A 57,671-nucleotide genomic window follows, 5' to 3' on the forward strand; every position below is an offset into this window, starting at 1 on the left:
CAACTCCTTGTTATATTTCAATCCAAGGTAAAACTCAGGGCAACATTACAGCTGGCGCATTTACTGCTGATTCTGTGGGTAACATCTATGTTGAAGGTCATGAAGACCAGATGCTTGTTCAAGAATTTAAGCACATCGTTACCGTTCCAACGGATCCTCAATCAGGTCAGCCAGCGGGTCAACGTGTACATAAGCCATTTAAGTTTACAGTAGCGCTTAATAAAGCCGTTCCACTCATGTACAACTCATTGGCATCGGGTGAAATGCTGCCAAAAGTTGAGCTGAAGTGGTACCGTACTTCTGTTGAGGGTAAGCAAGAGCATTACTTCACAACAACACTGACTGATGCAACGATTGTTGATATCAACACTCACATGCCTCATTGCCAAGATCCATCAAAAGCAGATTTCACTCAGCTTATTGAAGTGTCTATGGCCTACCGTAAGATCAATTGGGATCACACTATCTCAGGTACTTCTGGTGCTGACGACTGGCGTGCACCGCTAGAAGCGTAATCGCACAAGTTTGAGGAATGCGCCTCACTTTTGGCTGTGGCGTATTTCTTTTCCTTCTGTGCTTAATCACCATTATCACAACGAATAAAAAATAGATAACGAGTAACGTCGCTATGGCTAGTGGATTACAATTTACCTTCACGGTAGAAGGGCTCGATGCCTCAACATTTGCTGTGACTGAATTTCGAGGAAGTGATGGTTTGTCCCTTCCTTTTTCCTTTTCTATTGACCTTGCCAGCCGTAACCCATCGCTGAGCCCAAATGACACCGTGGATCGCAATTGCAGTTTATCGGTATGGCGAGAAGGCGAATTAAAACAGCAGTGGTTTGGTATTGTTGCGGGATTTTCCCAAGGTGATACGGGCCATCATCATACACTGTACCAAGTACAGATGATCCCGCCGATAGGGCGCTTAGCTCTGCGTCATAATAGCCGCATTTTTCAAACTCAAACGGTACCTGAAATCATCTCTATTTTACTGCAAGAGATGAATGTTCAAGATTATGCTTTTGCGTTAGCCCGCCAGTATCCGCAACGTGAATATTGTGTCCAATATCGTGAAACGGACTTAGCCTTTTTACAACGTATTGCCGCAGAAGAAGGCATTTTCTTCTCATTTAGCCACGAAGGTAATAAAAATACGGTGCTCTTCACCGATGACACTCAAAACGTGGCGATGTTACCTGAGCCCGTGGCCTATAACGGATTAAGCGGTGGCACCAGCCCATTACCCTTTGTGCGTCAATTTAAGCGAATGGCACAAATTCGTCCGTCATCAGCACAATTAAAAGATTACAGTTTCAAAAATCCGGCTTACAGTTTTTTGCTCACAGAGCAAGCCAAAGAAGCAGATTATCAGCAAGCCATTTATGAGCACTATGACTATCCCGGTCGCTATAAAAGTGATGAGAGTGGCAAGCCCTTTACTCTGTTTCGTTTAGAGTCTCTGCGCCGAGATGCGGAAACTGCCCAAGCAAAAAGTAATCTAGAAACCTTATTACCAGGCTCTAAATTTGTTCTTCAAGATCATAATGACGATGCGTGCAATCGTGATTGGTTGTTAGTTGAAATCAAACATCACGGTACTCAGCCTCAAGCGCTAGAAGAAGCGGGCGGTCATGGTGTCACAACCTATAACAATGAATTTATGGTGATACCGGGACACAAACCTTGGCGACCACCATTTAATGCCAAACCTCGTGTTGATGGTCCTCAAATTGCTCGTGTTGTCGGCCCTGACAGTGAAGAAATTTACTGTGATGAGTTTGGTCGAGTCAAAATTCAGTTTCCGTGGGATCGTTATTCTAACAATGATGATAATGCCAGTTGTTGGGTACGAGTCTCCCAAGGCTGGGCGGGAACTCAATATGGTATGGTGGCGCTGCCTCGTGTTGGGCATGAAGTGATCGTCAGTTTCTTTGAAGGGGATCCTGATCAGCCAATTATTACAGGACGTACCTATAACGCGACCAATAAGCCGCCTTACGATCTCCCTGCTCATAAAACTCGTACTGTATTAAGAACAGAAACCCACCAAGGTGACGGTTACAACGAATTACGTTTTGAAGATCAAGCAGGCAAAGAGGAGATTTATGTCCATGCGCAAAAGGATATGAATCTGCTGGTTGAGAATGATCGTAAAGATGACATCAAACACGATCTTCACCTTGATGTTGCTAATGAGCGTTTTACTCACATCAAAGCCAATGACCATTTAACCGTTGATGGCGAGTATCGTAGTCATACCAAAGGAAATAAAACTGTGGTGACGGACGCCTCACTGCATTTGAAGCAAGGTAATAGCTTATTGGTTGATGCTGGCCGAGAAATACACTTCAAAGGCGGCAATAAGATTGTGATTGAAGCTGGCGCAGAGCTTACCTTAAAAGCGGGAGGTAGTTTTGTCAAAATTGATGGCTCTGGTGTCTCTGTTGTGGGTTCTAAGATCAACTTAAACTCAGGCGGCACTGCTGGCTCTGGTTCGGGATATGCGGGAAGTGCTCCGTTACTGCCGGGGGCGGTTGAGGCGGCAACGACTTTAGAGGCTCCGACAATGATTGTTTGGGCCCAGCAATTAGAAGCCATGAAAGGCAATGTGCCTGTTTGTGAAGTGTGTCAGGAGCATCAGCAATGAGTTTTCCCCTTAATCTTCCTTTGCCACTGCCACACTTTCATGATTCGAATGACTCGCTTAACTATTTGGTTGTAGACGGTAGCCAAATTGAACAATTAGAGCCGTTACTACAGCAACAAGACTTACAACCTCAACGAATATGCCCAACCCATTTATTACCGTTGGCAGAGGTTTCCCCCTATATCATGCCTTTAACACCAGAGGCTATGGCTTGGTTCGTCCAATACAATCAAGCCAATATAGGATATGTCATCAGCAGTGAATTCACTATTGATGAGCTTATTGATGCTTTTTGTGATTATTATCAAGTGCTCTCCGCTTACGGTTCGACCGTTTTTTTCAAGTTAGGCCAACCCGAAGCTATTTATATCTTATTAAGTGATAAAACCTGCCTACTTTGGCAATGGTTGACTCAAGCTTGGCTGCCCACCCGAGAAGGTTGGGAACATGTTCGTCGAGATCAAGCCTTTGAAGCAAAGGAAACCCGATTGCCTTATCGTTTATCCGATGTGCAATGGGCTCTGCTAGGTGAAATAAGCCGCCGTAATTGTATTGAAATGGTCCATCAACATCTGCTCCACTTCTTTCCTGCGGTTCTTGAACAGCATGCCGCGCCTTTATTGTGGATAAAAGGTTGGGTAGAACATGCCAACACCTTACAGTTTGAAACGGACGTTGATGTGCTGCACTTTTTTAACATTCTCGCCTTACTAGGAGAGGAGATCATACACTCCGACCGCTATCTCCATATCCGACAACTACTTGAAACCCCTTCAGAACAAACGCCATCCATGCGTGTCGCGATGGCTGATAAACTCGCCCATAAGGAGGCCGTTGATGCCAAGTGATGCTTATAACTCCGCAGAAATCGCTGGAACTAAGAGCCCAAGCTCTCCTGCTGGAACCTGTCCTCTTCAAACAAAAGAAGTGGGCATTATACCAGTTCGTTATGCGATCGATCCAACAATGGGAACAAAGGCCTTATTTCCATTACCGGAAGGGGATGATTGGCAGCCAACCTTTAATATCAATCTGCCTTATACATTGCGCCAACTAAGAGACGGTTGGCTCTATGTGTACAGCAAGAAACAAAAAGTATTGCATACCTACCAAATTGAAAATGCCGTATTTACAGCTCAGCATGAAGGCGGGACATGTGCAGCCTGCTTAACCTATGATTCTGATGATACGCTTTGGCTCAGTTATTCACATCAACGTTGGACGCCGCGTCTCATCGAGCTATTTAGTACAGAAAAAAAGTATCGAGAGCAATGGATGCGCCAATTAAATATTCAAGCATTTAGGCTCAGAATGAAAGGACATCATGCTGGGATGGCCAAAAAACTGGAATCTTCTGTGGCCGATATCGGCTCGGTCACTCAAGACATTATCAATGGTTTTGCAATAACGTCTACGCCATTGAATGCGGATGATACAGAATCAAACAGCGGCTTTGAATTTAATAAAGCAAAACCAGCCAATCCAGCGTCAACGTATCAGGTCACTTTACCAGAATCTAACGTCGGTAATGGGTTATTCATTGCACTAGAAGATCCGCTGGCAGATATTACCGATATTGCCCTGAAACTAGGCTCTCTGCATGCACAAAAAGAGAGGGTTTTTGGTAGTGATGAAGACAAACACAAACAGCTAATCTCGGAGTTCGTTCGCTCCATCGCTCGTGTGCCTTATGATCCTAAAACGGCTCCAGAGGCACTAAAAACGAAACTCAAAGATAACCCGCAAGAAGTCTTAAAGTTTGAGTCGGTGTTAAATCAATATCTGCGTTATCAATCGCCATTAAATCAAGCCCAATATGGTAGTGAGGCTTATGCTGCCAATGCGTTATCGTACGAACAGCCGCGGCTAGAAGCGCAAAAAATACTGAACAATACATATCACTACACACCAACCGATAAAGATTTTGAACACTTTGAGAGCCGGAAAAAGAATATCGATCTCGTTGACTGGAATAAAATGTCGATATTTATTAATGAAAAATACGCCAAACTCAAAGCCATTGAAGGGGATGCAGCCACCATGCTCGCAGAGCTCAACCGAGCCTTAAAAGATCTGGGGGTTTATGCAGCGCGTGTCGGTGTAGATATAGAAGAGACTCAGGGGCAGCTCTATCTCAATACATTATTTGGTCATCTGTTTCCTCTCATGGCTGCCGTATCTCAAAAGTGGGACGCTGCAGAAGAAGATACGTTACTGGCGCTGGCGCCATTTTATTACAGCCCCGAGTTTTCTAAGGCCATCAATAAAGCAATACCCAATGATGCGCTTTCTGTGACCAATGCCAGCGATATGACTAACATGGTCTCTCGTTTGGGAGAAAGTATCGGTTTTATCTATGATGGGCGAATACCTGAGGGTGATGAGGCAACGAAAGCGCTTATAACGCGAGTCATCCAAGCTGCAAAAAATGCCATCACAACAGCAGGTGACCATGTTTGGGATGGGCTTATGGATGGTTTGTTCCCACATCAAGTGAGTGGAGAAAGTGGCCTCGATTCTGGATTACGTCTTATGGTCGCCCGCAGCTTGGTCAGTAAAGAGGGCAAGCTCCTCATCTCTTCCGATTATGTGAGTAAGTTTGACTCGTTTAGTGATAAGTTGAATCCTCTATTACAAAAAGCAGAACAGCTATCAGGGCAATTATACGCCAACGGCACCACAGCAATGCGAAATAACCTCAATGAAATCAAGGAGAAAATTGCAAAGTTGATAGCTGACGAGATGCCATTACTGATCAAGTTTGAACAAGAGGCCATGAATGATGCGGTTCGAGGGAAATTAGCCGCATCGATAATGGGTCTTCGGTCTCGATTAACCTCAACAGTAGGACAAACGGTTGATAATGTTAATGGTGTAGGTACTGTTGTTGGAGGATTTGCGGCCATCTGTAACTTGTGGAATTTATGGGCGGTTTCTCAACAAGTTACATCGAAATTGAATAATGCGAACTCAACGCAAGATCAAGCTGATGTGTATATCGAATTGGCCTCAGCACTTTCGTGGACCTTGTCGGCCTTTGCTGGCGTTGGGCGCGATTCTCAGGTGATCGCATCAAAGTTTGTCGAAATGACAGTAAAAAGAGCTTTAGCCGAATCTGCCAGTACCGTAAATCAACAAGTAGTGATAAAGCGCTTTGTAGCAGCCGCAAAAGTGACAGCTATTTTTGGTCTATTTGCAGCTAGTACGGAAATCTATCTCACGGGTCGACAATGGCAACAATCTGATGACACCTTTGAGCAAGCATTATTAATTGGAAAAATAGGATCACTCGCTGCTCAAGGTGCTGTTTCAGCATTTCAATTAGCTAGGGTGTTGGGTTCGACAGCTCTACTGGGAGAAATCATCGCAGCTTGGATGGTCAGTACACTGTTTTATGCTGGTATCGCCTATTTATTGTTCTCGGCTCTCTACAATTATTTCCACCGTGATGAAATGCAAAAATGGCTACTGAATGGTGCTTGGGGTAAATCGCCTAAGCCTCAAACACTAGAACAGGAGTTAACGGCACTCGAAAATATTATCTGGAAGCCAAAAATTGAGCTGACTAAAAATAGTGTCGATATTTATTTGCCATCTTATCTTCTTAACGATGCAAAGAAGCATTTTGATTTACAAATTGTGGTACACGAAAAAATTAATTTAATCTATGTTTCGATGAACAGCCATAGTAATGAGACATTAAAATCTACACAGATTGATGTTTCACAAGCCAAACGCAAGAATACAGCAAACGGGGTCGGCTATATTTCAGTGCCCGTTCTTCATAAAGAAGGGGATGAGGTTATTATCGCAATTAATTATGATCGAGCATGGACAGAGGAGTGTCAAAGTTATGTTGGTACACGAAGTTCAGCTGGAACATTTGATTTAGAAAGGACTAAGGGCGTTGTTAGTAAGCGGCATGGTGTAGCAGGTTTAACACTCCCAGTAGCAGGATAGTGAAAATGGAAAAATTAGATTTAGATGAAGCACAACAAATCGAACGTTTATATGCTACCTCCCCCGAGTATGAATGGGAACTGATTGTCAACCCAGACAGCAGTCGCACCAAAGGGACAATTATATCATTTATTATTTTTGTTCTTGTTGGCGTATTATTTCTGCTGATTGGCTTCAGCTGGCTCGCTTTAGTTCCAATCGTTGTTGGTGCATTTATGTCTCCTTGGTATCGCTATCTACTCAATGCTGACAAGCGCTACTATTTTGCTATAAATCAATATGGAATGTACTCAAGAAATGAGCAAATTATCCCAGAAATCGCCTATACCATAGTAAGGTATTCAGCTTGGGTTGGCTGTGGAATTTGTCTATTTGCCGCCATTTTGGTTGGTCCCATTGCTTTTGTGGGAGCGGGAGGAGCCGCGTTGTTATCATTTCAAATGACTAACTTCCGGTCTGTAGCACGAAAAAGTCAGTGTTTATTTGATAACGCAGCCATATTAAAAAACTATTGTGAAAATGATTATCTCTTGAGAACAGAAAACTCTATGATTCCACTCATTATTCCAGAATGTAAACTTCCAAGAGTTATTGAGGTTATCAAACAGTATAATGATAGTTTTGAAGAAGTATTTGTTGATTCAAAATCTAATCTAATAATCCTCGAAATTGTTCGCTAAAAGTAGATAAAGCAAAATGCCATTCATTTTAACCGATGAATGGCATTTTTGTTTAAAACTGGTTAAGTGTTGTTTGATTGATGTCTCAACAGCCAAACGCAAGAATACAGCAAACGGGGTCGGCTATATTTCAATACCAGTCCCCCATAACGAAGGGGATGAGGTTATTATCGCAATTAATTACGACCGAGCATGGACAGAGGAGTGCCAAAGTTATGTTGGTACTCGAAGTTTAGCTGGAATATTTGATTTAGAAAGGACTAAGGACGTCGTTAGTAAGCGACATGGAGTAGCCGGTTTAACGCTCCCAGTAGCAGGATAATCACGATGGAAAAATTAGATTTAGATGAAGCACAACAAATAGATCGTTTATATGCTACTCCTCCAGTGTATGAGTGGGAACTGATTGTCAATCCAGACAGCAGTCGAACCAAAAGGTCGTTTGGAATATTTTTCCTGACAGTTTTTGTCAGTATATTATTTTATTTAACAGACTCTGGCTGGTTGTCATTACTTCCAATCGCTGTTGGCTCATTTATGTCTCCTTGGTGTCGATATTTATTCGATGCAGACAAGCGCTACTATTTTGCTATAAATCAATATGGAATGTACTCAAGAAATGAGCAAATTATTCCAGAAATCGCCTACACCATAGTGAGATATTCAGCCTGGGTTGGCTGTGGAATATGTCTATTTGCCGCCATTTTGGTTGGTCCCATTGCTTTTGTGGGAGCGGGAGGGGCCGCATTGTTATCATTTCAAATGACTAACTTCCGTTCGGTGTCATATAAGAATCAGTGTTTATTTGATGGTTATGTTAAGTTAGAAAATTATCGTGAAAATGATTATCTCTTGATAACTGAAAATTCTATGATTCCGCTTATTATCCCTGAATGTAGACTTCCAAGAATTATTGAGGTTATCAAACAGTATAATGATAGTTTTGATGAAGAGTTTGTTGATTTATATAAAGGTTGTAAATCTCATATAATCATTCTCGAAATTGTTCGCTAAAAAGTAGATAAAACAAAATGCCATTCATTTTAATCGGTGAATGGCATTTTTTAGTACAGTTAGTAAAACATGACCTCTGTTTTATCTAGCCTTATACATATCTTTAAGGTGCCACATGTTCTAATGGTTGGGCTTGCTATTGCTATTGCTATTGCTATTGCTATTGCTATTGCTATTGCTATTGCGGGAGGGCTTGGTTGTCTGTGGTTTAAAGACAGCCCGATAGAGGCATGGCTCGCCAATGGTCCTTTTGGTAAAGATAAAGAGGCGCGTTTTCGAGATGAATATGCCGTGTTAGAAGATCCTAAACAGGCGTTGATGACTTGGTTAAATTTCATTATAGGCATCAAAGTGACGGTTTACCCGATGAATAAGGTTGCAGGTCAGTTGCATCTTAGCGCTGATGTGTTACAACGCGTTAAAGCAAAACCGAAAACACACTGCATTCATATTGCGACCAATTTACCTATGGCATTGAATGAAAAGAACATCACCATAGAAGCCGTTCAAGCTATAAAGGAAACTCAACTCACACTAAAAACTGCACATACCAGTACCAAACTGATGAAACTTTATGCGCTCTCGCCAGAAGGCATCACTTCTGTGGGAAATAGTTTTATTTACTTTGTTAATGCACCGAAATTACCAGAGAAGAAGCCAATCACTGATATGCGAACACAAACATTCTATGAGGAAGTTGTATTAGTAAAAGCGCGAGTAACTTATCAAGACACGGTATTCCCACTTCCATCTTTAGATAAAGATAAGATGGTGATAAATCAATATGCGCCATCCAAAGTAAATTTCACTCAACACCAAGATGAGTGGGCCGATAATTTTGAAAGTACGGTAAGATAATCATGAAAAGTTCGCCTTATAATTCACAGCATATTCCCCCGCAAGCTCCTGGTGATGGTCAGGGTTTTTGGTCTCAACAGGCAAGAAAAGGGACATACTTTCCGTTTACGCGTAATAATCACCATGTTCCAGAGAAAGAGTTGTTATATCAAAAACCATCAGAGTTGAGGAAATTGACATCATTCGATGACGGTTATAATGAACGCCAGATAAGAGAGATTACGCTACCATGGTGGGGGTTGATTTATTTTTATGCAGTAACGTTTGCTAAAGGTACTGCTCTTATCATGATGCCAATGGCTTTTTTGGTTTTTGGGGGGATGAATCTTTCAGATGACTCAATTCAGAGTGATTTTAATCAGATCTACTTTGGCTTAACTTGTATTTTAATCGTATGCCTGATTATTTGGGGCTCTTTCTCTTTGTTTAACGGTAAAATACCTGTTAAGACACTGTTTTCATTAAGTCGGGAAACAGGGATGGTGACACTTCATGGTTCGGGTAACAAAGTGCTTTTTAGTCATCCTTTTATTGAGTTTGATTGCTATTTGACAACAACGCCAACTCCTCAAGGATTCTTTGATTATCAGCTATTTTTAGTTCATCGCTACAATGGCTATAAACATGGAGTGCCAATTGGTCGATTCATCAATGGTTCAAAACAATTGGATGAGTACAAGCGATTATGGAATATGATTCAAGCTTATATGGATGTCAGCCAGCCATTGCCTGATATTCCGATGAATGAACCTTTTAGAGATAAGGACAGCGCGACTATCGCTTATGATAAGGCCCATAACCGTAAACCCGACTTTTGGTTTAGCATGAGCGATGAAGAGTTTGAGCAAGCTGTTGCTAAGATTGTTGAGAAACAAAATACTGAGCCACCTCTTGGGGAAATGATACCTATTTTTGCTACCGATACAGAGATAAGCCAAGAAATTTAGAGTTGAGATATTATACACGCCTAGAAATAGGTGTGCATAATATAGCTTTTCAAAAGAATGATAACACATTAAATACCCAGGGGGAGATCGTGAACGATTTTTTAGTCAAAATTTCGATCAATTTGACGAGCACATTTATACCCGTGACCATTAAAAATGATTGATTTTTAATAGAATTAGTATGATGCTACGCATCATGAAAATTGCACTGACTCCCCCAACAAAAGCTACAACTCGAACAAATGCACGATTCTACTCGTGATGGTTGAGTACGTGACCGTATTAAAGCAGTTTTACTTGTCTCTGAAGGTTGGAGTCAGATCATGATTGCTCAATATCTATGAATCGACCGTTGCTCGCCACCTCAGTGACTACGTACTTTCTAAAAAACTTAAGCCTGAAAGTAGTGGAAGCCAAAGTAAGCTTTCTGCTATTCAAACCATGCATCTAATCGAACATTTGACAGAGAAAACCTATTCTCATACTTATCAAATAAATGTATCATATTAAAAATAATACAATTCAAAAAATAAAAGCAGAGATATATCCAGATGAAATTGATTATAATTACTACTTATATGATATAAATTTTGATGGTAATAAAGACTTACTAGTATATGAATCTGGAATAGGTCCGAGAGCAGAATATATCTATGTCTATCTATATGATATTGAGTTAGATAAATTTAATGCTAAGTCATATTCTATAATAGAGTCATTTAGAATCAATCAAGATAAGTCTTCTATATTTTTATTAAGTAATGATTCTGTTGAGTTAATAAATACGAAAAATAAAGTTAAATACTTTATGGATAATAATTTGTTTTATTTTTATGATGGAAAAATGAAAGAAATTAATAAACATCAATATGAAAACAAAGTTATTGATTGTACTCAATTTGAAGATATTGTACCAAGTGAATGATATAAAATATGACTAAACTAAGCCATTATATATTTTTATTATCGACATCAACATTTACTTATTCTGCAAGTCTTGATGTTATTAAAGAATCAGGGGATGATTTAATTATAAATAATCATATTTTTGAAGGTATTATAAGAGATTATCAGAACGACTATGTTTACCTTGATTATTGGGATAATAAATATGCCATCATAAGGGAAACTGACAGCTCAAATAAAGAGCGTGCTATTATGACAATCAATGCTAAAAACAATACCATTGATTGTATATATCAGTCATTTTATACGACTTATACACATATTAGGTTAGGTCGTGCTGTTTGTAATCTCGATTTAAATATTAATGACTTTGAACAGTATCAAAATATTATGGGTAAATATAATATTGATACTTTATCATATGATAATCCATTAATTATTGATGGGTTAAAGTTATCAAGAATAGAGTTGGATAACTTTATATTTTTGAAAAACAAAAAGATTAAGTATGATGATATATTTTTGATGTATGACAATGATAAAAAAATCAGTTCAATCGTAATTGAAGAAAATAATAAAGTATCAATCTTATCTTTATGATAATATTAAACTTTAATATTAGGGGGGAATTTATCTCCCCTGATACATTTATGATTTTTAATATTTGGAATGTTCGCAAATTTTAAATAGTCTCTCTTACCATTTATTCCTGTTCTTTAATCTCCACTGAGAAATAAATTATTTTTAGGAGTATTTATCTCAGACTGAGATAAGACATCATAGTTTCTTATACCAAACCATGTTGGGAAATCTGGATCATTTTTCCTACTAATACAGAGAATTCTCTGTTCAATATTTCTTTACTTATTAATATTTAAGGATAATTATTGGGGGATATATAATAAAAAAGCTAAAGTAAAATTAATGGATATGACTTTTTTAGTAGTAACTTAGAGCTTGGCTCTTAGCTCATACAGTATTTCATTTAATATATGGAAGTAGGGGATTGAACGGCACAGCGAAAACCACGACGTGAAATATATTTGGAGTCAGTCGGATTTTCGTGACTTCTCGTGGTAGTAAGAGGCATGTTACCTCCCCAACCACGTATAACTTTTTCAGTGCCCGTTTCAGGTCCTTGCGGATTTAACTCAGGAGAAACTTTATAGTAATCTTTAGAGTACCAGTCATTCATCCATTCTCGCGAATTACCAGCCATATCATATAATCCTAAAGGGTTTGGGGGCCAGCGCTTAATATCGCCAAAAGAGCCATAATTACCTTGTTCTTTGGTGTATTCATGAATAGAACCATCATTATTAACATAACGACTTCCAATTTCTTGAGCATAACCATTATTTGTGGCGAAATAAATATTTTTTCCTCGATTACGGGCGGCATATTCCCATTGAGCTTCAGTCGGTAAATCTATCGGGTAGTTCGTTAATTTACCTAACCATAAACAATAATCTTTTGCTTCTTGCCATGATTTAGTTGGCATTGGTGTGTTTTTAAGTAGTGTCATGAATTTTTTGTCTTCACGAGTTCTTTTTAATTGACTAAATGCTTCACTAAGGAATGGTAAATTGTGAGCTTGTCTAAAGACATCAAAAGAGAGCGCTAATGTCTCATGGTTAGATAATGAATAATTACTTAATGTTACTTTATGTTGATAGTTAGCCCCAGTTCTTGTCATACTTAATGCCGTATTACAAGATGCTTCAGGAGTCCAATCCATTCTTTTTAAATCAAGCGGGCTACACGGGGCTTTAAAGTCACCCATCATAAAAGTACCGCCTTTAATAAAAACCATACTTTCTAAAGATTCTACCGCAACGTTGAGAATGTGTTGCTTGAGTTTACTATCCGCATCGGGATAAAGCTTATTGATGTTTGTATCAATTCTAGCTATTTCTTGCTTTGATATGATCTCACTGGAAACGGTATTTCCACTGTCATTACAGGCGACTAAATTCGCACTGATAATAAGTAATAATATTGAGTTAACTTTCATAGAATAATCCTTTTTCTACATTATAAAATGTATTCAGATTATTATAAATTCTTTATTTGTGATATGGAACGATTTTTATAGATATAATTACATAACAATATATTTGTTTAATATATGGAAGTAGGGGATTGAACAGCACAACGGAATCCCCTTTGAGATATATATCTTGAATCAGTCGGTTTTTCGTGACTTCTCGTGGTAGTAAGAGGCATGTTACCTCCCCAACCACGTATAACCTTTTCCGTACCCGTTTCAGGTCCTTGCGGATTTAACTCAGGAGAAACTTTATAGTAATCTTTAGAATACCAATTATTTACCCATTCACGCGAATTACCAGCCATATCATATAATCCTAAAGGATTTGGGGGCCAGCGCTTAATATCGCCAAAATAGCCATAATTACCTTGTTCTTTGGTGTATTCATGAATAGACCCATCATTATTAACATAACGACTTCCAATTTCTTGTGCATAACCATTATTTGTTGCGAAATAAATATTTTTCCCTCGGTTACGGGCGGCATATTCCCATTGAGCTTCAGTCGGTAAATCTATCGGGTAGTTTGTTAATTTACCTAGCCATAAACAATAATCCTTTGCTTCTTGCCATGATTTAGTAGAGGACGGTCTATTTTTTAGTTGTTCATCTTGTATCGGGAACTCTTTATCGTAACGAGAGTCTTGATTTGCAACTGGCTTATTTTCTGAACGATTGAAAGCGTCTGTTTCATAATAAGTAGTTTCATGATCAGATAATGAGTAATTACTCAATGTTACTTTATGTTGATAGTTAGCCCCAGTTCTTGTCATGCTTAATGCCGTATTACAAGATGCTTCAGGATTCCAATCCATTCTTTTTATGTTCAGTGGACTACATGGGGCTTTAAAGTCACCCATCATAAAAGTACCGCCTTTAATAAAGACCATACTTTCCAAAGATTCAACCGCAACGTTGAGAATATGTTGCTTGAGTTTGCTATCAGCATTGGGATAAAGCTTATTGATGTTTGTATCAATTCTAGTTATTTCTTGCTTTGATATGATCTCACTGGAAACGGTATTTTCACTGTCATTACAGGCGACTAAATTCGCACTGATAATAATTAATAATATTGAGTTAACTTTCATAGAATAATCCTTTTTTTACATTATAAAATGTATTCAGATTATTATGAATTCTTTATTTGTGATATGGGGTGATTTTTATAGATATAATTACGTAACAATATATTTGTTTAATATATGGAAGTAGGGGATTGAACTGCACAACGGAATCCTCTTCTAGAATAATACATCGAATCTATTGGTTTTTCATGGCTTCTTGTTGTGGTCAATGGCATGCTGTCGCCCCAACCCCGAGTTACTTTTTCCGTACCCGTTTTCGGGCCCTGCGGATTTAATTCAGGAGAGACTTTATAGTAATCTTTAGAGTACCAATCATTTACCCATTCCCCTGCATTTCCAGCCATATCATATAAGCCTAAAGGATTTGGGGGCCAGCGTTTTATATCGCCAAAATCACCATAATTACCTTGCTCTTTGGTGTATTCATGAATAGATCCGTCTTTATCAACATAACGACTTCCTATTTGTTGGACGTAGCCACTATTTGTCGCGAAATAAACATTTTGACCTCGGTTACGGGCGGCATATTCCCATTGGGCTTCAGTCGGTAAATCTATCGGGTAGTTTGTTAATTTACCTAGCCATAAACAATAATCCTTTGCTTCTTGCCATGATTTAGTAGAGGACGGTCTATTTTTTAGTTGTTCATCTTGTATAGGGAACTCTTTATCGTAACGAGAGTCTTGATTTGCAACTGGCTTATTTTCTGAACGATTGAAAGCGTCTGTTTCATAATACGTAGTTTCATGATCAGATAATGAGTAATTACTCAATGTTACTTTATGTTGATGGTTAGCCCCAGTTCTTGTCATGCTTAATGCCGTATTACAAGATGCTTCAGGAGTCCAATCCATTCTTTTTAAATCAAGCGGGCTACACGGGGCTTTAAAGTCACCCATCATAAAAGTACCACCTTTAATAAAGACCATACTTTCCAAAGATTCAACCGCAACGTTGAGAATATGTTGCTTGAGTTTACTATCCGCATCGGGATAAAGCTTATTGATGTTTGTATCAATTCTAGCTATTTCTTGCTTTGATATGATCTCACTGGAAACGGTATTTCCACTGTCATTACAGGCGACTAAATTCGCACTGATAATAAGTAATAATATTGAGTTAACTTTCATAGAATAATCCTTTTTCTACATTATAAAATGTATTCAGATTATTATGAATTCTTTATTTGTGATATGGAACGATTTTTATAGATATAATTACGTAACGATATATTTGTTTAATATATGGAAGTAGGGGATGAATGACTTTTTGCTTAAAGTAAATCAAGTATCGTAAGATTAATGTTATTAAAACCACTCAAAATAATATATTTTTCTATGCCAATACACCATAAAGAGTGGGATGAGGTTATTATCGCAATCAATTACGACTGAGCATGGACAGAAGAGTGCCAAAGTTATGTTGGCACTCAAAGTTCAACAAGAGTTCACCCTCTAAAATCCTTAGGAATCTGCAACACAGCGCGAGGGTGGCAACCATTTAAAAATTGTCCATTAAGCCATACTGCTTCATGTACAATCTTTCCTTCTAAAACCGCTTCTTTATTATCTGGGTCATACACCACATAAGTGTGGCCATTTAACAAACAGTTTGTTGCTATCGCATCATTGAGCATGATCCAACTGGCTGTTGTCTGGATAATTTCTTCTAAGCGAGTAATAACATGTTCTACAGGAATGGTTGAGTTAGGAAACTGTCTAAGACTGTGCCTTAGTTCTCCATGATATTTTTCTAGCCGATTTCTCATAACAATATCCTTATTATTATTTTTATTAATCATATTGCATATATTGGCGTAGTCACAATATTTTTTAGGCTAAAACTTGTGATTTTGTCTGCAAATTAAGACGTAAACTTCTCAGTTTTGTTTAGTTATTAATCTGAAATATCACAACCTGTGACCCAAGTAGTCTTTTGCTGTAAAACCTTTTGGGTGTCATTGAATGAAAGCAGGGGCACGGTTATAGTGCTTTGAGTTTACTGACTTGGAATGGATAAGTATGAAGTTTGAAAAAATGATTGGATTTGGTGTGGCAGGTAACTTTGCAGGACACTTAGAACAAGCTGGTGAAGCAAAAGATTTTCTTCAAGTAAAAGTACAAGAAGAGATCCAACCAAAAGCTATCTTTCCTTTCTATGTTCCAGCAGACGACGCTGGCTTTCTTGCAACATATCCATTGTCATCCTCTACGGTTGTAACACCTAATGATGCTGATAATTTACAAATTGAGCCTGAAGTGGCTTTAATTTGTGATATAGAATACATCGATAATACGGTAGTGGGTTTGTACCCTCGTTTTTTTGCGGCTTACAATGATTGTTCTATTCGTAAACCTAATGCGAAAAAAATCAGTGAGAAGAAAAACTGGGGCGCAAATACGAAAGGGTTATCAGAGACTTTACTTGCGGTTGATAGCCTAAAAATGGGTGGTGTTCTTGATTCTTATCGTATTGCAAGTTTCCATAAGCGTGATGGTGAAATTCATCGATATGGTGAAGATAGCCCGGTGAGTGGCTATAGCTATTTTCATCAGAAATTACTGAACTGGATCATGGACCGTATGAATAATCAGCAAGATGTTGGTCCAACAGAAAATATTGCTCAATTGCTAGAGAAAGCGCAGTATCCAACACAAGCCGTGATCAGTATTGGTGCTACACGTTATACCGAGTATGGTGAAACCACATTCTTACAGCCAGGCGATACCAGTATTGTTGTTGTGTATGATGCAAAACTTTATACTGAATCTGAAATTGAACAGATGGCGACAAGTAACGATTTTGCTCAAGATGGTCTTTCTGCTCTAGTACAAAAGGTTGTTGCTGGTTAATTGTTTAAATTGTGAGTATGAAAAAGCAGTGGTATCGATCGCTGCTTTTTTTGTGGGCGTTTTTAGTCCGTTATTGAGGAAAACGCCAAAAGAATTCTACTGAGCCATTACTGTGTGTAGTATCCATCGATTGTTTGAACTCTTTAGTATGCGTCGCTAAGCTCAGTGTAATCCCCCAAGTTGGTCGATAAAATACTCCCCCTAATACCACCGATGCTTGCCAAGGTTCTAAATGAGCGGGATAGGTTTCATCTGGTCGTTTTCCTTCAATTGTAATGTCATTAAATTTATAACGACCCTCAATACCAGTAAAAAGGAAATAACCGCTACGGCTTGCACTCAAAGCACTGACATCAACAAATTCTCCTGGGGTAAACCCAATGGCACCTAAACTTTTGGTGAGGTCTTGCCCCCAGCGTAACGTTATCCCTGCGGCTAAATCACTTTGATCATTACCGATACTTGCTCTTGCTAGACTTGCGACGTCCCATTGTGAGTGTAAAAAATCAGATATGGGAGAGGAGTAGAGCGTATTGTGCTGCTGGTAGCTAAAGTTAGCAATCCACTGATTTTTAATTTGGTTGTTCCAACCATTAGGGTTATCGGATCCTATCCAATCATGAATTGTTTTTTGTGTGTGTTTAGCCAGAGCTCGGGGACCAACGGTGCCTAAACGAAGTTGGTATTTTTGTGTAAGGTTTGGTTGATAACGATTAATACCTAGATCAACAAAAAGTAATCCTGCATAAGGTCGTTCATTGATAACTGGCTGTTGTGATTCAATGTCACTAGGCGTCCACATTTGTTGACCAATACGCCAGTTCCAACTTAAAGTTTGTTCTACATCGGATGAAAAAAGTTGTCCGGCTATCCGATATGGCCATGGAGATGATAGAGCTAAATTGTTAACTCGTTCTGAATGGTATTCAAGAAAAAGACCGTTTGAATAATTTTTATCTGTACCTAATATGCCATCATTATCAATACTTACCGACCATGTAGAGCTATTAAAGTCAGTGCTGGTATGCCCTGATGTCGGTAAAATAATAGTGACAGGAAGCGCTAACATAATGGTTCTCGCAATTGTTTTGTCTACAGGCATCACGCTTCTCGCTTTTATTTATAACCAGAACAGAGTATATCTAACTAATCTATAAATGAGTTTTAGTCTCTATGTCAGAATTTGACCAATTGGATCATGATGTTAATGGGATCAATAATAGTGAAAGATAGCGACAGAGAGGGAGAGTTCTATGGTTAAGCGTCATCCTAATAGTTCATCACTCGTCACAGTGGAGTGGTTAAAACAACATATTACGGATCAAAATCTTGTGGTATTAGATGCCAGTTGGTTTATGCCAAACACCGGACGTAATGGTGAGCAGGAATGGCTGCAACAGCGTATCCCAGGAGCTCGGTTTTTTGATTTTGACCAGAAAATAGCTGCACCAAATACTGAATTTCCTCATATGCTGCCAACAGTAGAGCAGTTTGCACAAGAAGTGGGAAAATTAGGGATTAATAACCATTCACATATTGTTGTGTATGACTCACATGGGATTTTTTCATCTCCGCGTGTTTGGTGGATGTTCAAGGTCATGGGTCATGATAGTGTGTCTGTTTTAGACGGGGGATTACCTGCTTGGATTGAGGCCGGCTATGAACTTGAAACAGACGCTCCTCAGCCTGTCGTGGAAAAGATATTTAATGCCCAGTATCAGAACAACTGGGTTATTGATGCTGATAATTTGTATGCCAAGCTAAATAACTCTAATGTCTCTGTTATTGATGCTCGTCCAGCCGATCGATTTTATGCTTTAGTTGCAGAGCCAAGAGCTGGTGTTCGCAGTGGTCATATGCCAAATGCCAAAAGTCTTCCTTTCCCTGAATTACTTAACTGTGGTCGTATGCTTCCTGCAAGTGAGTTGTCTGCACGCTTTTCTGCACTTGTCGCAGCGGATCAGCAATTAATTTTTAGCTGTGGGTCCGGTGTTACTGCTTGTATTTTGGCTTTAGCTGCAGATTTGGCTGGGTATGAAAATTTGACAGTTTATGATGGTTCATGGAGTGAATGGGGAGCCGTGGAGAAATACCCAGTAGTGAATTAAAGTCTAAATTAGCTGAAAACAAACAGTAACGCTCCTGTATCTTTAAATCATGTAGTTATATTAGGATACAGGAGCGTTATTGGTTTATTTGTATTAGCGCATCGATATTTTTTTCTTCGATTTATCAAGGTACATTGCGCTATCAGCTTGGACTAATATTGAGTCAGGATCACTTAAGTTTCCTTGATGATAAGGGGCAAGACCCACACTTAAATTGATTGAGTAATATTGGCACAACTCTTCAGTCTGTTGATATAAGGTATCAATCCAGTCGCGAATATGTTTTTCATCATCCGTTGGAAATAGAACAACAAACTCATCACCACCAATTCGATAATAATGGCTTCCTATTGGTGCTGTTTTAACGAGTATCTTCGCTATTTGAACTAATACATGATCTCCTGATTTATGTCCCATCATGTCGTTAACTTGCTTGAAGTTATCGATATCGATATAGGCTAACATGCCTTTTTCATGCTTTAGTACTAATTGATCAAAACGACGAAACAGAGCGCGGCGGTTACCAAGAAGGGTCAAATCATCTTGAAGCGCTTGCTTGCTTAATTCCCCTTCTAATTGTTTGGCTTTGTTTATCTGAATATTCAATTTTTTGATCAGGCTATGGCGCTGATGTAATAGCTTAATAAGACAAAAGCAGATCATAAAAACACCTAGGTGAACAAAAACCGTATCAGTATTTTTAAGTACTGGATGCTCTCGAAGTTCGGGAACTTGATTTAGTATTTCAATAGCGACGCCGAAACCGTACAAAATGAGGGCTAAAATCAATGGAAGCTTCATGGCCTTACCGAAATCTTCCAGTAATAGCATGATAATTAAGACCAATGTGAGTATGGATGTTACGACGCTTAATGTTCCACTAGAAATAAAGAATGCCGCAACTAGAATGCTGATACAGACAATAGATATTAAGCGTGTAGAGAGTTGAGAGAGTGTACCCATATTATTATGTGTTTATGTTTATATTGAGCATATGGTTGCAAACTGACACCGGTTTAGCAATCTATTGATACTAGATATGAGAGAAAATACAGTATATTGACCTGTTTTTTATAAAGTTGTGATGAATGGATCGAATAATAGTTAAGTAAAATCACTGCATAAATGTGTTATTTAACTATTTTTTATGTCTTATTCTGCAAACTAATAAATATTCAATAACGGACGCTACATAAAATCAGTAAAAAATAGAGTTGAGTCATAACAACCTGTATTTATTATACTAATATTGAATTATCAGTTATCTAAGTCATAAAAACTGATCAACAACGATTTCATAAATGGAAACATTGATTGTTGGCACAATTGGCATAGATATCTTTGAGTTACAAAAAAGGATCTATATACTCGGTTAACAATGCTGTAACAGTTACATTCAACGCACAGGCCGCAATGAATGTTTAGCAAGGAATGAATACTTAGAGGTTGGATATATGTTTTCTATGGCAAATCGAACAACAACAAATAATGCCCTGATATCAGAACGCATCCAAAAATTAATTAAGGGACTGTCAAATGGCGTTTATGAACGAGAAGAGACTATCAAACTCTGTATGCTTGCAGCGTTAGCAGGAGAGAGTGTTTTCTTATTAGGCCCCCCTGGTATCGCAAAAAGCTTAATTGCCAAACGATTGATTCAAGCTTTTGATAATAGCCATTTCTTCGATTATTTAATGACTCGATTTTCAACGCCAGAAGAGGTCTTTGGTCCATTATCGATTCAAGAACTTAAAGATAACGGTAAGTATGTACGATTAACTGAGGGTTACTTGCCAACAGCCCAAGTGGTTTTCTTAGATGAGATCTGGAAAGCGGGCCCTGCAATTTTAAACACCCTGCTTACGGTAGTGAATGAGAAAACCTTTAAGAACGGACAAGATGTATTGCCTGTTCCAATGCGACTACTGATCACCGCTTCTAACGAATTGCCAGATGCAGACAGTGGTCTAGATGCTCTCTATGACCGAATGTTAGTGCGTGTATTCGTTAATCGTATTCAAGAAAAACAGAATTTTAAAGCGATGTTGATGGGGGATGGGCCTTCGTTGCAAGAGCTGGATCCAAAACTTGCCATTACCGATGAAGAATATACATCATGGCAAGAGCAAATTGATGATGTTGTGTTAACGGATGAGATATTTGAGAGTATCTACTACATCAAAACTCAGATAGAAAAGCATTGCGATAGTGATGAGATGTCGCTGGCTGATAACGAATTGTATGTGTCTGACCGTCGTTGGAAAAAATCGATTCGTTTACTTAAAGCCAGTGCGTTCTTTAATGGTCGTCATGAAGTTAATCCTCTTGATCTATTGTTACTGCAAGATTGTTTATGGAGCAGTCCTGAATCGAGAAATGTGATTAACCAAATTATGGCGGAGTTTGCGACAAAAAAAGCATTTAACCAAGTTGCCGTTACCCAAGACGCGAATGAAGCTCAAACCATTATCAATTCTGTTAACGGTGATGTTGCCCAACAACTCGCGATTAAGTTTACCCGTGAATCCACTTTGCGCAAAGAGTGGTTTAAGTACAATTTTGCTACCGCCAAACGATTTAATATTAATAACAATCCGCGCATGATCAAACTAGTGATGTTAGAGCCTAATCCATCTGTATCAGAACAAGAGCCTGGTGACAGTCGCTGGGTTTATGTTGATGGTGAAGAGTTTGATAAGAAGATCCGAACTGGACAGTGTGATGTGTATGGCTATGTAAACAAAAACACTCATTTATGTCGTCTACAGTTTGAGATTGATGCGGAGCAACGCTTAGTTATTAAAGATATTGCAAATCGCTCAGTTCTAGTCGGGATTGCAGGTACAAAAGGGTTAACTGCAACTCAGCATCAAGAATGGTTAACTAAGGTTGAGAGTGCAACAGCAAAACTGGTTGATGCTGACCATAATATTAAAAAGTCCCGAGCCAGTTTCCATGGTGCTTTACCGCACAACTTCATTAATATCTCAGTTCCAGCTTTAATTGAGCAAAGTTTGAATGATTCGGTTGAATCAGTGAACGAACTTAAGTTGAGTATTGAGAAAAATGCATTTCGTATCAATCAGCTTTCAGAGTATTTCTCTTGAGAATGATGTTATTTGATAAGGAGGGTGCATGCCGTTAACCGAAGGATTGAATCTTGCTTTAATGTTAGCTGAGTCGGGAATGATTGACTCGGCGGTTAATGAGATAATGGTACGCCCTCAATTGTTGATGGCAGCAGAGGCCACTCCTGGTATTAAAGCATCCATTCAAAATCAGATGCTGAAATGGCGAGCTCAGATGACTCGTAACTTATCTAAGGTGAGTATTAGTGAAAATATTCAACAAGAGTTTAAGTTTTACGAACAAGCAAAAGATTGGGATGAAGAAACCTTTCTGGCAAAGTCTGGTGATATTGTCAAAAGTCTAGAAGGGCGCTCTAACTTCTATTTTAAAGCCAAGCGTTTGGTTGATGCCGATCATCATAAACATAACCCAATGTTTCAACGCTATTTCTGCGATCAATGGTATGAGCATCTTGTTCAAGCACTCAAAGATGTACAAGAGTCTGAGCTAACTGATGCAAAAGATGAGCTGCTCCGAGATTTATATCAACGCATTGAAACAATGCAGCAAATGAAAGAAGTTGCTGATGAAGGGGATGAAAAGCGGGCTGGTCGACTGTGGGATATGGCAAAAGCTAAGTTAACCCGCACCGATGTCGATACCATGAAGTCAATTGCAAAGTTTTTGAAAAAGAATCAAGGCCTGCAGGAAATAGCTGAAAAGTTAGGCCGAATGGCGAGTGAAATTGACGATCCCACTAAAGAGCGCGTTAAGGTCGAAGAGCTCAAGCTGGTGGAAGAACAAAGTGACAATGTCACCGATGATATTGTTGGTATTCATGAAAGTGACGATTTAGCAAAGTTGTTACCTAATGAAGCGATGTTTTTGGCATACCCTGAACTAGAAGTGGTATTTTATAAACACTTAGTCGATAAACGTTTGATGAATTATCGAGTACGAGGAACTAATCGTAAACTTCGAAAGGTCAAATCATTCAAACGACAATCAAAACAGGTTGAGCAGGATAAAGGACCATTTATTGTTTGTATTGATGCCTCTGGTTCTATGTCTGGCTTTCCTGAAAACTGTGCGAAAGCGCTAGCTTATGGTTTGATGCAAATAGCGTTAGCAGACGATCGTGATTGCTTTGTTATTATGTTCTCAACTCAACAAATAACCTATGAATTAACTAAACAAGATGGCTTGAAAGAGATGATTAATTTTCTTTCATACTCCTTCCACGGGGGTACAGATTTAGCTCCAGTGTTAGATCAATCAATTGATCTTATGGGAAGTGAGAAGTATAAAAATGCAGATTTGGTTGTTCTTTCTGATTTTATCGCCCCATCTCAGCCTGAAGAAATGCAAAAACGGGTTGCTAAACTCAAAGAGCAGAGAAACCGTTTTCATGCCGTGAGCCTGTCAAAGTATGGCAATCCAGAGTTGCTGGAAATGTTTGACTTTTGCTGGTCGTATCATCCATCAACGTTTAGTCAATTTGGCAAACTGTTTCGTTGGAAGTAATATTGTATACCCAAGTGACTTCAAGCTGCAGGATTCAGAGCGTTGTCACTGATTCAAGTTCAAGACAAACAATGCAGTGTAATAGCTCGCTATTTCCAAATTGTTTGACGATGAAATTGTGTCTGTGACACGCTCCCAAAGGGCGAGTTAATTTGCTTCACATACTGCGTTAATGATTTTTAATTTAGAGCCACTAGATCTTCAAATCGTTGCCTTGCCTGTAAACCAAATTATTCTCGCTGAACCTCGCATCTTGAGGTTACTTGGGTATAGTTCTTATCATAATTTTATCCAAAGCCCCTAGAAGTTAGCTCTAAGGGCTTTGGACATCAAATTTTAGATGCTTATTAATGGGCAAAATACTTTAATAAAGCCTGCCTCCATTCATTACTCTGCCTAAACTCTAACAACGCTCGATTGATCTCTTCTTCATATGGGCTATTTTCTTCAAGAGCAAAGCCATAGTTTTGTTTTTCAAACTGGTAAGGTAAGACAATTAGAGACTCAAATTGACCTCGTTCTTTTGCTATTTTGATCTGGTATTTTAAAATGGCATCATCGCCAACAACGGCATCGACTTCTTTATGATCCAGAGCGGTTAGATAGTCTTCAACAGTTGGGTAAGTTGTGTGAACAATACTGTGATTGGTTAAAAATAACGATGAGGTAGAGGCTTGTTTTGCCCCTGTTGAAACATTAGCAAGATCGTTTGGGCTTTTTATATCGCTATTGATAAGCCCTAAAGTGAATGTACTGGTAAGAACTGCGGTAATACTGGCAATAAACAGCGTAGTTGCAACAGCCAGTAACACCGTAATGACTCGCCCTGTTAATGTTTTAAACTCATAGTAATTAAATGGACCTTTCGTGATAAACAGTAAGCCAAGTATAAAGCCTTCTACTAATTGAGAGCGGGTTGATTTCATTGAATAGAGCTTGTCATTCACTTTATGTTCTAGCAAATAGTAAATACCTCCTACAAAACAGGCGCAAGCAAAGACAAATCCTAATACCATGAGTAGCCTGGTATTTGTAAAAATAGAAACAATGGATTGCCAGTATCCTTGCTTTTTTACCGCTATGGCGAGATGGGTTTCATAAAAGGAATGTGAGAAATCAATTACTCGTTCGCGCTCTGGGGTAATTGAGATACAAGAAACACCCACATTAGCTTTACCTGTTTCAACTGCGGTTAACAGCTCTTTTAGGCTGTGTTGTTCGAACTGATATTCAATGTTTAACGTTTCGGCTATTCGTTGCCACAGTAATATGCTTAATCCCTCATAACTGCCATCGGGTTGATGTATCACAAAAGGGGGGCAGTGATAGGTTGCAATAACTAATTTATCTTGGCTGTAGGTTTTAGTAGGAAAAATAATCAACACGAACACAGCAAGAATAACAAGATATAAGATCCTTTTATGATGTTGAACTGTTGCCATAGCATACCCCTTATGATTTTTATTGGGCGGTATTTCTATAGATAAGTATAAGATATAAATAAGACTCTGTTTTTTGTGACAACGTCACTGTGATCTTGCGTAGTTATTAACTCATTAATGGTTTTTATTTAGACAATTACTCATCAAATCGTGATGTATGACCATTTAGTAGGTAAAATATTAAGATATCTACGGTCATAGGTTTAGGAACCTTTCATGTCATCAAAGAAGCAAACTACACCTAAAAAGGGCTTACATCCACGTAACCCTCATCGCGCACGTTACGATTTTCCGCAACTAACAAAAGCATTGCCTGAGTTATCGCAATTTGTTGCTAAAAACCCTTATGGTGACTTATCGGTAAATTTCTCTGATCCAATGGCTGTAAAAGCTCTTAATAAAGCACTATTAAAGCATTTTTACCAAGTTGACTTTTGGGATATCCCTGACGGTTTTTTATGTCCACCAATACCGGGACGTGCTGATTATTTGCACTATATAGCCGATCTTTTAGCGGCATCCAATAATGGTAAGATCCCACAAGGAAAGCGTATTAAAGGTTTAGATGTTGGGGTTGGAGCAAACTGTGTATATCCAATCGTAGGTCATCGCGTCTATGGTTGGCAATTTGCAGCTGCAGACATTGATCCTATTTCAATCAAATCAGCAAAATTTATTGTTGAGAGTAATGCAAGCTTAAAAGGGCAGATTCAACTTCGACTGCAAAAAGATGCTAATTGTATTTATACCAATATGATTAAACCGACAGACTTGTTTGATTTTACTATGTGTAATCCGCCGTTTCATAGCTCGTTAGAAGAGGCGACAGCAGGCTCTGAACGCAAGGTACGCAATCTTGCCGCAAATACTAAAAAGCGTACTGGTATCAAGGTAGATGCAAACAATAATAACTCAAAGCCGGTACTAAATTTTGGTGGACAAAAAGCCGAATTATGGTGCCCTGGTGGTGAAGCGGCATTTATCCAACGAATGATAAAACAAAGTGCTGAACATTCGGCTCAGTGTTTGTGGTTTACGACTCTGGTTTCTAAAAAAGAGACACTTCCGTTGGTTTATCAGGCCTTAAAAGAAATAAAAGCGGCTGATGTTAAAACTATTGAAATGAGCCAAGGGCAAAAAATAACCCGTATTGTCGCTTGGACATTTTTACCCGAAAAGGCACAGCAAGCATGGGCAAAAGCGCGCTGGGCATAAACATTCGCGTACTCTAGAATTTATAAAAGATAAATACATAAATACATAAATACATAAATACATAAATACAAAAGGGGCCTCAATTGGCCCCTTTGTTTTCAGTAAGTCAGCTTTAGCTTAGATCGTAAACTTTATAGCCTTTTTGTTTTAGGCACTGACGTAGCACTAACGCCTGAGTTTCAGTGGTTGAGGTTGCACCACCAAAAGCACCAACACCAGCTCCCATAGTACCACCAGCGACAGCACCGCCTAACGCACCTTGAACACCGTTACCAATACCACCTGCGATGGCACCCATAATTGCTGTTGGAACCGCAGTATTAATTGCTGCAACTCTAGCGGCTTCACCTTTACTTACTTGTTCGGCATAACCTTGACAGTAAGTAAAGTCTTGTTGATATTGCTCTTGATTTACGCCTTCCATATCAACAACAGGTTTTTGGTTATAAGCACAAGCAGAAAGTAAAACAGCTGCAAAAAGGGGGAATATAAATTTAGGTTGTGTTGTCATGTTTGTCTTCTAGTTATTTGTTTATCTATTCAAGCTAAGCCATTTAGCCAGCTCGAAATAATCATATTTTTGATGGCCTTAATGTACTGTGTTTTATTTTTAGAGACTGTCTGATTGTTGTAACTTATTGTAATCAATTGGTAGGCGATTTTGACATTGGGCAAAAATATCCTGACGTTTATTATAAACTTCGCTACGAACTGAGAATAAACCGAGCAATGAGTGGAATAAATTGTCATGTGAATAATGATAAAGTTTGGCTTGCTCTTCTAAGCAATTAGGATCTAAATTATTTTCCGTACTGAAGCTTTGAGATAGCCATAACATCATAGGTATTTCTGTTTGATAGCGAGGAGCGAGTTGATAGGGCATGCCATGTAAATATAAGCCATGTTCTCCTAAAGATTCGCCATGATCAGAAAGATACAATAGAGCTGTATTATATGATGAGCCTTTTGCTTTTAGTTGGTTAATCAACTGACTGATCACGTAATCAGTATATGCAATAGTATTATCATAGGTATTAGTGATCTCTTCTCTTGTGCATTTCTCAATATCAGCTCGTGCACATACAGGAGTGAAGATCTCATGGCTTTTCGGGTAGCGTTGATAATAGGTTGGTCCATGACTGCCTATTAGGTGTAAAACAACCAAACGATTACCTTGCATGTTATCGATCTCTTTATCTAAATTACCGAGTAATGCTATATCAAAACAACTGCTACCATTACAGTTTAGATTGTTTACATTTGGTTTAATTTCTCGGTAAGTAACATGGCGAGCAACACCTTTATCTCCACCATCATTATCTTTCCATAATATATCAATGTTGGCGCGTTTTAAGACATCAAGAACGTTATCTTGATTGTTAGCAATATCATGGTTGTAATTGTCTCTATTAAGAGCTGAAAACATACAAGGTACTGATATTGCAGTCGCTGTACCACAACTTGATACATTGGGATAAAAAATGACATCTTGTTGGCTCGTAAAAGGGTTTGTTGCTTTGTGATAGCCATTAAATTGATAGTTTTGTGCTCTTGCTGTTTCGCCAACGACCAAAATAACTAAGCTCGGTTTCTCTTTAGCCCTTGCTAACGCTTTGTCTGTTTGTTTCGCATCAGTACCTATTTCTCTATAAACCATTGGTGGAGAGAAATAGGTTTGCTTGATGTATTTATTAGCACTGTATACAAAGTGCGTCGGTATGATTAACCTTCTTACTTCACTGTGATTTCTACCTAAAGAGACATAATCTTGATAGAAGAACCCGCTAATAATAATGACAAGAAGCGCACTTGCACCCATAGACAGTAATTTGTGTTGTATAAATACCCACAGATTATTTACTGGTTTAATGTGAGTCATGAATAAAACAAGGGTAGGAAAAACACCAAAGGCTATAATCCAAACAATGGATGACATGCTAATATAGGCAAACGCTTCACCTGAGTATGTTTGCATTAAATTACGTAGCATCTCACTATCAAAGATGGTGCGGTACTGAAAAGAAGCATAACTAATGATGCTGGATAGAAGTAATAATAGAGCAAAAAAGGGTTTGGTTATTTTTGGCCAAGCAAAAAGCTGAAATAACAAATTTAATGCACTAATGACAAAAATAGGGATCGAGACTAAAAATCCCCAGTGAATAACGGCTTGATTTCGCGTTAAATAGTAGAGTTCTTTGTAGAGCGGGATATTAAGTACTAAGCCAAAATAAATAGCCAGTAACAGAATGAGTTTTGAATAAGAAAGTGAAGGTTTGATCATAATAATAGGGAATAGACGCTAAGTATTGTTATTACTCTAACTTAGAGGCTTATTCCCTGATTATCTGTCATGATACTGTATTTAATTGTCACTTAGATATATTGGGTCTATCTAATATAGGATCACACTGACAGGTTATAGGTAGTATCACAGTAAATTTAGCACCACCTAATAAGGCACTGTCTCCGATTGTAATTTGGCCTTTATGTCGTGCAACAATTTGTTTGGCTATCGCTAAACCTAGGCCAAAACCGGACTGCGCCTTATTACGTGCTGGATCTGCACTATAAAAAGGGTCAAATAAGTAGGGCCAGTGCTCATTTGGTATCCCTGGGCCGTCATCTTCAACCGTAATAAAGACAGAATCTCGCTCTTGAGAAAGAGTAACTAATATATGCTTTCTACTATAACGACTGGCATTGCTGACTAAATTATTCAGCACATGTTTAAACAATTGAGTATCAATAGAAGACACAATATTTTGTTTAAACGGGGTTTTTAAGGTGATTTTGCTTTGTGCTGTTTTTTCCCAGTTTTGTAACATGTCATTAAGATACTGATTAAAAACAATATCTTGGCAATATAGCTCTGTGTCAGGTTGTTCTACTTTCGCATAATAGAGTAACTCATTAACCATAGACTCCATCTCTTCAGTATCTTCAACAATACTCTCTATTTTTTGTTGTATCTCTTTATCTTTAACACTGTCAGCAAGAAGTTCTGCTTGCCATTGAATCCGAAAAATAGGTGTTCTAAGTTCATGAGCTATCGCATTAGTTAGCGCTTTATTGCTGATTAACAGATTTGATATTTTATCAGCCATATAATTAAAACTTTGATTTAGCGTGCCAACACGAAATCGGCTTTCAGTTCGAGCTCGTGCAGCAAACTCACCATGAGCAAAGGCTAAGGTCGTTTTTTCTAATAATCGGACTCGTCGGCTTAGATACCAGATAAATAAAATGCTATAGAGTGCAAATCCTCCCATAAAGAACACCCAAACCATGTTGTCATCAAAATCAATCGCTCGTCGTAACGGAGTATCAAAATTAGGTTTTAAGCTATAGAAGTCGGATGATAAAGTTAATCGAAACCAAAGGATCCGATCGTCATCATGGTAGGTGTAGCTTTGTGGTGCTGTAGTGAAAAAGAATGATTTTACGTCTTCAGGAAGCGCGTCCTTGGTGTGAACCGTTAACGTTTGTCGGGTTTTGGTTGCGTATTTTTCAATCGCAAGATACGCCGCTTTTGAGCCTTCATTGTGATAAATATTATCAACTAAATCGTGTAGAGCTTCAGCTTCATAATCTTCTAGTACATAGTCATAATCTGTATTCCAACGGTAGATGATGACTTCATAGCAGTAAAGACTCAGGCCAAATAACACGATAAGGCCAATAAATGATTCAATATATAAGCGACGCATCATAAGAGGCCCTGTTATACCCACGTATCTGGAACGAATAGATAGCCCTTACCACGAACGGTAATAATTCGCTGTGGTGTTGAAGAATCGTCTAACAGCTTTTTCCGTAGACTCACAATCTTATTATCAATGGTTCTGTCAATTCCATCATATTCAATGCCACGTAATTCTTTAGTTAAAAAATCACGTGATAATGGTGCATCAGGAGAACTTGCTAACAGCCATAGCAAATCAAATTCACTGTCTGTCATACAGATTTTCTGGCCTGAGAACTCACATAATTTACGATTCTTATGAAGTGTTAGGTTCCCATAGGTTAGTACGTTGAGATTAACTGGAGTATCTGGTTGAATTTTTGCTCTGCGTAGTAACATACGCATACGAGCCAGTAAAACGCGTGGCTTGATCGGTTTAACGACATAGTCATCAGCACCAATCTCTAACGCTGCAACATGGTCAAAATCATCATTGCTTGCAGTAAGCATCATGAGTTTGCCTTGATATTTTCCTCGAACTTGTCGACAAATGGTTAAACCGTCGTTACCGGGTAACATCAAATCTAATAAGACGATATCTGGATTGCTAGACTCGATCAGCTCAATGGCTCCATTACCGTCAGAATGTGTTTGTACTGTAAATCCTTGCGTGAGGAAGTAATCTGCTAACATTTGTTGCAGTTTAAGATCGTCTTCAATAATTAAAAGTGAATAGGTCTCTGTCATGGTTCTTATACAGCCAAGATGATTGTGGTTGTGTGTTGCCATTTTGTTATTCGTGATATCCCTATCGTGTATGACTAAGAATTCTTAATCATTTATTTGGATAAAATTAAACTGATTTATACATTCTGGCAATATGAGGCTGGTTTTTTTTATCTTTTCTGTTGATTGTTATTAATATTTAACCAATTCATTCAGATAATAACCCATAGCTGAGCCAAAACTTATACGGATATTTTTTTTGTACAATAATTGGCGTTTTTTGAAATCATGTTGTACAAATAAATAAGGATGTATAAGTTTTACGAGGTGAGGTATGGATATTCCAGTTGGTATTAGTGCATGTGTACTGGGTGATAAGGTTCGGTTTGATGGAGGCCATAAGCGCAGCCGCTTTGCTGCAGAAGAATTGAACTCATATGTTAAATTCGTACCTGTCTGCCCCGAAGTTGGTATCGGGATGCCTGTGCCTCGTCAAACTATTCGATTACTACAGTATGAAGAGCAAATTAGGCTAGTCGCAACAAAAGATGCCTCGATGGATTTTACCGATCAAATGACTGAGTTTGCTCAAGCTCAAACAGAAAGACTTCAACATTTATGTGGTTATATTGTTTGCGCTAAATCACCGACTTGCGGCATGGAGCGAGTCAAACTTTACATTGAAAATGGCAATACCGTACCAGGTGGCACCGCAGGGATATTTACTCAAATATTGATGGAAAACATGCCTTGGCTCCCGGTCGAAGAAGATGGCCGTTTAAATGATCCTTATCTTAAAGAGAATTTTATCTTTCGTGTTTACGCCTTACATGATCTCTATCAAGCCATTAAGGGAGGGATCACCGCTAAAGCCATTATTAAGTTTCACTCTCGATATAAGCTTTGCTTGATGGCTCATTCACAGCCCGCTTATCAGGAATTGGGTCGATTTGTTGCAGAAGTATCGCAGTGGGATGATCTTGATGCTTTCTTTGTGGAATACCGTCAACGCTTTATGGATGCAATCAAACATATCGCAAGTCGAAAAAATAATACGAATGTTCTGCTGCACATTCAGGGCTACTTTAAGCGTGAACTGGACAAGGAACAGAAAGAAGAACTTCGAGAGTTGATCATGCGTTATCGATGTGGAGATTTACCTCTGATTGCTCCGCTGACTTTAATTAACCATCATTTGTCTCTTTATCCAGACGAATATTTAGCATCACAAGCGTATCTAAACCCATATCCGGAAAACTTACGTTTGCGTTATGCCTTGTAACAAACAAATAAAATACGCGTTATGACAGAAATAAACCAAACAGAAAAACGTTATGCCATAGGGGAAGTCTCTGAGATCACAGGGGTTAATAGTGTAACTCTTCGTGCATGGCAGCGTCGATATGGCCTAATTGTTCCGCAAAGAACACCAAAGGGACATAGGCTCTATACCCATGACGATATTGTTAAGATCCGTCAGATTGTCTCTTGGCTAAAAAAAGGGGTTTCTATCGGTAAAGTAAAACCGTTGTTAGAGACTCAAGGACAAGCAAGAGAACAAGCAACAACAGAGTTTCATCATGAATTAATTGACTCGATGATGGCGGAAGTTGAGAAATTGGACGGTCATAAACTCAGTAAAATTTTGCTTGAGAATATGAAAATTTATCCATTTGATATGTTAGTAAATCAAGTATTAATGCCGATTCACTGCCGTATAGCAGATACTAATAATCCTTTAAAAGGCATCCAGTCAGCATTTTGGCAAGGCGTGATTACGCGATGCTGTAATGAGGTTATGGTAAAAGCGGTTAAACCCAAAGCGCCAAGATGTTTGTTATTAAGCTTTGAGCAATCGGAATTGATATGGATAAAGGCATTATTATTGACTTATCAAGGTTACGCTGTCACTACGTTAGTAAGCATCTCAGATAAACTTACCGGGTTTCAGGATGCGTTAACCGCTTTGCCATGGAAAGCCTGTGTAGTGGTAGGTGAAAACAAGCTAACAACACCTCAACTGCAAGAATTGATAGCTGTTAACCAAGCGTTTGCGTTTCCCATGATCTTAGCTGACAGTCTACGAGTGATTCATGCCAATGATTTTAAAACAAGTGAGTTATAGGTACTGCTATGCAAGAGAAGCCTTCGTCAATCGATCAAATCAGTAGCCATAACTTAATGTGGTTTCGTTCAGATTTGCGGATCACTGATAATACGGCTTTATCAGAGGTGTGTAATCAATCGCTGCCTGTTATCGCATTGTATATAGCGACCCCAATGCAATGGCATCAGCATCATGTTGCCCCTATACAAGTAGATTTAATCAAACGACGCTTGGCTGTGCTCACTGAACAGTTGGCAGAACTCTCTATTCCGTTGATTGTGTTAGAAACTGAAGACTTTGATAGCACTGTAGAAAAAATAGAAGAGATCTGTCTGATGTTTAATATCGCTTCAGTGCATTGTAACAATCAATATTTAGTAAATGAAGAACACCGAGATCAAAAACTCGCGGCTAATTTAAAGCGTTATCAAATTTCACTTGTTCAATACGATGATGATTGTGCTCTAGCACCAGGTTCGGTGTTAAACAAGCAGGGAGAGCCGTTTAAAGTTTTTACCCCATATTCAAAAGCGTGGCTTAAACAATATAAGCAACAAACTGTTGAACCTACCGCGATGGTGGGAAATACACACAAGGAACTGAGCCAAGAAATTGAGGAATTATTGGCGGTATGTGGGACTGTTCAACATTATGACTTTCAGTATCCCCAAGTCTCTAGTTTAACTTGGCCGGTTGATGACGAAGTGATCTTGCAGCATTTATACAGCTTCTGTTGCGATAAAGTTGGGGTTTATCATCAGCAACGTGATTATCCATCTCTTGAGGGTACTAGTACGTTATCCCCTTACTTAGCAATAGGGGCTTTATCAGTACGGCAATGTTTAAAAGCGGTACAGCAGGTCGATCCATCTTGTTTAGAAATAAATAAAGAATGTGGCGGTTTTGTTTGGGTTAATGAACTGATTTGGCGCGAATTTTACCATCATCTTATGGCTGAGTATAAGCACCTTTGCAAAGGACAACCGTTTCAAGCCTATACCCAATATGTTACTTGGAATGAAGATTCGCATTATCTTAAAGCTTGGCAACAAGGGAAAACGGGATTTCCCATTGTTGATGCGGCGATGCGTCAATTACAACAAACAGGTTGGATGCATAATCGATTGCGCATGATTACTGCAAGTTTTCTTACCAAAGATCTCTTATTGCACTGGCATCATGGCGAACGATGGTTCTTGCAACATTTAATTGATGGTGATTTTGCTTCTAATAACGGAGGGTGGCAATGGGCAGCTTCAACCGGTACGGATGCTCAGCCTTATTTTCGAGTGTTTAATCCAACAACCCAAGGGGAGCGTTTTGATCCTGAGGGGGAGTTTATTCGTAAATGGATTCCAGAACTGGTTGATGTACCTAATAAATATATTCATACGCCACATTTATGGCACGGCGATAAAAAAGGGTATCCAGCCCCCATTATTGATCACAAACAAGCACGGTTGCGGGCAATTGAGGTGTTTAAGAACGCAAAAGAGATAAATACTTTGTGATTATGTTCATCAAGTTGCATTAATGAGTCTAATTTTAATACGAAAGAGTTAGCTCATTGGGGTAAATCGGTAAGGAGTATCAGGATGATAGAAAACATAGCCAATACCACCGTTGCAAAGTTTGTTGATATATACAGTCAGTTAGACAAGGATAAACTGGATCTGATTAATGAGCTTTATGATCACGATGTGGTGTTTGAAGATCCTGCTCATCGAATAGAGGGACAGCAGGAGTTGTTGGATTATTTTGTTTCTCTTTATAGCAACATATCTAGCTGTACTTTTCTCATTCATAACGTTATTGAGCACGATGATGAAGCTTGTTTACAGTGGACTATGGTTTACTCTCATCCAAAAATCGAAAAAGGAGAGATCAGAAATCTAGACGGCATGTCTTATATTCGTATTGCGCAAGATAAGGTGATCTACCATCGCGACTATTTTGATCTTGGTGCCATGGTTTATGAAGGACTTCCTCTACTTGGAAAGGTAATTAAAACCGTTAAAGAGAGGTTAGGGCAATGAGTGATCTCAATACGGTTACCACTTCCAATTTAAGTGCGACTTGCCCAAAAAGTGTGTTAATTACTGGGGCAAGTTCTGGTATCGGTCGTGAACTGGCTCTGCAATATGCGAATGATGGTTATCAGGTCATCGCTTGTGGACAAAATAATCAGAAGCTGGTGGCTCTAATGGCTGAGCATCCTGCTATTGAAGCTCTGGTTTTTGATGTCACCGACCTTGAGCAAACACATAAGGCTTTTCACTCTCTTCCAACTATTCCTTCTCTGATCATTTTAAATGCTGGAACCTGTGAATATATCAATCATGGTGAGATGGACGCACAATTGGTCAAACGTGTATTTACCGTTAATGTGTTTGGCATTGCCAATTGTATTGAAGCATTACAAGCTCGATTTGATAGTCACACTCATCTGGTCGTGATGGGCTCATCGGCGAGTTATCTTCCTTTACCACGCGCTGAAGCTTATGGAGCTTCAAAGGCTGCAATTGCTTATCTTACTTATAGTTATGCTTTAGATGTAAAAGAAAAAGGCATCTTTGTTTCTCTGGTATCTCCCGGCTTTGTTAAAACGCCACTGACCGATAAGAATGATTTTGCGATGCCAATGTTGATGAGTGTCAGTGATGCTGCTCAATCTATTCGTGCTGGCATAACGGCTAAAAAAACGGAAATTCATTTTCCTGCCAAATTTACCTATTGGCTGAAGTTAATGGCGTTATTGCCCGTTAATATCCAACAATGGATGGTACGCAAGATGACAAGGAGATCGTCATGAAGATTGCTATTATTGGTTCTGGGATATCAGGACTGACTTGTGCTTGGTATCTGCAAAAACAGCATCAAGTTAGTCTATATGAGGCAAATGATTACTTAGGTGGGCATACCGCAACGGTCGATGTTGAAGTTGAAAGTGGTCATTATGCGATAGATACTGGTTTTATTGTTTTTAACGATCGTACCTACCCAAACTTTGAGCGCTTACTTAAAGAGTTGGACATTAAAGGTCAGGATACTCAAATGAGCTTTAGTGTGCACAATCAGCAGAGTGGGCTGGAATATAATGGTCACACACTAGCAACGCTTTTTGCCCAGAAAGCCAACTTGGTTAATCCCCGTTTTTATCGGTTTTTATATGAAATCGTTAAGTTTAATCGAGAGGCTAAAAAAGCCATTGAACGACAAGATTTTGATTCGAGTCAGACTTTAGGGGATTTTCTCAATCAATATGGGTTTAGTGACTATTTCTGTACCAACTATATCTTGCCTATGGGCGCTGCTATTTGGTCTTCAACCTTAAGTGATATGCGTAAATTCCCATTACTATTTTTCTTAAAGTTTTTCTTAAATCATGGTTTGCTTGATATTACACATCGACCGCAATGGAAAGTGATCCCCGGTGGATCTCGTCAGTACATTAATAAGATGCTGTTAGATCTTAAAGCTGATATTAGGCTAAATACTCCAGTTTTAACGGTGCATCGTTTTCACGACAGAGCAGATGTTGTGATCAAAAATCGGGAACAGCCAGAGCTTCATCAAATCGAGTCTTTTGATCAGGTGATCTTTGCGTGCCATAGTGATCAAGCCTTAGCTATGTTGGCCAAGCCATCAATAAATGAGAAAGAGGTTCTTGGCAATATTTATTATCAAGATAACGAGGTTGTGCTACACACCGATACCAACTTATTACCAATTGAACCAAAAGCATGGGCAGCTTGGAATTATCACTTATTTCCAGCATCAGAACACGGCAGTGAACGCTTAGCGGCGCTAACTTACAATATGAATATCTTGCAAGGGCTGCAATCTTCTGAGACCTTTTGTGTCAGTTTGAATCAGACTGAAAAGATCGATCCGACAAAAATTCTGCGTACATTTACCTATTCTCATCCTGTTTTTTCGACTCAATCAATAGCGGCACAGCAAAAACGACATGATATCAATGGATTTCAACGTAGTTGGTTTTGTGGTGCCTATTGGTATAACGGATTTCATGAAGATGGGGTAAGAAGTGCATTAGATGTTATAGAAGCAATTAATGAGCTTCCCAGCCAGAGCAATTATCAAAGGAGTGCGTAATGGGTAAGGTCATAGGGGATGATTACACAGGACATGGCTTATACGTAGGTATCGTTAGGCATCGCCGTTTTAATCCGATCAAGCACAGTTTTTGTTATCCCATTTTTATGACTTACCTTGAATTAGATTCACTGGATTTGTTATTAGAGCAGAAATGGTGGTTTGGTACTCGGCCTTGGTGCTGGGTTCGATTTCGGTTTCAAGATTACCTTAATAGTGACAATGTAACTTATCCGACAACAGGTAAAGAACTTAAGCAAGCGGTATTAGAGAAGTTAACGCAACTCACTGGGATGGATATGAGTGCAATAACGCGGGTGAATATGCTCGGTCATTTGCGTTATGGCGGATTGTATTTTAGTCCGTTAAATCTTTATTACTGTTTTAATGAACACAATGAACTTTGTTGGGTGTTAGCTGAAGTCAGTAATACGCCATGGAATCAGCGTCATTATTATGCGCTACCTATTTTGACAAAGAGTGAAGGCGATAAAAGCCAGAAACCATCACAGCGATTTACTGTTGAACACTTAAAAGCCTTTCACGTATCGCCTTTTAATCCGATGGAGCAAAGATACTCTTGGTTACTCAATCAGCCACAAACTGTTTTAAGCGTACATCTAGAGATATTAACTCTAACGGATGATAAACACCAAACAAGCAGATATTCGAATTCTTGTTCTGAGCAAACCAGAGCGATAAAAGTTTTTGATGCCACAATGAAACTGAAATATCAGCCGTTTACAGGACATCGACTGGGCAAACAACTGATAATAACACCGATCATGACCATTAAAGTGATTATTGGGATTTATTGGCAGGCGCTGAAATTATGGATAAAGAAAGCGCCGTTTTATAACCACCCAACCCGCTCATAATCAATACGAGGGATGAAGTATGTTAAAAGAGCCAGCAACAATCGTTAAATCGTTAGATAAGCCGTTAACCAGCAGTATTTCATTTCAGATTAGTCGCAAAGTGGTTATGGCTCTTTTATCTCAGCTTTCTCACGCAGGACTGACGGTAACTGAGCCAAATGGAGAGCAACTGTTTTTTGGTGATAAGAGCAGTGACCTACAAGCTCAGCTTACCATTCATAACCAAAGCTTTTATAAACGCCTGCTCCAAGGGGGAAGCATTGCGGCAGGTGAAGCGTATATTGATCACTGGTGGGAATCCCCCAATGTTACCGACGTTATTCGAGTATTGGCTCGTAACTTAGCGACTCTTGATAAAATTGAAGCTAAAACTTCTTGGATCACTCAGCTTTCTACCAAATTAAGCCATAAGCTTCGACGTAATAATCAAGACAATGCCAAGCAGAATATCTCCGCGCATTATGATCGTGGAAATGATCTCTATAGCGCATTTCTCGATCGTAATATGTTGTACTCAGCCGCAATCTACCAATCTGAACTCGACGATCTCTATCATGCTCAAATTAATAAAATGGATCGCCTCTGCCAGCAATTAGCTTTAACACCCGATGATCATTTGTTAGAGATTGGTACTGGTTGGGGCGGAATGGCCATTTATGCTGCACAATATTACGGCTGTAAGGTCACTACCACCACCATATCTAAAGAGCAGTATGCATGGGCTCAGCAACGAGTAGATGCATTGGGCTTAAATGATCAAATCACCTTATTACTAGAAGATTATCGTGACTTAACAGGTGAGTACGACAAAATTGTTTCAATAGAAATGATTGAAGCGGTGGGTCGTGAATATCTGGATATGTATATTGAAAAATGCCAATCCTTATTAAAGCCAGGTGGCCGTTTTGCCATTCAAGCGATAACAATCGCCGATCAGCGTTATGACAGCTATAGCAAGAACGTTGACTTTATTCAGAAGCATATCTTTCCTGGTGGTTTTTTACCCTCAGTGACTGTGTTGCTTAAAACCATGACAGAGAAAAGCGACTTTGTAGTTCGAGATATGTTTGATATGGGACTAGATTATGCTCGTACCTTAAATGATTGGCATCGAAATTTTAATCAGAATATCGAACTGATTACGCTGCGAGGCTATGATGAACGGTTTGTCCGTATGTGGCGGTACTATTTTTGCTACTGTGAAGGGGGCTTTTTAGAAAAGACAATCAGTGCAATTCAGCTGGTGGCAGAAAGACCTAAATACCACTAACAGAGCACTATGGAACGGCTTCGAGGAGGCATGTAGATGAATAAGACAACTCTTTTTGTTGGTGTCGTATTTAATGGTTATTGGTTTTTAGCCGTTTGGGGACAATACCATTACATCTTATTTCTTCAAGCTATATTGCTGTGTGCTTGGCTCTGTTTTCGAGGCAGTATTTTATTTTCGCTCTGTGTCGCCGTGCCTGGGATCTGGGTTGATCTCTTACTAAAGCGGTTTGGATTCTTTTCGTTTCCTAATTCTACCGATCCTTTATATCAAAGCTTTGATCCTATTTTACCCTTTTGGTTGATTTTACTGTGGCTTGGTTTTGCCTCTATGGTTTGGATTATGAGAGAGACGTTGTTGTCACTACCAATGAAGCCCTTGATTGTATTAGGCAGTGTCGGTGGGGCATTGAGCTATTTGGCTGGAGAAAAGCTAGGTGCGATCTCTTTGCCTATTGGGGTTCCATTAACGTTGCCATTGCTGATGTTGATTTGGGCAGCACTAAGTTATTTTCTACTTAAGATGTTACCCAAATTTTCTCGTCTGTATGCTCGTTGCCAAAGACATGATTCGGTTTGATTTAACTTAAAGCGCGAGGAATCGCTATGCCTTTTAAATCTCTTTTGTTTATTTGGGCTTTATTGCTGTCAGAGCAGAGCTATGCAGAGCAACATTTTAGCTGGGTGAATTGGCCTGTTGTTGGTAATACTGAATTGACATGGGGCTGGTGGCCCATCTATCAAGCGCAGCTGCGTACACCATCAGGACAGTATCAAGCTAATAATGACAATAATATCGCGTTAATTATTCGTTATGAAAGAGAGATTGATGCAAGTGATTTACTACAGGCAACCGATGAACAGTGGCAACATTTAGGATATAGCCAACAGCAGAGACAAGTATGGTTAAAGTCCTTGCAGGGCATTTGGCCTAATGTAAGGCAAGGGGATCGACTTATTTTTGTGGTGCAAGATGAGATTGGGTATTTCTTGTTTCAAAATAAAGTGATTGGAACGATCTCAAACCCAAGTCTTAATCGCGCCTTCCTTGCTATTTGGTTATCTCCTAACAGTTCATACCCCAAACTACGTTTAGAGTTAATTGGTAGGGAGTAATCTATGGCTAGCAAATATCTACAAATTTTTATGATGTTGTTGATTCTCCCTTGGTTACTAAGCTGTTCGCAAAAACTGAGTGATTATCAAAATATGCAACCTAAGTTAGATTTGTTCGAATACTTTAACGGTCATGTTATTGCTTGGGGGATGGTGCAAGATTATACCCATACGCAGACAAGACGTTTTGAGGTTACTATTTTAGGGACAGTTAAAGATAATCAACTGACATTAGTTGAAGACTTTATTTTTTCTGACGGAGAAACCCAACAGCGTATTTGGCATATTACCCAATTGAGTGAGGGGGTCTATCAAGGAACGGCAAACGATGTGATTGGTACTGCAATGGGAAAATCCCAAGGTAATGCTGTAAATTGGCGTTATACCCTCGACTTACCCGTAGGTGATGATAGCTATCAGGTTCAATTTGATGATTGGATGTACTTACAAGATGAACGTCATCTGTTTAATCTCGCAGATATTAAGAAATTTGGGATTAAAGTTGGACAAGTGACCTTATTTTTTCAAAAACAACCTGCAACGAAAAATCCCATAGTTAAGAGCACAATATCTAAGAACTCAATTTCTAAGAACATCGAATTTAAGCATTAATAATATAGTCGATTAGAACCAATCAACTCACACCCCGTGACATGGCGACGATGCGTTTTAGTAGCCAGCGAATAAGTAAGGGCACCTCATCAACCTTGCCTTCATGAGTGTATTCGACGATGGCAAGAGCCACATCGGGTTTTGCATGACGCTTAAGTGCTCGTTGAATAATCTTATGCGCGTTAATTGGCGCATCACCCTGAATGCCAGATAGTTGCTTAAATAGCGCTTCATATCCCTGATTATAAAGATAATGTTCTATATCTCTGTCGGGTAATACAGTAAGACGGTGTCGCTCTGCATCCGTACCTAACATATTACGTACTGTTTCAGCGTACTTGCGTCCAGCCATGTCACCGTCAGAGATAAGGTGCCACTCTATACCTAATGAGCGAGCAATTTTGACCAAAGGGCGCAAACCACTTTGAGCAAACTCGATAATTTGAACCCCTTCAGCAGCTAGGTTATATCCACAATAACGAGCCAATTCGTTAAACAACCATACTTCGGTTTCACCTTCCACCAATAACCAAGCACGGGCAAATAACGCACTAGGACGATGTAACCTGACATGAAAACTGACACGGCGAGTTTCATCTTTGCCTAAAGTACGCTTACCCACTTCAAATACTTGTGTTCTATCAGCCTGTCGAATTAACTTCTTAATACTTTGTAGCGGTACACTAGAGAGTAATTCAGGGCTGTTTGTGGTTAAGATCTTTTGCATTGGCATCGAACTAATGAATGACCAAGCTTGCTGCAAAATGGTTGGATGTAACCGACCTTCAGGATCTTCAACAATAAGGATAGGGCGTGAAAGGCGTTTTAAGCTAACAGGGCCTCTCGCTCGAATAAAAGCATTCAGCAAGCCTAGTAGCACCAGTTGGTTTTGTTTCGATAAATTTTTAGGAATAAGTTGCTCAAATGGGTGCTCTGCATATTGGGCAAAGCTAGGGAAATGAGCTCGATTAAAATTACGCTGACGCTGGTGGGGGGCAAAAGCAAAATAGTGATCAACTAACGAATGAAGCGCTTTAATACTGCTTTTTAGCTCCCCTGAATTTACATGACCTGGTTGTGTCATAAGTCGACGACAGGTGTTATCTAAACGCTTTTGAATCCGAGCTTCTTGCTGCGCATTACCATTAACATGATTATCGCTGTGACCATTCGTTTGTAGTTGCTCATGATCATTACTATCGTGTAGCGGCTTGTTCTCATCGTCATAATACCTTAGGCGGCGAGCATCACGTAGACGAACAACAGGGTGTAAGACCATCCAGCGTTTAATCATACGATCATTTTCATCACAATGAATTTCTCGACCATGATGATTTAGAAAACGGCGATAGGTTATCACCTTGTCATTTTCAATAACGCTTTCAATTTGGTAATAGAGGTGGCGAATGTTGTGCTTAAGAACCCAGAATCGCTCAAATCCTTTATATCGACGTGCAATATGCTCACCTTCAGCATCTTCTTTCCAATGTAGAATGATTTGCAACTGAGTCATCTTTTTATTACCCAGAGTGTAATCCACATGAAAATCAGAGAACTTGAAGTTATAAAACTGAGCATCAGGAGAGAGAGCAATACTTAAAGCATCAAGCAGAGAAGATTTACCCCATGCATTTTCACCAATAAGCACAGAGAGTTCATCAAAAGTGAGAGATAAACGCTTTATCCCCCTAAAGCCTGAAATTTCAATACGTTCTAAATGCATATCATCACCTCTGTTACAAGATTAGCGCAGATATAAATGGAATTTGCTACTCAAGGTCACAGATTGGTATCATCTCTACAAATTAATAAAGCGTATCTACGTAAAATACAAGTTATTGTTTATCATTGCTTATTTATTGAGCGCCTGTCTATTTATAGAACACTAGCTGATAGGCAATAATACTCACTGAGTTAATGGAGTTTCAGTATGGCTAAGATTATTCATTCAATGGTACGAGTTCGTGATTTAGATAAGTCACTGTTTTTTTATAAGAATGCACTAGACCTTGATATTGCCGAGCGTTTGGATTTTGAAGGCTTTAGTTTGGTCTATTTACGCAATGATGAAAATGATATGGAACTAGAACTGACTTGGAATGAGGGAGTAGAAGAAGCTTATACTCATGGTTCGGGTTATGGTCATATCGCGGTTGCTGTTGATGATTTAGAGAGCGAACATGAAAAATTAATGGGTCTGGGTTATGAGCCGGCAGACGTTAAAGAATTTTTCCGTGATGGAACGTTACTGGCTAAATTTTTCTTTGTTCAAGACCCAGATGGCTACAAGATTGAATTCTTACAACGTCATGGCCGTTACTTATAATACCGAGTATTAATAATACCTTCTAATGATTAAGGCCTAGATAAGAGAGAGCCTCAAATGTCTTAGGCCTTATCCTCGCAATATTTACCGCAACCATGATCGGTACTGAATTTATTCTGTGATCTTAACGATAAAATGTTATATTGGTTTCAGTCAGATAGACAATCCATTCATATATTTGGCACCACTTTTGCAGATTATTTAACATATCTAGCTGTAATAGCTTAGTTAAACAAACTGTGTGACTGATGGGTAATAAGCCGTTGTGCAGAATGAAACAGAGGCAACTCTATTCTCTGCAACGTAAATGACTTATTCGCCTAGTAGTCTTAGTTTCTGCAATCTACGAGGGAGATGATGATTTCTTTATGATTAATAACCGTAGTGCAAAAATTACCTTTGCCCATATAAACGATACACACTCAAATTTTGAGCCTTCGTCAATATCACTAACACTTCCTGCTGATGTTTTCTCTTCTGAGACTTCAGTTTACGCAAGTTGTGGTGGTTTTTCACGAGTGTCATCGGCGGTTAAAGAGATCAAAACTCAAGCTTACCTGAATCAACGTGAATTTATGTTCCTCCATGCAGGAGATTGTTTCCAAGGTACGTTGTATTTTTCTCTTTATAAGGGCAGTGCAAACGCTGTACTCCTCAATGCGATTGGTATTGAAGCCATGGCGTTAGGTAATCATGAATTGGATATGGGAAATGCACCTTTGGCCGACTTTTTGGACCAAGTGCAGTTTCCATTATTAGCCGGTAACTGGGATTTGTCTCAAGAAGATCAGTCTAAGCCAAATCCTATTCGTGATAAGGAGAATGTCTATGCTTATGATGTTCAAACTCAGACCGCGAAATATATTGTAAAAGATGTGTTAGGTGAGCCCGTAGCTATTTTTGGCTTGGCTCTTGAAAACATGGTGGGGATTGCAAACCCAGATCCCGACACTCACTTTTTGAATGTTAGCCAAATTTGTCGAGATACGGTATCACACCTAAATCAACAAGGGATCAACAAGATCATCGTACTGAGTCACCTTGGTTATGATCGTGACCTTGAACTTGCAGAAGAAGTGGTAGGGCTCGGAGCAATCATCGGTGGCCACTCACATACAATGCAAGGCGATTTTACTAATATTGGATTTGGTAAAACAGATACCTACGCGCGTATGGTTAATGGTACTTGTGTTGTACAAGCTGGGTGTAATGCCTTAGCGTTAGGTCAACTCGATATTGATTTTGCCGCTGATGGTACTGTCGAACGAGTTTCGGGTGTCAATCAGTTACTTCTTGGCCGACAGTTTACGGTAGATGCAACGCGTACAGAGCACTTAGATCAAGACAGTCATGATGCAGTCAGACACTATCTAACTGAACAAGCAAATGTGCGTTTTTGTGTTAAAGATCCTGTTATCGAAAACATATTGAATGAACACTATCGCCCCGCGGTTCGTAATCTGCAAGTTGAGCAAGTGGCGTTAGTCACAGAGCCTTTACGACATACACGTATTCCCGATCAGAAAGGTCCAAGCCAAATTGCACCTTGGGTAGTACAGAGTTTTGTCTGGAAGGGACGTCAACTTGGCTATGATATCGATTTTGGTATCCATAATGCTGGTGGCGTGCGAGCTTCACTTAATCCTGGGCCTATTACCCCCGCCGATGTTGCTGGTAAGTTATTACCATTTGCTATTGGTTTAATGGTTTATCAAGTAAAAGGTAAGCGCATTCGCCAAGCATTAGAGGGTGCGATTGATAATGCGATTGATAACGGTGTAGAAGGAACCGGGACTGGAAGTTTTCCTTATGTGGCCGATCTTCGTTATACCTACCGTTGTTGTTCAACTAAGGGTACACGTATAGAGCAGTTACAACATTTATCAGATGGTCAATGGATCGATGTTGACGATGAGAAAGTGTATACCTCTGTATCCTCTGGCTATACTGCAACAGGTAAAGAAGGGTATGCACCATTACTTGATTATGTCTCTGAACCGAAAGCGATGAATGTTACTATGGCTGATGCATTTGAAGATTTTGCTCGAATGAAGGGTGAATTCAGTGCTCCAGAAGAAAATTATACTGTGTATATTCCTTGTGAGTGCAATGCAACAGATGTCGCCTAAGTAGATATGTTTAGCAAAAGAGTAGGCGAGACACTAAGTAAGACATTAATCGCTAAATTATTTCAAAGCCTGATGAATGCTCGTCAGGCTTTGTTTTCGAGACACTAGCTACAAATTATTCATAGCGCACTTATTGGCAATATTAAGCTACCAGCTCTTGCTGATTGAGTCGATAAGCAACCAGATCTTCAATAGTTAGTACTGGCATATCAAACTTCTCACCAAAGTTGATTACTTCAGGCAGACGAGCCATAGTCCCGTCTGGATTTGTGAGCTCACACAACACGCCATAAGGTTTTAATCCGGCAAGACGCATAAGATCAATGGTTGCTTCTGTGTGACCACGACGGCCTAATACGCCATTACTGTTTGCTTTTAAAGGAAAAACATGACCAGGACGATTAAGATCGCTTGGCTGTGCATTATCAGCGATTGCCGCTTTCACTGTGGTTACGCGATCGGCTGCAGATACACCTGTAGTAACGCCTTCTGCGGCTTCAATAGTTACAGTGAAACCTGTTTGATTGGCTGAAGTGTTGTTTTCAACCATCATAGGTAACTCTAATTGCTTCGTGCGTTCTTCCGTTAGGCATAAACAGACGATACCTGAACATTCACGGATCATAATTGCCATTTGTTGAGATGTGAGTGTTTCTGCTGAGAAGATAATATCACCTTCGTTTTCGCGATCTTCATCATCAACTACAAGCACTCCTTTACCTTGGCGGATTGCATTTAGTGCGATTTCAACACGTTTGAAAGGGGTTCCAAATTGAGCTAAAAGGGACTGATTCATGGTAAAACTCCGTATAAAAAATTTATACCAAGATCATAAAAAAGGCAGATTTTTGCAGCCCTAGCTATTCATGATATTGGCATTACCAGAATCAGGGCGTTGATAGATAGTGTCCAAAGAATGGAGTGTATATTCTGTATTGCACAGCATAATATTGCTAAGCACGATGAGTATCAATTAGATACAACAAAGCAGCAGCTACGGAAAGTACTAATAATACTTTCTCTCGCATCTGATACAGCATAGCCATGAGCGTAAACTCACCACTGATCCTCTTTCATCCGGACTATAACCGTCGGCTCTGGGTTTGCACCAGATCTGCTGACCTTAACTAAATAACTCGTTAAGCGCTCGCGGGCTGATACCTAAATAGATATTTACCGCCGGTGGGGAATTTCACCCCGCCCTGAGAATTCGTTAAAAAGGGTATGTAAATTATGAGTAGGGTGCAAGAGAAAATCTTTATAACTGGGCTATACGTAGAATTAACTGCTACTTCTTTATCAGTTTTCGGATTAGGATTATTTTCATAAAGTTGAGTGGTTTATTGTTTAAAACCATCAATTTGACATACGTCAATTTTATAATGAAAAATCAAACCTGAACGAAGTGTTTCTCTCAGTAACTTGGCCTATTGCCTCAGTTAAGCCTGAATGAATAATATAATTTATTCTGTGGTAGTGCTCTATAACCGAGTTTAATCCGGTTGAAATCCGTTACATTTTCTTATTTTCGTTGTTAACGCTAATTGAGTTAATTTAAATAAGCTTGGATTAGTTTTACTAATGATGAAATGGAGAATTTGTCATTTTAGGTCAGCAAAAAAGATGACTAAAATAACGGCAACTAAACAAAATAACTCAGTAGAGGCAATCATGGCACAGGTAATGAATTTTGAAACTGTTACATCTGATGACGTATTGAATCAGAAAACTTATGCCGTTTCATTCAAAGGATTGATTGCACATTTTATGGATATTCTATTTGTTCGTTCTAAGTCAGTAAAAGAGTACAACGTTAGTGATCTATCGGTACATCTTCAGAAAGATATCGGTTTATATCGTTAAGTGTAATAGTGATTTCTGTTTTACCTTTGATAAAAATGACTTAGCAGTTATTCTGATACTAGTCGTCAATTAGGTTAACTAGGATGCTGTATGGGAATTTTTTCTAAGTTATTCGGTACAAAATCTGCAAATAAATTAAAGGTTCAAATTGAGCCTACCGAATATAAAGGCTTTTTAATCTATCCAGAACCAAAAGCAGAAAATGGACAGTTTCGTATTGCAGGACGTATTACGAAAGAAGTTGAAGGAGAGTTAAAAGATCATGCGTTTATCCGCTCTGATCTCTTATCATCAAAGCAAGATGCCGAAACATTTATGATCAATAAAGCCAAGATGTTTATTGATCAAACTGGCGATGCGATGTTTAAGTAACCAATTTTTCCAGCCAGTCCTATAGCTAAGTGTAAAATTCTTGGCTATAGGGCGGCGTTAGCCATCTTTATTGTACCTATCTTTTTATTTCCTTATCCTCAATATCTTCCTCTACGCTATGTAGCAAACGTTGAATTTCCCTCTTGTTTTGTGAAAAGTTTGTAAATTTATAACCTCAACCCATATCTCAAAAAAAACTGAAATATTTTCTAAAAATCGATAAGTCAATCACAGTCACAAAATGATTGATGAATAGCGAATAAACTGACTTAACTCATTATCTATACAGAAAATATTGTGGTGACTGGTTTGCTATCTCGTCTTTAATGTGTAAATCTGTTGCATAACAGAGAGTTAACCATGAATGTGGTGTGACCAGTTTGATTGTGTTAAAAATGTTCTTTTCTTTCTGTTAGATTGTGAAAATCGTTGGTTTTTTCAACGTAAATGTTGGGGATTTTTGTATTTTTACCACAAGGGCTTGATATTGATTATCAAGTTGGATACAAAAACATACTTTTTTGCCAATATTCAGGGACTAGCTATGCAAATTGGTGTACCTAGAGAGATATTCGCTAACGAAACGCGAGTCGCTGCGACCCCTAAAACGGTTGAGCAGTTGTTAAAAATGGGATTCAGTGTTGCGGTTGAGCATAACGCTGGTGTGAAAGCGAGTTTTGACGATGCAGCTTATGAAGCCGCAGGTGCAACAGTCGTTTCAACCAACGAAGTGTGGCAGTCGGATCTGATCTTTAAAGTTAATGCCCCTCAGGTAAATCCAGAAACGGGTGTTGATGAGATCGAGTTAATTAAAGATGGTGCTAGCTTAGTATCCTTTATTTGGCCCGCTCAAAATCCAGAGCTATTAGAAAAGCTATCAGCGAAAAACATTAACGTAATGGCTATGGATTCTGTACCACGAATCTCTCGTGCACAGGCTCTTGATGCGTTAAGTTCAATGGCTAACATCGCAGGTTATCGTGCGGTTGTTGAAGCTGCGCACGAATTTGGTCGTTTCTTTACCGGTCAAATTACAGCCGCAGGTAAAGTACCACCGGCTAAAGTTTTAGTCGCAGGTGCTGGTGTTGCTGGTTTAGCAGCTATTGGTGCAGCGGGTAGCCTTGGTGCTATTGTTCGTGCATTCGATGTTCGACCTGAAGTAAAAGAGCAGGTTGAATCCATGGGTGCCGAATTCCTTGAAGTGGATTACAAAGAAGATACTTCAACGGGAGATGGTTACGCTAAAGAAATGTCTGATGAATTCAATAAAGCGGCTGAGCGTTTGTACGCAGAGCAAGCTAAAGATGTTGATATCATCATTACAACAGCATTGATCCCAGGTCGTCCTGCGCCTAAATTGATCACCAAAGAGATGGTTGATTCAATGAAGGCGGGCAGTGTGATTGTCGATCTTGCAGCAGCAAATGGCGGTAACTGTGCTTATACTGAAGCTGATAAGGTTATTACAACTGCAAATGGTGTGAAAATCATTGGTTACACCGATATGGTTAGCCGTTTGCCTACACAGTCGTCTCAGCTATATGCAACTAACCTTGTTAACTTGGTTAAACTTCTTTGCAAAGAGAAAGATGGCAACATTGATATCAACTTTGATGATGAAGTGCTTCGTGGTTTGACTGTGATTAAAGCAGGTGAAGTCACTTGGCCTGCACCACCAATCAAAGTCTCTGCGGCTCCCAAAAAAGAAGCAGCACCTAAAGTGGCTATTGCGCCAAAAGTTGAAAAACCGACTTCACCAGCTAAAAAATACGGTATTTTGGCAGCGGCAGCGATTGCTTTTGGCTGGGTAGCGAATAATGCTCCTGCAGAATTCCTTTCTCACTTTACAGTATTCGTATTGGCGTGTGTGGTGGGTTACTACGTGGTATGGAACGTAACTCATGCGTTGCATACACCTCTAATGTCAGTAACTAACGCAATTTCAGGCATCATTATTGTGGGTGCTCTACTGCAAATTGGACAAGGACACAGTGGTGTTTCTGTCCTCGCGTTTATTGCGATCCTCATTGCTAGCATCAATATATTCGGTGGCTTTACGGTCACTAAACGTATGCTAGAAATGTTCCGTAAAGACAAATAAGGAGTAACAAATGTCTGCAGGTATCGTGCAAGCAGCTTATATTGTTGCTGCTGTATTATTTATCATGTCTCTAGCGGGACTGTCTAAGCAAGAAACGGCTCGTAACGGTAATTACTACGGTATTGCTGGTATGGCGATTGCGTTAATTGCGACCATCTTTGGCCCAGATGCACAAGGTACTGGCTGGATCATTATCGCGATGATCATCGGTGGTGCTATTGGTATCTACTACGCTAAGAAAGTTGAAATGACTGAAATGCCGGAGCTTGTGGCAATTCTTCATAGCTTTGTTGGCTTGGCGGCGGTTCTAGTTGGTTTTAACACCTATTTAGATCATGGTGATTTGACTGGCGCAATGCTGACGATTCACCTTGTTGAAATCTTCCTTGGTGTATTCATTGGTGCGGTTACTTTTACCGGTTCCATCGTTGCCTTTGCTAAACTACGTGGCATTATTTCCTCTAAACCACTAATGCTGCCACATCGCCATAAACTAAACTTAGCGGCTATCGTTGTATCATTTATCCTAATGCTTATTTTTGTGAAAGCAGAAGGCTCAATGATTGCATTGATTCTGGTTACACTGATTGCACTTGCATTTGGTTACCATCTTGTTGCTTCAATTGGTGGTGCTGATATGCCAGTTGTGGTTTCGATGCTTAACTCATACTCAGGTTGGGCAGCGGCAGCAGCAGGTTTTATGCTAGCAAACGATCTGTTGATTGTAACAGGTGCGCTAGTAGGTTCTTCTGGTGCGATTCTGTCTTACATCATGTGTAAAGCAATGAACCGTTCATTTATTAGTGTTATTGCTGGCGGTTTTGGTACTGATGGCGGTGTAGCATCAACAGAAGAAGAGCAGGGCGAGCACCGTGAAGCTTCAGCAGAAGAAGTTGCTGAACTGCTTAAAGATGCAAAATCTGTGATCATCACTCCTGGATACGGCATGGCGGTTGCGCAAGCTCAGTACCCAGTACATGAAATCACAGACAAGCTACGTGCTCAAGGTGTTAATGTTCGTTTTGGTATTCACCCTGTAGCAGGTCGTCTACCTGGTCATATGAACGTGCTATTGGCGGAAGCTAAGGTACCTTATGACATCGTATTAGAAATGGATGAGATCAACGATGATTTCTCTGATACAGATGTGGTACTAGTTATCGGTGCAAATGACACTGTAAACCCAGCGGCAATGGAAGATCCAAACAGTCCAATCGCAGGCATGCCTGTACTAGAAGTTTGGAATGCGCGTAATGTAATCGTATTTAAGCGTTCTATGAATACGGGTTACGCAGGCGTACAAAACCCATTGTTCTTCAAAGAAAATACTCAAATGCTATTTGGTGATGCAAAACAAAGTTGCTTAGATATTCTTGAGCATCTATAAGCATAACTAAATTTGTTACCATGAAACGCCGTTATCACAGATAGCGGCGTTTTTTTATGTATTAATAAATAATCCTGCTATAAATAGTTGTAAATCAAGATGATAGAAGTAACAATAGAAGTGGATTTTAGCAATAGGTAATGACATATCTCTGACAATGCTAAAACGAAATCAATGATAGACTGAGCCTATGAAAAAGTACGTATTGTTAATGTCTCTGTTTTTGTCCTCGACAAGCTTTGCCGATTCTATGAGTCTGCCTGAGCGGTTGAGTTCTATTCGTGGCGATCTGTTGAAAACTGAGCCATTAGCAACATACGATATCCGTCAGTTACAGAGCCGATATCCAACGCCTTTGCTGTTGCCTTCGTCTTTACTGCCTCAATCAGCTAAGTATCCGCTTAAAGCGTTACGACAGCTCTATAAACAGTCTCTTGTCTGTAAGGGACCATGGCCAGTAAGTCCTTTGGTAACTCAGCCTGTGGTTTTTGTTCGTGCGATGTGTTTCGGTACACCGTTACCGCGAGGATGGTTTGTTCGTGCTGGCTATATTCACCCAGGTGGTGGTAGTTATGCATACCGTTATTTAGAAAAGCATCCACAAGATAATAAAAAACTGGATAGATATCTTCATATTAAAGAGCGACCTTTAGCCGAGACAAACTCAATTTTGGGCCGTTTGCAGCGTATGAGTGATGAAGAGATCAAAGTTTTTATTGCTGGATCTGATGCTTTTATTGCCAACGGTGAGTTATGGGTTAGATATGATAATGATTATAAAATTTATGATCAGCCAACTTGGTCATCAGTTCTAAATCGTTATGATGTTCACTTTAAGCGACTGAATGATAATGATTTCTGTTTGGCTAAGAGTGGCAATATTTGTTGGCAAGAAGAAGACAAGTCGCATATAACATACTATCTGTTAGTGGGACTATTTGTTGCCAACTTAGGTATTTTGATCGGATGGGGTGTATTGCGTTTACGCTCTCGCCGTCGTGCAATGCAAGAACGTATGTTAGTATTACAAATTCTTACGCACGAACTGCGAACACCTATAGCCAGTTTAGCTATGACGGTAGAAGGTTTTCGACGTCAGTTCGATTTATTACCAGAAGAGTTATACGATGAGTTTCGTCGTTTAACCGAAGATTCACGGCGACTACGTCAGTTGGCAGAAGCAAGTAAAGATTACTTACAAGCCAATCAGCAAGAATTGAGCGTTCAAGAAATTGAATCGTTTAACGAGTGGTTAGAATTCTTAGTTGAACCGTATGAAGTTGCATTGACGTTGCCAGAGCAAGATCGTCAAGTGAGCTTAAATATGTATTGGCTAGGGACTTGTATTGATAACTTATTATCAAACGCCACAAAATATGGGGTAGCGCCAATTTCATTAACCGCATCTTTCAACGATGGAAAAGTAAAAATAGTGGTACAAGATCAGGGACCACTGGGTAAAAAAGACTGGGCTAGGTTACGAAAGCCTTTTGTAAGTGAAAGAGGTTTAGGTCTAGGTCTAACAATCGTTGAATCGATGATACGTCGTATGGGTGGAACTATGCGTTTAGATGGTCCACCAACAACTTTTATTTTGGAGATACCGTGTGAATCAGACTCTGCTACTGGTTGAAGATGACCGCAACCTTGCTGATGGTTTACTCGAGAGCTTGAAGCAAGCCGGATACAATTGTTTATACGCAGACTGTGCGACTAAAGTTGCAGGTTTGTGGGATCAAGCGGAGATCGTAATTTTAGATCGCCAGTTACCGGAGGGTGACTCTCTTGATTTTCTTAAAGATTGGTTAAAAATTAAAACCTTACCTGTAATTATGTTAACCGCTATGGTTTCTATTACAGATAAAGTCGTTGGGCTTGATTCTGGTGCTAGCGATTATTTGACTAAACCTTTTGCTGTTGAAGAGTTATTGGCACGTATTCGAGTGCATCTTCGCAGTAATGGTGCCGATGCTGAACCAAGTAACATCATTACAGCAGGACAAATTGAGATCAATCTTGATAGCCGTGAAGTTCGCCATGGTGATGAGTTTATTACGTTAACGCGTACTGAATTTGAGCTATTGGTATTTTTAGCCAAAAATGCTGGTCGCGTGTTTACTCGTGATGAGTTATTAGATCAAGTTTGGGGTTATAACCATTACCCAACAACACGAACCGTCGATACTCATATCCTTCAGTTACGTCAAAAGCTTGTTGGTATTGAGATTGAAACGTTACGTGGCGTTGGCTATCGAATGAAGTCTTAATTCTATGAAGAGATTGACAGCTTCTCTCTGTTCACTCTTTTTAGTTGGCTCGGCGTTTTGTACGCCGAGCGCTAGTGCAAAGTGGTTTATTAGCAAGAATCTCTATACTCTTGCCAATGAAAAGCTACTTGAAGGACATACCTCTGAATCTTTCGATACCATTATTCAAGCTTGGCAGCAACAGCCAGATGCGATTCATCAAGCAAATTTAAATAATCTTCTTGATTTAGCGATAACAGATGATTGTGGCCATAGTCTGAATAAAAAAGTATTACCGCAATGGTTATCACAACTTTCGGTTAATCGAGAAGTAATTCAAAATACCAACCAATTGATGCTCAAGCTTTCAATAACCGGTCTTACCCGCAATAAAATTAAGTCCATAAGTTTCAGTCGATGGCCTGATATGGACATAATTAAGGGGACACCTCTCATTGAAGAGGGGGGATATTTTAATATTGAAGCCAGAAGATTGGAAAAACCGATTCATGCCGGTCTTTATCGACTCAGTATCCAAGCTGAAGATGAGAAGCCTTGGAATAGTTGGATTGTTTTAGCAGAGCCTGCTCTTAAGCAACAGATTGGCTGGGTTGATAACTCCCATTGGCGTATTGAGCATAACTATTTTCAGAATCCTTCCTGCCCAACACCAGCGTTAACGGTTGATTTGTTTGATCTTAACAATTCTTCTTGGACGCCGGTATGGTCACAAAGAATTAATAATAAAGACTTACCTAATGAGTTACCTGAAGTTTCTTTACCTGATGGTCGCTATTGGTTAAGTGTGGGATTAATAAACAGTCGTTGGCAAGGTGATATCGCAATTAAAGATGTTCAGCGAATCACTCAACCAGTTGATTTTCCACTATAATTAATTATTGTTCAGGTTAATAACTAAGGGCTTCAGATAGGGGCCCTTTTTATATTTGTATATTTTCACATCGACAAATATTGGCTGTTCCGTTCTTCTATATTCTTCACGCTAAACTTATATACCCGAATTAGACACATTTTTCATATGGTGTATTTTATTTGCATCTTTAAAGGTGTATCATATTTGCATGTTTTAAGAGGTACACGAATATGATGCAAATTCTTGATAACGAAAAAGAGCAAAAGATCATCCCTATCTTTAGGTTAGCGTTTCGACCTTTCTTTTTATCTGCAGCTCTTTTCTCCGCTGTTGCTATGGTTGTTTGGGCTATGTTTTGGTCAGGTAGCAGCCATGTCACAGGTTTAATGTATGGTCACCCTATCTGGTGGCATGCTCATGAAATGATGATTGGATTTACTGGGGCAATCATTATTGGCTTTCTGTTAACTGCAGTACAGACCTGGACTGGCGTTCCGGGTATTCGTAGTACTAAATTGGCGATCGTTTTTACGTTATGGCTAATTGCCAGAATTGGTTTGCTATTTGGTCAACCAAGTTACGTTTGGATGTTTATCGATCTCTCATGGATTCCACTGGCGGCATATTTCTTGTTGAAACCCATTTTGCTTCGTCGCCAATGGAATAATCTTTTTTTCGCACCGCTACTGTTGTTACTGACAGCTTTAAATGTCCAACTTCATTTAATTGCGATGGGGCTTGTTGAGAACTCATTGCGTCAAACTTCTTTTATTGCTTTAGTTGTGATCGCGATTATCGTATTGGTTGTTGGCGGGCGAGTTATCCCATTTTTTACATGGAGAGGAACCCAAACCGAGCAGATTACTCGTGTTAAATGGATTGAATATGCTGCATTAATTCCAGCATGGTTGCTCCTTGTTGCAACGTTTCTGCCATTGCCTAGTAATTATAATTGGATTGTTGCCAATTTGCTGATGGTTACTGCCGTTACAAATATGATTCGATTTGTCCGCTGGCGTACATTGTCCACTTTGAAAGTGCCATTATTATGGAGCCTGCATCTCGCATATCTATGTATGATTCTGGGGCTTTTTGCCATTGGCCTAAGCATGGTCAGTCATGTTGTGAGCTATAGTATTGCACTGCATCTTATGACTGTTGGTGGTATCGGCGGTATGATTTTGTCTATGATGGCTCGTGTTTCATTAGGGCATACAGGACGTAGTCTACAGGTTGGATACTGGGTTCAAATTGCATTTGTTTGTTTATTATTATCAACGCTTGTTCGTAGTGTATTGATTTGGGTTTATCCAAGTTTGACTATTAATGGCTATGTTTTTTCTGCCATTTTGTGGGCGATTGCGTTCTCTATATTTACTATTGTGTACTATCCAATTTTGACTAAACCCCGTGTCGATGGTCGTCCAGGCTAAAGAGCTAATAACTATTGGATGACAATTGCATTATTAAGCTCTAAACTACGCGATTCTAATTAAACTGATTTGAGATAGATATAATGCTTACTTTAACTCACAGTGAGCAGCAAGAAGCTGCAGAGCGTATTCATGAATTAATGGCTCAAGGTATTAGTTCTGGTGAGGCAATTAAGATTATTGCTGATCAGATCCGTGCAGAAGCAGCGAAAAAAGCTGAACAGCAAGATTAATAATACGGAAGTCATCCGATTAATCTGATTGATTTAAGAGAGTCTATATGGCTCTCTTTTTTGTTTTTAGCGTTTCATTCCTCATAAGTCGCCATTATTACCTTTGAAATTGTGCGTTAATTCTCATAGCGCCAAACAACTCTTAGATAAATAGATATAGCTGAAATAAGATACGGTTAGACTGATTTTTGTCTCTTTGTATGATGTATAAGATGAAAGGGATTAATGATGAATAATCGTTATATGAAGGCAAGAACTCTGGCTCGGGCGAGACATAAAGAGCAAATGTATGGAGATGTACCGTATTTCTTTCATCTCGAAGCGGTTTCTCGATTAGCAACACCGTTTGGTACTGATGCTATGATTATTGCTCAATTGCATGATGTTATTGAGGATACTTCAACTACCGTAGAAGAATTAATTGCTGATTTTGGTTTTACTATAGCTGATGCTGTAAATTATATGTCCGACGGTAAGTTAGAAGATCGATGTGCAAGAAAAAATGAAATTAACAAACGTTTTTCTGGACTCGATGAGACGGAGGAAGCGGCGCGCCTTGCTTTGATCGTAAAAGCTTGTGATAGGTTAGCTAATGTTCGTGCCAGTAAATATAATTCTCAAAGACACTATCAAATGTATAAAAGCGAGTATGCTGAATTCAGGCAGGCCGTTTATCGCCAAGGATTATGCGAAGCGATTTGGTGGGAATTAGATAATTTAATGGGTTTTGATATTATTAGCCATTAAATTTGGCAAAATAAGAAAAGGCTTTGAAGATGATACCTGCAAAGCCTTTTTTCTATCACGATTTGAAGCAATAGAAGCGACTCGGAGATTTATTCGTCTTCGTAAATTGTTGGGATAGGCTGACGCTTATGCTCAGTGGCTTTGTAGATATTAACTAGGCGTTCAATAACATGAGGCTCAACATCTTTGCCTTCCAAGAAATCGTCGATTTGATCGTAACTGACTAATAAGGCATCTTCATCAGCTTTCTGTGGTGCTAACTCTTCCAAATCGGCAGTAGGTACTTTTATCACTAATGATTCAGGCGCACCTAGATGGGCCGCAATTTGGCGCACTTGTCGTTTATTCAAACCAAATAATGGAGCAAGGTCACACGCACCATCACCAAACTTGGTATAAAAACCTGTAATATTTTCTGCTGAATGATCAGTTCCTAAAACTAATCCACCTACTAATCCAGCAACTTCGTATTGAGCTATCATGCGAGTACGGGCTTTTACATTGCCTTTAACAAAGTCCACCTTAGCTTCATCTTTAGGAATCAATCCGGTGCCATCTAAAGCGTCTAGAGTACTTGCGTGAGTACCATTTACGCCCGTTTTAATATTGATGCTTATAGAGTGAGTTGGCTGAATAAATTGAAGTGCTAATTGGGCTTCATCTTCATCTTGCTGCTCGCCATAAGGTAAACGAACAGCAATAAATTGGTAGTCAGTTGTGTTAAGTTCTTTGTTAAGTCCTTCAACAGCTAATTGAGCCAAACGGCCACACGTTGTTGAGTCAACACCACCGCTAATACCCAGTACAAGAGACTTACTGCCTGATACTTTTAGCTTCTTTTGAATGAATGAAATTCGGCGTTGAATCTCAAACTCAACGTCAATTGAAGGTAAAACACGCATGTTCTGACGAATTAGCTGTTCCATTTTATATGCTACCTTAGGTACTTAGCCCAAAATCTAATCAATTGAATCAGAAAAATGAGTTCTTTCTCACTAACTGATTAACCCTTATGTAAAATCATGCGATAAGTTATGTTTTGGATCAATGCTCGATTGTCAATTCAAGCAAAATACTTCCAAACTGTT

Annotated in this window: 53 protein-coding genes, 1 pseudogene and 1 riboswitch; of the genes and pseudogenes, 40 read left to right on the forward strand and 14 right to left on the reverse strand. The window is 39.3% G+C overall.

Annotated features, from left to right (window positions below):
* From CTN07_RS16705 to CTN07_RS16760, 12 genes and pseudogenes are all read left to right on the forward strand, one after another.
* On the forward strand, positions 1–515 hold a 515-nt coding region (locus tag CTN07_RS16705), incomplete at its 5' end, for an Hcp family type VI secretion system effector (RefSeq protein ID WP_107183733.1).
* Between the two features lie 113 nt (positions 516–628).
* Entirely contained in the window at positions 629–2,650 is a 2,022-nt protein-coding gene (locus tag CTN07_RS16710) for a type VI secretion system Vgr family protein (RefSeq protein WP_005304759.1), read from the forward strand.
* Positions 2,647–3,498, forward strand: a complete 852-nt coding sequence (locus CTN07_RS16715; protein ID WP_005304762.1) for a DUF4123 domain-containing protein — start codon at positions 2,647–2,649, stop codon at positions 3,496–3,498. The genes CTN07_RS16710 and CTN07_RS16715 overlap by 4 nt, the downstream gene beginning before the upstream one ends.
* Positions 3,488–6,610, forward strand: a complete 3,123-nt coding sequence (locus CTN07_RS16720; RefSeq protein WP_005304766.1) for a toxin VasX — start codon at positions 3,488–3,490, stop codon at positions 6,608–6,610. The genes CTN07_RS16715 and CTN07_RS16720 overlap by 11 nt, the downstream gene beginning before the upstream one ends.
* Positions 6,611–6,615: 5 nt before the next feature.
* Positions 6,616–7,290 carry an immunity protein TsiV2 protein gene (locus tag CTN07_RS16725; RefSeq protein ID WP_005304769.1) on the forward strand — a complete coding sequence of 225 codons (675 nt, stop codon included), beginning with the start codon at positions 6,616–6,618 and terminating at the stop codon, positions 7,288–7,290.
* Between the two features lie 16 nt (positions 7,291–7,306).
* Positions 7,307–7,612: a hypothetical protein gene (locus CTN07_RS16730; RefSeq protein WP_036765587.1), complete on the forward strand. Its 306-nt coding sequence runs from the start codon at positions 7,307–7,309 to the stop codon at positions 7,610–7,612.
* A gap of 5 nt (positions 7,613–7,617) precedes the next feature.
* The gene (locus CTN07_RS16735) at positions 7,618–8,304 is read left to right on the forward strand and encodes an immunity protein TsiV2 protein (protein ID WP_005304772.1); all 687 of its coding nucleotides are present in this window, start codon (positions 7,618–7,620) and stop codon (positions 8,302–8,304) included.
* Between the two features lie 123 nt (positions 8,305–8,427).
* On the forward strand, positions 8,428–9,162 hold the full coding sequence (locus CTN07_RS16740; RefSeq protein WP_107183734.1) for a hypothetical protein: 735 nt from the start codon (positions 8,428–8,430) through the stop codon (positions 9,160–9,162).
* A 2-nt stretch (positions 9,163–9,164) separates the two neighbouring features.
* On the forward strand, positions 9,165–10,109 hold the full coding sequence (locus CTN07_RS16745; RefSeq protein WP_005304777.1) for a hypothetical protein: 945 nt from the start codon (positions 9,165–9,167) through the stop codon (positions 10,107–10,109).
* A gap of 196 nt (positions 10,110–10,305) precedes the next feature.
* Positions 10,306–10,604 (forward strand): annotated as a pseudogene (locus CTN07_RS16750) (IS630 family transposase); the annotation flags it as partial.
* Between the two features lies 1 nt (position 10,605).
* Positions 10,606–11,034 (forward strand): hypothetical protein, encoded by a 429-nt coding sequence (locus CTN07_RS16755; RefSeq protein WP_036765588.1) that lies wholly within the window; start codon positions 10,606–10,608, stop codon positions 11,032–11,034.
* A gap of 8 nt (positions 11,035–11,042) precedes the next feature.
* Positions 11,043–11,615, forward strand: a complete 573-nt coding sequence (locus tag CTN07_RS16760) for a hypothetical protein (RefSeq protein ID WP_005304780.1) — start codon at positions 11,043–11,045, stop codon at positions 11,613–11,615.
* Between the two features lie 385 nt (positions 11,616–12,000).
* Here the strand turns inward: CTN07_RS16760 and CTN07_RS16765 are convergent, their stop codons facing one another.
* From CTN07_RS16765 to CTN07_RS16780, 4 genes are all read right to left on the reverse strand, one after another.
* Positions 12,001–13,029 (reverse strand): formylglycine-generating enzyme family protein, encoded by a 1,029-nt coding sequence (locus CTN07_RS16765; RefSeq protein ID WP_005304782.1) that lies wholly within the window; start codon positions 13,027–13,029, stop codon positions 12,001–12,003.
* A gap of 107 nt (positions 13,030–13,136) precedes the next feature.
* Complete coding sequence (locus CTN07_RS16770; RefSeq protein ID WP_005304785.1) at positions 13,137–14,156, reverse strand: formylglycine-generating enzyme family protein; 1,020 nt, start codon at positions 14,154–14,156, stop codon at positions 13,137–13,139.
* Positions 14,157–14,263: 107 nt separating this feature from the next.
* Complete coding sequence (locus CTN07_RS16775; protein ID WP_005304799.1) at positions 14,264–15,283, reverse strand: formylglycine-generating enzyme family protein; 1,020 nt, start codon at positions 15,281–15,283, stop codon at positions 14,264–14,266.
* 317 nt (positions 15,284–15,600) lie between these two features.
* On the reverse strand, positions 15,601–15,921 hold the full coding sequence (locus tag CTN07_RS16780) for a hypothetical protein (protein ID WP_036765589.1): 321 nt from the start codon (positions 15,919–15,921) through the stop codon (positions 15,601–15,603).
* 253 nt (positions 15,922–16,174) lie between these two features.
* On the opposite strand from CTN07_RS16780, the gene CTN07_RS16785 reads away from it, so the two are divergent.
* Positions 16,175–17,005: a DUF5718 family protein gene (locus CTN07_RS16785; protein WP_005304802.1), complete on the forward strand. Its 831-nt coding sequence runs from the start codon at positions 16,175–16,177 to the stop codon at positions 17,003–17,005.
* Positions 17,006–17,075: 70 nt separating this feature from the next.
* On the opposite strand, the gene CTN07_RS16790 is transcribed toward CTN07_RS16785, so the two are convergent.
* Complete coding sequence (locus tag CTN07_RS16790) at positions 17,076–18,107, reverse strand: lipid A deacylase LpxR family protein (protein ID WP_005304804.1); 1,032 nt, start codon at positions 18,105–18,107, stop codon at positions 17,076–17,078.
* A 151-nt stretch (positions 18,108–18,258) separates the two neighbouring features.
* Here CTN07_RS16790 and CTN07_RS16795 point away from each other — a divergent pair, with 151 nt between their 5' ends.
* Entirely contained in the window at positions 18,259–19,113 is an 855-nt protein-coding gene (locus CTN07_RS16795) for a sulfurtransferase (RefSeq protein ID WP_005304808.1), read from the forward strand.
* A 93-nt stretch (positions 19,114–19,206) separates the two neighbouring features.
* On the opposite strand, the gene CTN07_RS16800 is transcribed toward CTN07_RS16795, so the two are convergent.
* Entirely contained in the window at positions 19,207–20,076 is an 870-nt protein-coding gene (locus tag CTN07_RS16800; RefSeq protein ID WP_005304810.1) for a GGDEF domain-containing protein, read from the reverse strand.
* Positions 20,077–20,567: 491 nt separating this feature from the next.
* On the opposite strand from CTN07_RS16800, the gene CTN07_RS16805 reads away from it, so the two are divergent.
* Both CTN07_RS16805 and viaA read left to right on the forward strand, forming a co-directional pair.
* Entirely contained in the window at positions 20,568–22,220 is a 1,653-nt protein-coding gene (locus tag CTN07_RS16805) for an ATPase RavA domain-containing protein (RefSeq protein WP_005304812.1), read from the forward strand.
* Between the two features lie 28 nt (positions 22,221–22,248).
* Positions 22,249–23,706 carry an ATPase RavA stimulator ViaA gene (viaA, locus tag CTN07_RS16810; protein ID WP_005304814.1) on the forward strand — a complete coding sequence of 486 codons (1,458 nt, stop codon included), beginning with the start codon at positions 22,249–22,251 and terminating at the stop codon, positions 23,704–23,706.
* A 347-nt stretch (positions 23,707–24,053) separates the two neighbouring features.
* Here viaA and CTN07_RS16815 read toward each other — a convergent pair whose 3' ends face one another.
* The gene (locus tag CTN07_RS16815; protein ID WP_005304816.1) at positions 24,054–25,148 is read right to left on the reverse strand and encodes a transporter substrate-binding domain-containing protein; all 1,095 of its coding nucleotides are present in this window, start codon (positions 25,146–25,148) and stop codon (positions 24,054–24,056) included.
* 216 nt (positions 25,149–25,364) lie between these two features.
* Here CTN07_RS16815 and rlmF point away from each other — a divergent pair, with 216 nt between their 5' ends.
* Positions 25,365–26,363: a 23S rRNA (adenine(1618)-N(6))-methyltransferase RlmF gene (gene rlmF, locus CTN07_RS16820; protein WP_005304818.1), complete on the forward strand. Its 999-nt coding sequence runs from the start codon at positions 25,365–25,367 to the stop codon at positions 26,361–26,363.
* A gap of 112 nt (positions 26,364–26,475) precedes the next feature.
* On the opposite strand, the gene CTN07_RS16825 is transcribed toward rlmF, so the two are convergent.
* From CTN07_RS16825 to CTN07_RS16840, 4 genes are all read right to left on the reverse strand, one after another.
* Positions 26,476–26,874, reverse strand: coding sequence for a glycine zipper family protein (locus CTN07_RS16825; RefSeq protein ID WP_036765591.1), 399 nt, complete (start codon positions 26,872–26,874; stop codon positions 26,476–26,478).
* Positions 26,875–26,973: 99 nt separating this feature from the next.
* Positions 26,974–28,647, reverse strand: a complete 1,674-nt coding sequence (locus CTN07_RS16830; RefSeq protein ID WP_005304831.1) for a phosphoethanolamine transferase — start codon at positions 28,645–28,647, stop codon at positions 26,974–26,976.
* A gap of 88 nt (positions 28,648–28,735) precedes the next feature.
* Complete coding sequence (locus CTN07_RS16835; RefSeq protein WP_005304834.1) at positions 28,736–30,073, reverse strand: sensor histidine kinase; 1,338 nt, start codon at positions 30,071–30,073, stop codon at positions 28,736–28,738.
* 14 nt (positions 30,074–30,087) lie between these two features.
* Positions 30,088–30,795 (reverse strand): response regulator, encoded by a 708-nt coding sequence (locus CTN07_RS16840; RefSeq protein ID WP_036765980.1) that lies wholly within the window; start codon positions 30,793–30,795, stop codon positions 30,088–30,090.
* Between the two features lie 313 nt (positions 30,796–31,108).
* Between CTN07_RS16840 and CTN07_RS16845 the strand changes: the two genes are divergently transcribed.
* The 11 genes from CTN07_RS16845 (at position 31,109) to CTN07_RS16895 (ending at position 40,872) form a co-directional block, all read left to right on the forward strand.
* Positions 31,109–32,056: a YbgA family protein gene (locus CTN07_RS16845; RefSeq protein ID WP_005304839.1), complete on the forward strand. Its 948-nt coding sequence runs from the start codon at positions 31,109–31,111 to the stop codon at positions 32,054–32,056.
* A 21-nt stretch (positions 32,057–32,077) separates the two neighbouring features.
* Positions 32,078–32,899, forward strand: coding sequence for a MerR family transcriptional regulator (locus CTN07_RS16850; protein WP_005304841.1), 822 nt, complete (start codon positions 32,078–32,080; stop codon positions 32,897–32,899).
* 8 nt (positions 32,900–32,907) lie between these two features.
* Entirely contained in the window at positions 32,908–34,392 is a 1,485-nt protein-coding gene (gene phrB / locus CTN07_RS16855) for a deoxyribodipyrimidine photo-lyase (RefSeq protein WP_005304843.1), read from the forward strand.
* 84 nt (positions 34,393–34,476) lie between these two features.
* Positions 34,477–34,917 (forward strand): nuclear transport factor 2 family protein, encoded by a 441-nt coding sequence (locus CTN07_RS16860; RefSeq protein ID WP_036765592.1) that lies wholly within the window; start codon positions 34,477–34,479, stop codon positions 34,915–34,917.
* Positions 34,914–35,693, forward strand: a complete 780-nt coding sequence (locus tag CTN07_RS16865) for an SDR family NAD(P)-dependent oxidoreductase (protein ID WP_005304845.1) — start codon at positions 34,914–34,916, stop codon at positions 35,691–35,693. Before CTN07_RS16860 ends, CTN07_RS16865 begins: the two co-directional genes overlap by 4 nt.
* The gene (locus tag CTN07_RS16870) at positions 35,690–36,997 is read left to right on the forward strand and encodes an NAD(P)/FAD-dependent oxidoreductase (protein WP_005304847.1); all 1,308 of its coding nucleotides are present in this window, start codon (positions 35,690–35,692) and stop codon (positions 36,995–36,997) included. The genes CTN07_RS16865 and CTN07_RS16870 overlap by 4 nt, the downstream gene beginning before the upstream one ends.
* Positions 36,997–37,875, forward strand: a complete 879-nt coding sequence (locus tag CTN07_RS16875) for a DUF1365 domain-containing protein (protein WP_005304851.1) — start codon at positions 36,997–36,999, stop codon at positions 37,873–37,875. The genes CTN07_RS16870 and CTN07_RS16875 overlap by 1 nt, the downstream gene beginning before the upstream one ends.
* A 19-nt stretch (positions 37,876–37,894) precedes the next feature.
* On the forward strand, positions 37,895–39,145 hold the full coding sequence (locus CTN07_RS16880; protein ID WP_005304854.1) for an SAM-dependent methyltransferase: 1,251 nt from the start codon (positions 37,895–37,897) through the stop codon (positions 39,143–39,145).
* 36 nt (positions 39,146–39,181) lie between these two features.
* Complete coding sequence (locus CTN07_RS16885) at positions 39,182–39,724, forward strand: DUF2878 domain-containing protein (protein ID WP_050787813.1); 543 nt, start codon at positions 39,182–39,184, stop codon at positions 39,722–39,724.
* A 26-nt stretch (positions 39,725–39,750) separates the two neighbouring features.
* Positions 39,751–40,260, forward strand: a complete 510-nt coding sequence (locus CTN07_RS16890) for a chalcone isomerase family protein (RefSeq protein ID WP_107183735.1) — start codon at positions 39,751–39,753, stop codon at positions 40,258–40,260.
* Between the two features lie 3 nt (positions 40,261–40,263).
* Positions 40,264–40,872 (forward strand): DUF3833 domain-containing protein, encoded by a 609-nt coding sequence (locus CTN07_RS16895; RefSeq protein ID WP_005304857.1) that lies wholly within the window; start codon positions 40,264–40,266, stop codon positions 40,870–40,872.
* Between the two features lie 22 nt (positions 40,873–40,894).
* Here CTN07_RS16895 and CTN07_RS16900 read toward each other — a convergent pair whose 3' ends face one another.
* Positions 40,895–42,595: a DUF2813 domain-containing protein gene (locus tag CTN07_RS16900; protein WP_005304860.1), complete on the reverse strand. Its 1,701-nt coding sequence runs from the start codon at positions 42,593–42,595 to the stop codon at positions 40,895–40,897.
* Positions 42,596–42,802: 207 nt separating this feature from the next.
* On the opposite strand from CTN07_RS16900, the gene CTN07_RS16905 reads away from it, so the two are divergent.
* Positions 42,803–43,198, forward strand: coding sequence for a VOC family protein (locus CTN07_RS16905; protein ID WP_036765593.1), 396 nt, complete (start codon positions 42,803–42,805; stop codon positions 43,196–43,198).
* A 368-nt stretch (positions 43,199–43,566) separates the two neighbouring features.
* Positions 43,567–45,327, forward strand: a complete 1,761-nt coding sequence (locus CTN07_RS16910) for a bifunctional metallophosphatase/5'-nucleotidase (protein ID WP_005304870.1) — start codon at positions 43,567–43,569, stop codon at positions 45,325–45,327.
* Positions 45,328–45,469: 142 nt separating this feature from the next.
* Here the strand turns inward: CTN07_RS16910 and ribB are convergent, their stop codons facing one another.
* Entirely contained in the window at positions 45,470–46,123 is a 654-nt protein-coding gene (gene ribB / locus CTN07_RS16915) for a 3,4-dihydroxy-2-butanone-4-phosphate synthase (RefSeq protein WP_005304874.1), read from the reverse strand.
* Between the two features lie 265 nt (positions 46,124–46,388).
* A riboswitch (FMN riboswitch) is annotated at positions 46,389–46,541 on the reverse strand.
* Positions 46,542–46,998: 457 nt separating this feature from the next.
* Between ribB and CTN07_RS16920 the strand changes: the two genes are divergently transcribed.
* From CTN07_RS16920 to CTN07_RS16965, 10 genes are all read left to right on the forward strand, one after another.
* Entirely contained in the window at positions 46,999–47,190 is a 192-nt protein-coding gene (locus CTN07_RS16920; RefSeq protein WP_005304876.1) for a hypothetical protein, read from the forward strand.
* A gap of 90 nt (positions 47,191–47,280) precedes the next feature.
* Positions 47,281–47,562: an HlyU family transcriptional regulator gene (locus CTN07_RS16925; protein WP_036765594.1), complete on the forward strand. Its 282-nt coding sequence runs from the start codon at positions 47,281–47,283 to the stop codon at positions 47,560–47,562.
* Between the two features lie 544 nt (positions 47,563–48,106).
* A complete protein-coding gene (pntA, locus tag CTN07_RS16930; RefSeq protein WP_036765993.1) occupies positions 48,107–49,663 on the forward strand; it encodes a Re/Si-specific NAD(P)(+) transhydrogenase subunit alpha in 1,557 nt (518 codons plus the stop codon).
* A gap of 10 nt (positions 49,664–49,673) precedes the next feature.
* Positions 49,674–51,050 carry a Re/Si-specific NAD(P)(+) transhydrogenase subunit beta gene (gene pntB / locus CTN07_RS16935; RefSeq protein ID WP_005304879.1) on the forward strand — a complete coding sequence of 459 codons (1,377 nt, stop codon included), beginning with the start codon at positions 49,674–49,676 and terminating at the stop codon, positions 51,048–51,050.
* A 190-nt stretch (positions 51,051–51,240) separates the two neighbouring features.
* Complete coding sequence (gene vxrA / locus CTN07_RS16940; protein WP_005304881.1) at positions 51,241–52,683, forward strand: sensor histidine kinase VxrA; 1,443 nt, start codon at positions 51,241–51,243, stop codon at positions 52,681–52,683.
* Positions 52,658–53,317, forward strand: a complete 660-nt coding sequence (locus tag CTN07_RS16945; RefSeq protein WP_005304882.1) for a response regulator transcription factor — start codon at positions 52,658–52,660, stop codon at positions 53,315–53,317. Before vxrA ends, CTN07_RS16945 begins: the two co-directional genes overlap by 26 nt.
* A 4-nt stretch (positions 53,318–53,321) precedes the next feature.
* A complete protein-coding gene (locus CTN07_RS16950; protein ID WP_005304890.1) occupies positions 53,322–54,188 on the forward strand; it encodes a DUF2861 family protein in 867 nt (288 codons plus the stop codon).
* Between the two features lie 212 nt (positions 54,189–54,400).
* Positions 54,401–55,603: an NnrS family protein gene (locus CTN07_RS16955; protein WP_005304892.1), complete on the forward strand. Its 1,203-nt coding sequence runs from the start codon at positions 54,401–54,403 to the stop codon at positions 55,601–55,603.
* A gap of 83 nt (positions 55,604–55,686) precedes the next feature.
* Positions 55,687–55,836 (forward strand): YoaH family protein, encoded by a 150-nt coding sequence (locus CTN07_RS16960; protein WP_005304893.1) that lies wholly within the window; start codon positions 55,687–55,689, stop codon positions 55,834–55,836.
* A 228-nt stretch (positions 55,837–56,064) separates the two neighbouring features.
* Positions 56,065–56,583 carry an HD domain-containing protein gene (locus CTN07_RS16965; protein WP_036765595.1) on the forward strand — a complete coding sequence of 173 codons (519 nt, stop codon included), beginning with the start codon at positions 56,065–56,067 and terminating at the stop codon, positions 56,581–56,583.
* Between the two features lie 89 nt (positions 56,584–56,672).
* On the opposite strand, the gene nadE is transcribed toward CTN07_RS16965, so the two are convergent.
* Entirely contained in the window at positions 56,673–57,509 is an 837-nt protein-coding gene (gene nadE, locus CTN07_RS16970; protein ID WP_005304895.1) for an NAD(+) synthase, read from the reverse strand.
* Positions 57,510–57,671 lie beyond the last annotated feature (162 nt).

This window comes from Photobacterium damselae (assembly GCF_003026815.1).
Classification (GTDB): domain Bacteria; phylum Pseudomonadota; class Gammaproteobacteria; order Enterobacterales; family Vibrionaceae; genus Photobacterium; species Photobacterium damselae.

Excerpts from the sequence above, each read along its gene's own strand:
- CTN07_RS16710 (WP_005304759.1), top strand. The coding sequence starts at position 629 with ATGGCTAGTGGATTACAATTTACCTTCACGGTAGAAGGGCTCGATGCC.
- CTN07_RS16715 (WP_005304762.1), top strand. The coding sequence starts at position 2,647 with ATGAGTTTTCCCCTTAATCTTCCTTTGCCACTGCCACACTTTCATGAT.
- CTN07_RS16720 (WP_005304766.1), top strand. The coding sequence starts at position 3,488 with ATGCCAAGTGATGCTTATAACTCCGCAGAAATCGCTGGAACTAAGAGC.
- CTN07_RS16725 (WP_005304769.1), top strand. The coding sequence starts at position 6,616 with ATGGAAAAATTAGATTTAGATGAAGCACAACAAATCGAACGTTTATAT.
- CTN07_RS16730 (WP_036765587.1), top strand. The coding sequence starts at position 7,307 with ATGCCATTCATTTTAACCGATGAATGGCATTTTTGTTTAAAACTGGTT.
- CTN07_RS16735 (WP_005304772.1), top strand. The coding sequence starts at position 7,618 with ATGGAAAAATTAGATTTAGATGAAGCACAACAAATAGATCGTTTATAT.
- CTN07_RS16740 (WP_107183734.1), top strand. The coding sequence starts at position 8,428 with ATGGTTGGGCTTGCTATTGCTATTGCTATTGCTATTGCTATTGCTATT.
- CTN07_RS16745 (WP_005304777.1), top strand. The coding sequence starts at position 9,165 with ATGAAAAGTTCGCCTTATAATTCACAGCATATTCCCCCGCAAGCTCCT.
- CTN07_RS16755 (WP_036765588.1), top strand. The coding sequence starts at position 10,606 with ATGTATCATATTAAAAATAATACAATTCAAAAAATAAAAGCAGAGATA.
- CTN07_RS16760 (WP_005304780.1), top strand. The coding sequence starts at position 11,043 with ATGACTAAACTAAGCCATTATATATTTTTATTATCGACATCAACATTT.
- CTN07_RS16765 (WP_005304782.1), bottom strand. The coding sequence starts at position 13,029 with ATGAAAGTTAACTCAATATTATTACTTATTATCAGTGCGAATTTAGTC.
- CTN07_RS16770 (WP_005304785.1), bottom strand. The coding sequence starts at position 14,156 with ATGAAAGTTAACTCAATATTATTAATTATTATCAGTGCGAATTTAGTC.
- CTN07_RS16775 (WP_005304799.1), bottom strand. The coding sequence starts at position 15,283 with ATGAAAGTTAACTCAATATTATTACTTATTATCAGTGCGAATTTAGTC.
- CTN07_RS16780 (WP_036765589.1), bottom strand. The coding sequence starts at position 15,921 with ATGAGAAATCGGCTAGAAAAATATCATGGAGAACTAAGGCACAGTCTT.
- CTN07_RS16785 (WP_005304802.1), top strand. The coding sequence starts at position 16,175 with ATGAAGTTTGAAAAAATGATTGGATTTGGTGTGGCAGGTAACTTTGCA.
- CTN07_RS16790 (WP_005304804.1), bottom strand. The coding sequence starts at position 18,107 with ATGCCTGTAGACAAAACAATTGCGAGAACCATTATGTTAGCGCTTCCT.
- CTN07_RS16795 (WP_005304808.1), top strand. The coding sequence starts at position 18,259 with ATGGTTAAGCGTCATCCTAATAGTTCATCACTCGTCACAGTGGAGTGG.
- CTN07_RS16800 (WP_005304810.1), bottom strand. The coding sequence starts at position 20,076 with ATGGGTACACTCTCTCAACTCTCTACACGCTTAATATCTATTGTCTGT.
- CTN07_RS16805 (WP_005304812.1), top strand. The coding sequence starts at position 20,568 with ATGTTTTCTATGGCAAATCGAACAACAACAAATAATGCCCTGATATCA.
- viaA (WP_005304814.1), top strand. The coding sequence starts at position 22,249 with ATGCCGTTAACCGAAGGATTGAATCTTGCTTTAATGTTAGCTGAGTCG.
- CTN07_RS16815 (WP_005304816.1), bottom strand. The coding sequence starts at position 25,148 with ATGGCAACAGTTCAACATCATAAAAGGATCTTATATCTTGTTATTCTT.
- rlmF (WP_005304818.1), top strand. The coding sequence starts at position 25,365 with ATGTCATCAAAGAAGCAAACTACACCTAAAAAGGGCTTACATCCACGT.
- CTN07_RS16825 (WP_036765591.1), bottom strand. The coding sequence starts at position 26,874 with ATGACAACACAACCTAAATTTATATTCCCCCTTTTTGCAGCTGTTTTA.
- CTN07_RS16830 (WP_005304831.1), bottom strand. The coding sequence starts at position 28,647 with ATGATCAAACCTTCACTTTCTTATTCAAAACTCATTCTGTTACTGGCT.
- CTN07_RS16835 (WP_005304834.1), bottom strand. The coding sequence starts at position 30,073 with ATGCGTCGCTTATATATTGAATCATTTATTGGCCTTATCGTGTTATTT.
- CTN07_RS16840 (WP_036765980.1), bottom strand. The coding sequence starts at position 30,795 with ATGACAGAGACCTATTCACTTTTAATTATTGAAGACGATCTTAAACTG.
- CTN07_RS16845 (WP_005304839.1), top strand. The coding sequence starts at position 31,109 with ATGGATATTCCAGTTGGTATTAGTGCATGTGTACTGGGTGATAAGGTT.
- CTN07_RS16850 (WP_005304841.1), top strand. The coding sequence starts at position 32,078 with ATGACAGAAATAAACCAAACAGAAAAACGTTATGCCATAGGGGAAGTC.
- phrB (WP_005304843.1), top strand. The coding sequence starts at position 32,908 with ATGCAAGAGAAGCCTTCGTCAATCGATCAAATCAGTAGCCATAACTTA.
- CTN07_RS16860 (WP_036765592.1), top strand. The coding sequence starts at position 34,477 with ATGATAGAAAACATAGCCAATACCACCGTTGCAAAGTTTGTTGATATA.
- CTN07_RS16865 (WP_005304845.1), top strand. The coding sequence starts at position 34,914 with ATGAGTGATCTCAATACGGTTACCACTTCCAATTTAAGTGCGACTTGC.
- CTN07_RS16870 (WP_005304847.1), top strand. The coding sequence starts at position 35,690 with ATGAAGATTGCTATTATTGGTTCTGGGATATCAGGACTGACTTGTGCT.
- CTN07_RS16875 (WP_005304851.1), top strand. The coding sequence starts at position 36,997 with ATGGGTAAGGTCATAGGGGATGATTACACAGGACATGGCTTATACGTA.
- CTN07_RS16880 (WP_005304854.1), top strand. The coding sequence starts at position 37,895 with ATGTTAAAAGAGCCAGCAACAATCGTTAAATCGTTAGATAAGCCGTTA.
- CTN07_RS16885 (WP_050787813.1), top strand. The coding sequence starts at position 39,182 with ATGAATAAGACAACTCTTTTTGTTGGTGTCGTATTTAATGGTTATTGG.
- CTN07_RS16890 (WP_107183735.1), top strand. The coding sequence starts at position 39,751 with ATGCCTTTTAAATCTCTTTTGTTTATTTGGGCTTTATTGCTGTCAGAG.
- CTN07_RS16895 (WP_005304857.1), top strand. The coding sequence starts at position 40,264 with ATGGCTAGCAAATATCTACAAATTTTTATGATGTTGTTGATTCTCCCT.
- CTN07_RS16900 (WP_005304860.1), bottom strand. The coding sequence starts at position 42,595 with ATGCATTTAGAACGTATTGAAATTTCAGGCTTTAGGGGGATAAAGCGT.
- CTN07_RS16905 (WP_036765593.1), top strand. The coding sequence starts at position 42,803 with ATGGCTAAGATTATTCATTCAATGGTACGAGTTCGTGATTTAGATAAG.
- CTN07_RS16910 (WP_005304870.1), top strand. The coding sequence starts at position 43,567 with ATGATTAATAACCGTAGTGCAAAAATTACCTTTGCCCATATAAACGAT.
- ribB (WP_005304874.1), bottom strand. The coding sequence starts at position 46,123 with ATGAATCAGTCCCTTTTAGCTCAATTTGGAACCCCTTTCAAACGTGTT.
- CTN07_RS16920 (WP_005304876.1), top strand. The coding sequence starts at position 46,999 with ATGGCACAGGTAATGAATTTTGAAACTGTTACATCTGATGACGTATTG.
- CTN07_RS16925 (WP_036765594.1), top strand. The coding sequence starts at position 47,281 with ATGGGAATTTTTTCTAAGTTATTCGGTACAAAATCTGCAAATAAATTA.
- pntA (WP_036765993.1), top strand. The coding sequence starts at position 48,107 with ATGCAAATTGGTGTACCTAGAGAGATATTCGCTAACGAAACGCGAGTC.
- pntB (WP_005304879.1), top strand. The coding sequence starts at position 49,674 with ATGTCTGCAGGTATCGTGCAAGCAGCTTATATTGTTGCTGCTGTATTA.
- vxrA (WP_005304881.1), top strand. The coding sequence starts at position 51,241 with ATGAAAAAGTACGTATTGTTAATGTCTCTGTTTTTGTCCTCGACAAGC.
- CTN07_RS16950 (WP_005304890.1), top strand. The coding sequence starts at position 53,322 with ATGAAGAGATTGACAGCTTCTCTCTGTTCACTCTTTTTAGTTGGCTCG.
- CTN07_RS16955 (WP_005304892.1), top strand. The coding sequence starts at position 54,401 with ATGATGCAAATTCTTGATAACGAAAAAGAGCAAAAGATCATCCCTATC.
- CTN07_RS16960 (WP_005304893.1), top strand. The coding sequence starts at position 55,687 with ATGCTTACTTTAACTCACAGTGAGCAGCAAGAAGCTGCAGAGCGTATT.
- CTN07_RS16965 (WP_036765595.1), top strand. The coding sequence starts at position 56,065 with ATGAATAATCGTTATATGAAGGCAAGAACTCTGGCTCGGGCGAGACAT.
- nadE (WP_005304895.1), bottom strand. The coding sequence starts at position 57,509 with ATGGAACAGCTAATTCGTCAGAACATGCGTGTTTTACCTTCAATTGAC.